This is a genomic window from Streptomyces sp. NBC_00448 (genome assembly GCF_036014115.1).
Taxonomy (GTDB): domain Bacteria; phylum Actinomycetota; class Actinomycetes; order Streptomycetales; family Streptomycetaceae; genus Actinacidiphila.
This window is the reverse complement of record NZ_CP107913.1, coordinates 1318417-1376087: the sequence shown is the minus strand read 5'-3', so window position 1 is coordinate 1376087 and position 57671 is coordinate 1318417. Positions and strand designations below refer to the sequence as shown.

The following is a 57671-nucleotide window of genomic DNA, read 5'->3' as shown; positions in this document are numbered from 1 at the left end:
TCACCGAGGCGCTCTCGCACGCCGTCACCATCGACGACGTCACCGCCGTGCTGACCGGCGTCGGGGGCGTCGAGCGGTTCCGCGCGGACGGGCTGACCCTCTCGCTCGTGGAGGGCAGCAACATGAGGTTCGTCGCCACGGCCGGCGAACTCATGCGCGGGGTGCCCTCGTTCGAGCCGGTCCGGTTGATCGAGTCGCTGCCGCTCGCCGACACCGTACTGACCCAGCAGCCCCAGTTCTTCGCCGACAACGACGAACTGGAGGCCCGCTTCCCGCTGGTGCGCCCGTTCGTCGAGAAGATCGGGATGGACGCCTGCGCCTTCCTCCCGCTGATCGCCCAGTCCCACTCCATCGGCGGGCTCGCCCTCTTCTACCGCGGCCGCACCCGGTTCAGCCGCGAGGACCGCGAGCTGTGCGCGGCACTGGCCGGCATCCTCGCCCAGTCCCTGCAGCGCGCCATCCTCTTCGACCAGGAACGCGAGTTCGCCACCGGACTGCAGGCCACGATGCTGCCCCGGCATGTCCCGCGCTTCGACGGCGCCGAGATCGCGGTGCGCTACCACGCCGCCTCCAGCGGCCGCGAGGTCGGCGGCGACTGGTACGACGTCGTGGCGCTGCCGCAGAGCCGGGTCGGCCTGGTGGTCGGCGACGTCCAGGGGCACGACACCCACGCGGCCGCCGTGATGGGCCAGTTGCGGATCGCCCTGCGCGCCTACGCCGCCGAGGGACACCCGCCGTCCACCGTGCTGGCCCGGGCCTCCCGCTTCCTCGCCGAACTCGACACCGAGCGCTTCGCCACCTGCGGATACGCCCAACTCGACCTCACCACCGGCACGTTGTGGACCGCGAGGGCCGGCCATCTCGGCCCGCTGATCCGGCACACCGACGGGCGTACCGGCTGGCCGAACGTCCGCGGCGGCCTCCCGCTCGGCCTGGCCACCTCGTTCGACCTCCAGGAGTTCCCCGAGACCCGGCTCGACCTGGTCCCCGGCGAGACCCTGGTGTTCTGCACCGACGGCCTGGTCGAGGAGCGCGACGCGGACATCACCATCGGCATGGAGGCGCTCGCCGAGGCCGTCCACCACGGCCCGCAGCGCGCCGAGGAGTTGGCCGACCACCTCGCCGACAACCTCTGGCAGCGCTGGGGTTCCAACGACGACGTCGCGCTGCTCATCCTGCGCCGCTCCCCGGACCCCGGCACCACCCGCGCGCCCCGCATCCACCAGTACGTCCACCAGGCTGACCCCGAGGGGCTGGCCGACGCCCGGCTCGCGCTGCGCCAGGCCCTCACCGCCTGGGAGTTGGACGACCTGTCCGACGACATCGAGCTGGCCGCCGGCGAACTGCTCGTCAACGTCCTGCTGCACACGGAGGGCGGCGCCGTCCTCACCCTCGAAGTGCTGCCGGAACCGGTCCGCCGGGTCCGGCTGTCCGTGCAGGACCGCTCCAGCGTCTGGCCGCGCCGCCGTACCCCCGGCGAGGCCGCCACCTCCGGCCGCGGCCTGCTGATGATCGACGCGCTCGCCGACAACTGGGGCGTCGAACCGCGCGGCGACGGGAAGGCCGTGTGGTGCGAGTTCGGCCCCGAGGACGGCGAGGACGGGGAAGGGGACGAGAGGGCCGAGGAGGAGGGCGGCGGGGGCGGCGGCGGGGTCGCCGACACCGACCCCACCGCCTGACCCGTGCTCAACTCACGTTCAGCGCCGTGTCGTCGATGACGAACGAGGTCTGGAGCTTCGACCCCTCCACGCCGGTGAACTTCACCGTCACCGTCTGACCCGCGTACGCGCTCAGGTCGAAACTGCGCTGCGTGTAGCCGGCCGCCGCGTTCGTGTTGGAGTACGTCGCCAGCGTGGACAGCACCGTGCCCGAGGAGTTGAGCACCTGCGCGGTCAGCGTGTCGTACGCCGTCGTGCCGGTCTCCGCGGTGTCGATGTGCAGCCAGTAGCTCAAGGAGGCGGAGCAGCCGGACGGGATGGACACGCTCTGTGACAACGTGTCGTTGGTGGCGGTGCCGTAGCCGTCCAGCCACGCCTTGTACGAGCCGGTGTGCGCGGCCTCCGCGGTGGCGTTCGTGATCACCTTGCTGCTCGCCGTCCAGCCCGTGTTGCCCGACTCGAAGCCCGGGTTGGCGAGCAGTTGCGCGGAGGTGCAGCCGCCCGAACCGCCCGTGGTGGAGCCGGTGGTGGAGCCGGACGACGTGCCCGAGGACGTACCGGAGGAGGTGCCGGACGACGTGCCGGAGCTGGTGCCTCCGGTGGTGCCGCCGCTGCCGTCGCCGGCCAGCCACGCGGTGGCGTTGAGCGCGAGGGCCGCGTCGGTGCCGCGCGTGTCGTTCCAGCCGTCGTACAGGGTGTTGCCCGACTGGCCGGTGCCGTCGTCGACCGGCGAGCTGTCACCCCAGATCGCCACCCGGCCGCTGCCGAAGGTGCTGGTGACGAAGAACGCGCCGGTGTTGCCGGAGTAACCCGTGCGGTACAGCAGGCCCTTGACGGCCGAGTTGTCGGCCGGCTTGAGCGTGAAGGTGGTGCCGTCCGCGATGATGCTGCCGGTCACGGTGCCGAACGGGCCGTGCAGCACCGGGTCGGAACTGTCGCTGATCGCCTTGGGGGTGTCGGTGCTGATGTCGAGCAGGTCCACGGAGAAGCCGAACGGGTCGGAGTTGTCCACCCCGTTGTTGGTCAGCAGGTCGTTGATCACCTTCGGCGAGTCGTAGCCGTCGTTGTTGCGGTCGCTGCCGTTGTGGTCGGAGATCAGGAACAGACCGCCGCCGTTCTTGACGAACGTCATCACCGCGGTCTTCTCGGCGGCGCTCAACTGGGTGTTGGGCTCGTCGAGCACGAACTCGTCGAAGTTGCTCAGGTCCTGCGGGTTGGAGGAGTCGCCGTAGGTGATGGTCTTGCCAGACGGCAGCGTCGCCAACTGGTAGCCGCCGGCCTTCTGCAGGGCCACGCCCCACGACGACAGCGCGCCGGTCCAGTCGGTCTCCTTGCTCGGCGAGGCGTTCTCGCCCAGCGGGTCGGGCTGGCTGGTGCTGATGATCCAGTCGGCGTTGCCGGCCGTCTCGGCCTTCGTGTTGTCGAACAGCACGCGGTGGGTCGCGGTGGCGGCCGGGGCGGCCCCGGTTCGCGGGTCGGCCGCGGCCTGCGCGCTGCCGCCGGACAGCCCCAGACCGCCGAGCGCGGCCACCGCGCCCAGCGCGGCGATCGCGCCGACCAGCACGCGGCTGCGGGGGACCAGCGGGACACGCGGCAGCCGCGGCGCCCGGTCGGCGTCGGCGGTACGGGATCTGCGGGGCGAGCCGGTGGTGCCAGGGACTCGGAAAGCGGGCATCCGTCAACCTCCAGGTGGGGGCGGTGCATGGGGGAACCGTCATCGGAAGCGGGCGTGCGGGTGCGGTACATGGTGCGCCACCTGATTCTCCGCGCGTAGAGCCCGAGAAGCATGTGTCTGGTGTGACGAATCGGTGAACGTCCCTCGAAGCACACGAGTGCGCGGCGGTCCCGGATGCCACCACGGTGGCCCCCGTGCTGTCGCGGACCGGGCCGCACCGGGTGACGATGGCTCCGGGCCCGCGGGCACCCGGCGCCCGTACGGGTAGCGGCACGACACCCGGGTAGGGGCACGACAACGGCACAGCACCGCAGCGGGGGGCAGAGGAGGAGCAGCAGATGCCCATCGCCACCGTGGACCCCGCCACCGGCCGGACCCTCAAGACGTTCGAGCCGATGGACGCGGCCGCCGTCGAGGAGCGGATCGCCCGGGCGGAGAGCGCGTTCCGGGAGCACCGCGAGACCGACTTCGCCACCCGGGCCGCACTGATGCGCGCCGCGGCCGACCTGCTGGACAGCGAGCGCGACACCATCGCGCGGACCATGACCACGGAGATGGGCAAGACCCTCGCCGCCGCCCGCGCGGAGGCCGCCAAGTGCGCCAAGGCGATGCGCTGGTACGCCGATCGGGCCGAAGGGCTGCTGGCCGACGAGCACCCCGACCCGGCCGACGTGGCCGACAGCGGCGCGCACCGCGCGGTCGTCCGCTACCGCCCGCTCGGCGTCGTGCTGGCGGTCATGCCGTGGAACTTCCCGCTGTGGCAGGTGATCCGCTTCGCCGCGCCCGCGCTGATGGCGGGCAACACCGGCCTGCTCAAGCACGCCTCGAACGTCCCGCAGACCGCGCTCTACCTCGGCGACCTCTTCCACCGGGCGGGCTTCCCCGAGGGCTGCTTCCAGACGCTGCTGATCGGCTCCGGCGCCGTGGAGGATGTGGTGCGCGACCCGCGGGTGGCCGCCGCCACCCTCACCGGCAGCGAGGGCGCCGGCCGCGCGGTGGCCGCGGCGGCCGGCGACGCGATCAAGCCGACGGTGCTCGAACTCGGCGGCAGCGACCCGTTCGTGGTGATGCCGTCGGCCGCCGCCGAACTCGACGCCGCCGCGTCCACCGCCGTCACCGCCCGGGTGCAGAACAACGGCCAGTCCTGTATCGCCGCCAAGCGGTTCATCGTGCACGAGGACGTGTACGACGCGTTCGCCGAGCGCTTCGTGACGGCCATGGAGCGGCTGACCGTCGGCGATCCGACCGCCGAGTCCACCGACGTCGGGCCGGTCTCCACCGAGCAGGGCCGCGCCGACCTGGAGGAACTGGTCCAGGACGCGCTGTCCCGGGGCGCCGAGGCGCTGTGCGGCGGCCGCCGCCCCGCGGCACTGCCCGACGGCTGGTACTACGAGCCCACCGTGCTCGCCGGCGTCACCGACGCGATGCGCATCCACCGCGAGGAGGCGTTCGGCCCGGTCGCCACCCTCTACCGGGTGCCCGACCTCGACGCGGCCGTCGCGCTCGCCAACGACACGCCGTTCGGGCTCAGTTCCAACGTCTGGACCCGCGACGCGGACGAGCAGCGCCGCTTCGCCCGCGACCTCGAAGCCGGCGGTGTCTTCTTCAACGGGATGACCGCCTCCCACCCCGCCCTGCCCTTCGGCGGCGTGAAGCGCTCCGGATACGGCCGGGAGCTGTCCGCGCAGGGCATCCGGGCGTTCTGCAACGTCACCACGGTGTGGTTCGGGCGCTGAACGGAGCGGGGCGCGGCGGCGTGCGGGCCGTACTGCCGCGGGGGACGGCGGAACGTCTTCGCGCCGGCGTCAGGGCCGGTCCGGCAGGGTGCGCAGCGCGGCAGCGGTCAGGGTGGACGCGGTGCGCACCGCGCTGGCGATCGCCACGTCGGGGGCGAGCCCGCACAGGTCGGTGAGGCAGAAGAGCGCCTCCGCGCTGACGGCCACCGCGAGGTCGCGTTCGAGCTGGGCGAGCCGTTCGGGGTCGGCCGCCAGGAACGCCTCGCGGACGGGTTCGAGGGCGTGCTCGATCAGCCCGAACCGGATGCCCGGCCGGGCGCTCGCCGCCTCGGGGCGGGTGATGGTGGCCGCGATCATGGCCCGTACCGCGCCCTGGCGGGCGAGGGTGCCGCGCAGCAGGAACTCGCAGGCGAACGCGACGCGTTCGACCGGATCGGCCGACCCGGCGACCGGCGACAGCGCGTCGGCGGGCTCCGGCCACGCGCCGGCCAGCGCCTCGCCGATCAGCGAGGCGAGGTCGGGGAAGTACCGGTAGGCGGTGGCCTCGGAGACCAGCGCGGAGCGGGCGATCTCCGGCATCGTCACCTCGCGGCCGGACCCGACGAGGTCGCGCGCGGCGGCGATGATCGCCGCGCGGGTGCGCTTCTTCTGGTTGCTGCGCCCGGTGGCGGCCTGTGCGGTCATCGTCCCGTCCCTTCCTGTCGATCAGCCTTCATCGTAGCACTCGACTCTCTTCATGAGAGTTGACTTGCACGATGAGAGGGAGCGTCCTACCTTTGTGAGAGCGAATTCTTGCGAATGAGTGAAGGAGCTGGCAGCCATGACCGAGGTCTCCGTGATCGGCCCCGACGGCGGCGAGGTGATCGCGCTGGGCGGGACCCGGATGCGCATCCTTGAGGACGGCGCCACCACCGGGCACCGGCTCGGCATCGGTGAGATCACCATCGCCCCGCACACCGAGGGCCCGCCGCAGCACCGGCACGCCGAGCACGACGAGGGCTTCTACGTCGTCTCCGGCACCGTGCACTTCACCGTCGGCGACACCGTCCACGTCGCACCGGCCGGGTCGCTCGCGATGGTCCCGCCCGGCGCCCCGCACACCTTCGCCAACCACGGCGACGAACCCGCCGTCATCCTCAACACCTTCACGCCCGACCTGTACGTGCGGTACTTCCGCGACCTGCGCGACATGATCGCCGCCGGCCAGGAGCTGAACCGGCAGGCGACCATCCGCACCATGAGCCGCTACGCCACCGTGCCGGCCGACGACTTCGCCTGAGCTCGGGCCGTTCCGGCCGTCGGCCCGCGTCGCCGACCGGCCCCCGCCGCCGACCGGCCCGCGTCCCACCCGGCCCTGACCCGCCCCGACTCGCACCGCCCGCATCCGCCCGAGGAGCAACCCGATGACCAGCACCACCACCCGCACGCTCGCCCTCACCGTGAGCGGCGGCACCCTCGATCTCACCGTCACCAACGATGACCAGGACCAGGACCAGGACCAGGACCAGGACCAGGACCGGAGCCGGACCTTCCTGATGCTGCACGGCGGTGGCGGCCCGCAGACCGTCGCGCCGTTCGCCCGCCGGCTCGCCGACGAGCGGCCGGCCCGGGTGATCACCCCCGTCCACCCCGGCTTCGGCGGCACCGCCCGGCCCGACTGGCTGAGCGATCCGGCGGGTATCGCCGAGGTCTACGCGGCGCTGCTCGACGCGCTCGACGTCCACGACGTCATCGTGGTCGGCAACTCCGTCGGCGGCTGGATCGCCGCCGAACTCGCCCTGCTCGGCAGCGACCGCGTCTCCGGGGTCGCCATCGTCAACGGCGTCGGCATCCGCGTGCCGGGCCACCCCGTCGCGGACACCCACGGGCTGACACCCGTCGAGCTCTCCCGGCTCTCCTTCCACGACCCCTCGAAGTTCCGCTTCGACCCCTCCGCGCTGTCCGACGAGCAGCGCGCGGTCGCTGCCGGCAACAGTGCCGCGCTCCGGACGTACGCGGGCGCGGACATGGGGGACCCGACGCTGCGCGAGCGCCTGGCGAAGGTCGCGCATCCGACGGTGGTGCTGTGGGGCGAAAGCGACCGGGTGGTGGACACCGGCTACGGGCGGGCCTTCGCGCAGGCCGTCCCGGGCGCGCAGTTCGTGTCGCTGCCCGGCACCGGCCACATGCCCCAAATGGAGACGCCCGAGCAATTCCTGCCGGTGATCTGGGAGTTCGCCACGACACGGGACTGAACCGGCGGCCGGCGACGGTGTGCGGAGGGGCATCTTAGAACAGCGCCCCGCACGTACCAGTGGAAAATGCCAGAACTCCCCGAACCGGGTGGCACGGTGCGTAACTTGCTCGTCACCGCCCAGTCGGCGGTGGCCCAACGGACCCTGCACCGAGGGGAGTCGTGTGTCCGGGATCGACGAGTGCCTGCTCGAGGCGATGACGCTGCCGGGGGCGAGGGGCGCCGCGCTGGTGGAGTGGATCAGCGGACTCGCGCTCGGCAAGGTCGGGGAGGCGCCGGACGGCGACCATGAGGCGATGGCCGCGCAGACCGCCGACTTCGCGCGGGCCGCCGCCGAGCACCCGGTGTTCGCCTGCCCGCAGGCCGTCGCCGAGGCGGGCGCGGCGGGGGAGAAGGGCCCGCTGGTCGAGGACGTCGTGGTGGTCACCCGCACCGGCTACCACCTGCTGCGCTTCGTCGAAGCCCCGTACGAGGGCGGGGTGTTCCTGCACCTGTGGCTGGACAAGTCGCACGCCAACCTCGCGCTCGCGCTGATCCGGATACGCGACCTCGCCCAGCGGCTGGTGCTCGCATGACGGCCGCACCCGCCCCCGACACCCCCGCCGTACCCGGTGCGCCCCCGGCCGCCCTCGCCCCGGTCCCCGACCGGCCCGCACCCACCCCCGACCCGCCCGCGCCCGCCACACCGCTCTCCCCGATGCTGGTGCGCCTCGCCGAGCAGCGCGCGACAGGGGCGCTGCTGCGCGACACCGGCACCCTCTACCTCCTCGACGGTGCGGTGGTGCACGCCGAGAGCCCGGCCGCGCCCGGGATCGAGGTGCTGCTGACGGTCGGCGGCCGGCTGTCCGCCGAGGCATGGCAGGAGGCGGTGCGCCAGGGCGGCGCCGAGGGCCGGACCGCCCGCTGGCTGCTTGACCACCACCGGTTGTCCGAGGGGGAGTTGGAGATCAGCGAACTCGGCACGCTCTTCGACGCCGCCTTCTTCGTGCTGGCGCCCACCGGCGGCCCGACCCGGTTCCGGCACGGCGCCGCGCACTGGTTCGGGCCGGTGCGCCCGGTGCCGCTGAGCGAGGTGGAGCGGGAGTCCCGCAGGCGGCGCCGGTTCCTGGACACGCTGTGGCCGTGCCCCCAGCTCGACGCGGCACCCGTACAGCCCCGGCACGACCCTCGGCTGCCGCCCGCCACCCGCCACGAGCGGGCCGTCCTCGACCTCGCGGACGGGGTGCGCACCCCGTCCGCGATCGCGGCCCTGCTCGGCCGGCCCGCCTTCCACGCGCTGGTGCACGTACGGCGCCTGGCCGCGAGTGGGCGGGTCGCGGTGCCCCCGCCGAACGCCGGCCGGGCACCGGTGCCCGCGCCCGCCTGGTTCAGGGACATCGCCCACGACGCGGACGCGGCGCTGCTGCGCCGGCTCCGCGACGCCTTGGAGCACCTGTGAGGCGCGCCCTGCGGCAGCGGGCCGAACGGGCCGGACGAAGGAGACTCATGGCGCACGAAGCCGAAGTACGCGACGAGCTGGGCCGGTTGCTGGCCCGGCTGCCCGATGCGACCGGCGTGCTCGCGTGCACCGTGGACGGGCTGCTGATCGCCCACGAGGCCCCCGACACGCCCGCCGAGACACTCGCGGCGCTCAGCTCCGCCGGATTCGGCATCGGGCTGCGGCTGTCGGACGCGGCCGGCGGCCACTCCTTCCGCGAGCTGCTGGTACGGGGCGAGCACGGCTATGTCGCGCTGTACGCCGCGGGACCGGCCTGCGTACTGACCGTCCTGGCCGGACCGCGGATCAACGTGGGCCGGCTCCATATGGAGGCCCGCCGGTCCAGCGCCTACCTCGCGCACCTGCTCGACGGCGCCGCCGACGACAGGGAGGACGCCTGAACTGATGACCGAACGTCCGCCGCGGGCGCGCAGCGCCCACGCCAGAACCCCCCGCACCACCACCCGACCGCCGGGCACGCCGGCACCCGTGAAAGGAAGCAGCCACGCCATGGCCAACACCGAAACCGCCCTCAAGGACGCGATGACCTCGATCGAGGGCGTCATCGGCGTCGCCCTCGTCGACTACACCAGCGGCATGGCCCTGGGCACGATCGGCGGCGGGAAGGACCTCGACCTCACCGTGGCCGCCGCGGGCAACACCGACGTGGTCCGCGCCAAGGCCCGCACCATGGAACTGCTCGGCCTCAAGGACGAGATCGAGGACATCCTCATCACCCTCGGCACGCAGTACCACCTGATCCGCCTGCTCACCGGGCGCGGCAAGAGCGGGCTGTTCCTCTACCTCGCCCTGGACAAGCAGCGGGCGAACCTGGCGATGGCCCGGCACCAGCTCAAGCGGATCGAGAACGACCTGGAGGTCTGACAAGCCTCCCGCCCCGGCCTTCCCGGGCCCGCCACCGGTTTCCCCGCTTGCTCCCGCCCGTCTCCCTCGGCCCCGGACCGCCCCCGGGGCCGGCGGAGAAGTGCAGTGACGTTTCGGCGGCCCGACCGTACAGTGTTCGCACGCTGACGTGGGGGAGATCCGATGATCACCGAACCCGAGGAGTCCTGGGAGGCCGAAGAAGGCGACGGCGGCAGCGCCTACGGGCCCCACTCCGACGACGGACGCCCCGCACTCAACGGCCCCCGAGGTGACGGCGGTTGGGGCGAGGGGAGCGGCCGGCGGGGCCTGCTGCCGGGCCCGCGGCCCGAGGTGATGGCGGGCCTGCCGCCGCGACCCAGCCCGCTCGGAAAGCTGCCGGGGTGGCTGCGGGGCGCCCTCGGCGGCGTGCTCGTCGCCTCGCTGGCCGGTGCGGCCCTCGCCTACGCGGGCGTGCTGCCGCAGCGCCACCGCGGACCGGACATGCACGGCTACCGGATAGCGCAGAACCCCTGCACGGCCTACGCCTTCGACGCGTTCGGCACGGCCGTCGAGTCGACCGACAGCGGGGTGTGGCCCGCGGTCTTCGAGCACACCGCGCGGCTGGACCGCGCCCAGTGCGGCTTCGTCGCCCAAGGCACCCCCACCCAGGGCACGAAGACCTCGTACACCGTCCAGGTCGACGTCTCCCTGCACCGCTATTCCGACCCGGCGGCGGAGTTCGAGGCGGAGCGGGCGGTGGACCCGTCGAACCTGCGGGTCACCACCCGCACCCGCGCCGTGCCCCGCCTCGGCGACAAGGCGTACCTCCTCAGCTTCGACAACCCCACCCGCATACTCGAAGTCCTCAGCGGCGGCGCGGTGATCACGCTCCGGCTGGAGTCGACGACCACCGCCTACGGCACCGGCCCCGACACCGAGCCGCCCGACCTGCCCGACCTCGACCGCCTCACCGCGTCGCTCGCCGCCGCGGCCCGCGCGATCATGACCACGCTGGCGTCGTAGCACCTTCCCGGCAGGCGCCGAACGGAGCAACTCCCGTCAGCCAGCGGCGGGTTGCCCCGCGGTCCGCCGCCCCGCGTGCCCCGCGCCCGCCGCCGCGCCCGTGCCGCCGTCCGCGTCGGCCGTCGCGCCCGGCGGGTCGTCGTCCGGCGGGGACGGGGCGTCCAGGCTGGCCCAGATGCACTTCCCGCTCTCGGTGTAGCGGGTGCCCCACTGCCCGGCCATCATCGCCACGAGCTGGAGCCCGCGGCCGAACTCGTCGTCCAGCAGCGGGTGCCGCACCCGCGGCGTGGCCTGCGACCCGTCGTACACCTCGCAGATCAGCGCGTGCTCGATCCGCAGCAGCCGCAGCCGTACGAAGCCGGCGTCGGCGGCCTGGGCGTCAGGGCCGTCGTCCAGGCCGAGCCCGATCTTCAGGTTCAGGCCGCTGTCGAGCCCGAGGTCGCTGAGGTCGCCGAGGTCTCCCAGGTCGGCGTCCTCGTCGGAGTCGCCGTCCGCCGCCTCCTCGGTGTCGGGGACCAGCCCGACGGCGTGCCGCACGGTGTTGCCGATCAGCTCGCTGACGATGAGGGTGGCTGTGTCGGCGAGGTCGTCCAGGTGCCATGCGGCCAGTTCCGCGGCGGTCAGGTCCCGGGCCCGGCCCGCGGACTCCGGCGCCCACGGCAGGTCCCAGGCGGCCATCCGGTCCGCGGGCACCCGGCCGGTGCTCAGGGCCAGCAGCACCGCGTCGTCCTGGCGGCACGGGTCCGGCGGCAGCTGCGCCACCACCGCGTCGCACATCGTGGCCAGCCAGTGCTCGGCGCGCTCGCCGCCGACCGGCACCGGCGCGGTGCCGGCGTACCGGGCGACGGCGTCGGTCAGCCGCCCGGCGTCCGGCGCCTGCGAGCCGAGCAGCCCGTCGGTGTACAGCACCAGGACGGTGCCCTCGGCGAAGACCGTCTCGGTGACCTGCGCGGGCACCTGGGCCATGCCCAGCGGCGGCCCGCTGGGGATGGTCAGACGGTGCGCGGTCCCGCCGGGCTCCAGGGCGATCGGCGGGGCGTGGCCGGCGCTGGCGATGCTGCACGCGCCGGAGGTCGGGTCGTACAGCGCGAGCAGGCAGGTCGCGCACACCACCGGGTCGTCGACGCGCGGGGCCAGCCGGACCACCACGTCGTTGAGGTGCGCCATGATCTCGTCCACCGGCATGTCCAGGGCGGCGACGGTCAGCGCCGCGTGCCGGATGATGCCCATCGCGATCGCCTGTTCCAGGCCGTGGCCCATCACGTCGCCGATCACCGCCAGCGTCCGCCCGCCCGACAGCGCGATGGTGTCGTACCAGTCGCCGCCGAGTTCCTGGCCGTCGGCGGTGCGGTAGCGGGCGACCGCGCGCAGGCCGACGGTGTCGGGCAGCCGGCCGGGCAGCAACTCCTGCTGGAGGCGTTCGGCGCGGTGCCGCGCGCTCTCGTAGAGCCGGGCGTTGCCGAGCGCCTGGGCGATGATGACGCCGACGGTGCCCAGCAGGGTCTTGTCGTCCTCGGTGAAGTGGCGCGGCGCGCTCCAGCCGATGACGCACGACCCGACCCGGCGGTCACCGACGGCCAGCGGCAGCACCGCCCACGCGCCGACACCGTCCAGCTCGGCCAACCTGTTGAGCAGCCACGACGCTGTGCCGGGGCGCTCCTCGCGGTCGGTGGTCGCCCTGGTGAAGCGGTCGGCTCGGGAGATGAACCGGGGCTGGTCGGTGACGCCCTCCGCGCCCACCGCGCCCCCCAGGCCCAGGTCGTCCGCGCCCTGCGCGCCTCCCCAGTACCCCGCGTGCTCCGCCCCTGCGCCGGCCTCCCCTTCGGCCCCCGCCTCCGCCGCGGCGCCCGTCTCCGCGCCCGCCTCCGTTCCGGTCTCCGCGCCCTCCGTGGGCTGCTGCCGCGCGGACTGCCGCAACTGCAGGGCGTGCAACTCCTCGACCAGGGCGGGGGAGAAGCCGATGTCGCCGATCAGCCGGGGCACGGCCCCGGTCAGGTCGTGGACCACCAGGCCGTCGGCGTGCACCAGCGGCAGCACGTGCTGCACGACCGCCGCGACCACGTCCTGGGTGTTGAGCGCGCGGACCAGCGCCGCGTTGAGGTCCGCGACCTGCCGGCCGCGTTCGGCGGCGGCCTGCTCCGCGCGCCGCCGCTCGGTCGTGTCGGACATCTGGATCGACATGAAGCCGCCGATCTCCACCGCCTTGACCAGGTAGGACGTCGTGCCGCGCGGAGCCGGGCGCTCGACGTCCACCTCCAGCGTGGCCGAGGAACCGGGCGCGGCCCTGGCCCGGTCGAGGAGTTCGGGCAGCCCGCGCTCGCGCAGCAGCGGTTCGGTCTCCCACGGGGTGCGGCCGGTGACGTCTCCGCCGCCGCCGAGTTGGCGTGCGGCCCGGTTCGCCCACTGCACCCGGTTGTCGGCGGCCACCACGAAGATCGGCTCCGGGTTCAACTCCAGCAGCCCGGCGAGCCACTCCAACTGGCTGCGGCGCGCGGTGATGTTCCACACGGTGCCGACCATCCGCACCGGGCGGCCGCTGTCGTCGTGCTCGATCGCGGCCCGCAGCTCCAGCCAGTTGACCCGTCCCGCGTCGTCCAGGACGCGGTGCTCCACCGCGTACGGCCGGCCGTACGTCAGCGACTCCTCGATCGCCTCCTGCACCCCCGGCCGGTCGTCGGGGTGGATGCGTTCCATCCAGCTCTCGATCCGGTGGTCCCAGGTGTCCGGGTCGAGGCCGGCCAACTCCACCAGTCCCTCGGTGACTTCGTCGATGTCGAGCAGGCCGGTGTCCAGATCCCAGCTCCACGTCCCGACGCTGATCTGCCGCATCACCTGCCCGCCGACGCCCTGCGGTTCCTGCCACCACGGCGTGGTGCCGCTGCGCCACCGCCGGGCGACCGGCAGCCGCACGCCCACCAGCGCCGCCACCTCGGCGAGGAACCGCCTGCGGTCGGGGGCGGGCTCCCGCTCGGCGAGCACCGACAGCACACCCACGGGGGAGCCGTCCACCAGGATCGGCGCGGACAGCAGCCCGCACGCGCGCAGCCCGGGCGGCACACCGTCCGGCCTCCGCCCGCCTGCCTCGGACCCGCCTGCCTCCGACCCGCCGGGCTCGGCCCGCGCGGTACCGGGGTGCCCCGGGGCGGCGTGGTGCGGGTCGTCGGGCCAGCGCGGCGACCACTGCACCTGCCGCCGGTCCATCGCGCGTACGGGCGCCAGCCGGTGGTCGTCGACCCGCTCCCAGGCGCGCGCCACCGGGTCGGGTACGCCGCCGGCCGCCGCCAGGCGCAGCGTGTCGTGCTCGCGTCCTGCCAGGTGCGCCAAGCCGCCGAGCCCGCCCAGCGCCGCGACGCACTGCTGCACCGCGAGCCGCAGGACGTCCGCCTCGCCCAGCCCTTCCGCGGCGTCCAGCACCGCCAGCCGCAGCGCGTCGGTGGCACCGGCCGGTGCGACGTCGCCGCCGTGTCCGGGACCGCTCATCGCCACACCCGCCTCAGCTTCCTCGGAACCGCCGCGCCCGGCGTCCGGCACCGGGGCCGTTCCGCCGCTGCTGGTCACGTTACGTGGCGGCCGCTGTATTCTCGCGCCACACGTGGCGCCCGCGGGGCCGGAGAGGTGGGCGTACCCCCTCCCGCCGCTCACCGCGCGCGCCGGCTCACGTCGCAGGTCGGCGCGGCGCCCGCGGGGCCGCGGGACGCCGCGCGGGCCGCGGCGGGCCGCACGGGAGCGCGTCCCGCGCCGCGCCCGCGTGCGCCCCGCGGCATCTGGGCCATCCGGCGGAAAGGCGCCCCGACCGCCGGGCGGGCGGGGCGCCTTCCGGCGAGATGTCCGGCGGAGCCGCTACGCGCCGCCCGGGTTCCCCAGCGTCAGGGTCCAGGACGTCGGCGCGGGGTCCTGGAGGTGGCCGTCGACCGGGGCCGCGCCGGTCGGGCCGACGTCGTCGTACGGGAAGGCGTAGCCGATCGAGGCGTACTGGTGGACCAGCCGGGCGTAGTGGTTGGTCACCGGGTCCTGGTAGTACGCCGACGGGGTGACGCCGTCGGGCTGGTTGTCGCCGCCGGCGACCAGCAGCGAACTGCGGTTGAGGGCGGCGGCCAGGCGGGCCGCGACCGCGCCGCGGGCGTCCGAGCCGGAGTTGTACAGCGGCCCGCTGGCGCAGCCGAAGATGTCCACGGCGCTGGGCCGGGTGAACGGCACCCCGTCGTCGTTCAGGCCGCCGAAGACGAACGCGTCGCCGGACACCGTGCCGGAGTAAGTGCCCGAGCTGCCCTGGGCGTTGACGGTCAGCGGGGTCGAGGCGTAGTGGCTCCAGACCGCGTCGAGATAGGGGTCCCAGTAGCCGCCGAAGTCGGTCGGGGAGTGGGCCGGGGCGAGCACCCGCAGCGGCGCGCCGGCGGAGTTGGTGGCGACGAGCTGGTCCCAGGGGGCGCCGTCGGAGGCGTGCTGGGCCTGCAACCCGGAGATGATGGAGGCGAGCGCGCCGTCCGGCAGCGGGCTCACCGACTGGTTGCCGCTGGCGCCGGTGGTGGCCATCGCGATCGGCAGGGCCACCATGTCCACGTAGCTGATGTTGGCGTAGAGGTTGGCGCTGTTGTAGGTGAACTCGGCGAACGTCCACTGGGCCTGCCAGTTGGGGTCGGAACTGGTGAACCCGGGCTGGACCAGGCCCGGTACGGCGCCCGGGTTGACGAAGAACTGGATGCGGTCGCCGATCGAGAACCAGACCCGCCCGCTGATCACGTACTCCTGGAGCGTGACCGTGGTCGCGGCCGAGCCCGAACCGCCCAGCTGGATCGCGTAGTCGGGGATGGGGGTGACCGGCGACGAGGGGTTGGGCAGCCGGTTGAAGGCGCCGTCGGCGGTGACGAAGCCCGGCCAGCCGGAGTCGTCGGCGCCGCTGATGTAGGCGTACACGGTGTCGCTGCCCGAGGTGTTCGCGAGCGAGACCGGCAGCGAGACGCCGGCGGCGGACGCGCGGGGCGCGAGGACGGCGAAGCCCGCCGCTGAACTCGCCGCCGCGGCGAGGCCGGTGGTGCCGACCGCCTTGACGAAGGATCGTCGAGAGAGCACGTACTCCTCCTGCGGGATGGGGGGCGCGGGCGGTGCGGCCGCACCACCGGCGTACCCGTCGGTAGGAATGTGGTCCTCCACTATTGGCCTGAACCAAGTCCCGGGACAAGGGGGTTGGGCGATCACATGCGAGCTCGGCGGGCTCCAGGGGAGGAGCCCACCGAGTCGTCACATCAGCAACACCGAACCCACATCTCCCGGGCGGAGGTGCGGTGCCGGCTGCCGCTACTGCGAGACGCGCACGTAGTCGACCAGCATCTTCTGCGGGAAGACGGAGGTGGCGTCCGGGGCACCGGGCCAGTCACCGCCCACCGCGTTGTTGAGGATGATGTAGAACGGGTGGTCGTAGATCCACGGGCCCCTGGTCTGCTCCAGGTTGGCCTTGTCCACGGTGAAGAAGGCGTTGCCGTCCACCGAGAACGTCATGTGGCCGGAGTCCCAGTCCAGCGCGTAGGTGTGGAAGTCGGTGGAGAAGTCGCTGCCGGCCACGGTGTACGGCGAGCCGTCGCCGTTGCCGCCGTTGTAGGCGGGCGCGTGCAGCGTGGAGTACACCGCGTCCGGCACGCTGCCGACGTGCTCCATGATGTCGATCTCACCGCACTGCGGCCACGGCGTGCCGGTCTTGAAGTTCGAGCCCAGCAACCAGAACGCCGGCCACAGGCCCTGCGTGCCGCTCACCTTGATCCGGGCCTCCACGTGCCCGTAGGTGAAGTTGAAGTGGTCCGAGGTGTTGATCCGGCCCGAGGTGTACCCGGTCGAGGTCTTGTCCGCCTCGATCACCAGGTTGCCGTTGCCGTCCATCTTGGTGTTGTCGCCGTCGGTGTACGTCTCCAGCTCGCCGTTCTGCCCGTTGCCGGGGTCCTGGCTCCACTTCGAGGAGTCCGGCTCGCTGCCCGCCGCGCCGTTGAACTCGTCGTCGAAGACGACCTTCTCGGGGTTGCCCGGGTTCGGCGGCGCGGCCGGCGGCGGTGTCGGGTCGCCGCCGGTGCCGTACACGTCGAAGTCGTACAGCGAGTAGCCGTAGCCGTTGCTGCGCGCGGTGCCGTACATCCGCACGTAGCGGCCGGTGCCGTCGACGTTCAGGGTCTCCTTGAACCCCTTGCCGCTGGTGGTCGAGTAGACGCTCGTCCAGTTGGTGCCGTCGGCGGAGGTCTGGATCTGGTACGACGTCGCGTACGCCGGGTCCCACTGCAGGACCACCTGGGTGATGTGCGCGGTCGCGCCCAGGTCCACCTGTATCCAGCCGGGGTCCACCCAGCCGGTGGTGTCACTGGTCGCCCAGCGGGTGGCCGGGTCGTGGTCGAACGCCTTCGCCGGGGTGCAGCCGCCGCAGTTCGCGTCGTCCTGGTACGAGGAGGCGGTGGCCGGCTTGCCGTACGACAGCAGTGTCGCGTCGCCGGGCGGGGGAGTGGTGCCCCCGTCGCCGCCGTCACCGCCGCCGGTGGTGCCGCCGGTGTCGCCGCTGCCGCCGGTGAACACCTGGAACTCCCACAGCGAGTAGCCGTACTGCGTGGCCCGCTGGGTGCCGTACATCCGCACGTAGCGGCCGGTGCCCGACAGCGTGATCAGCTCGGTCGCGCCCGGGCCGGTGGTGGTCGAGTACACGCTCGTCCAGTCCTGGCCGTTCGCCGAGACCTGGATCTGGTACGCCTTCGCGTACGCCGTCTCCCAGTTCAGCTGCACCCCGCAGATCGGCTGGGACGACCCGAGGTCGACCTGGAGCCACTGCGGGTCGGCCGCGGCGCTGGACCAGCGGGTGCCGTTGTCGCCGTCCACCGCGGCCGAGGCCGGCGTGCCGGCGTTCTCCGTCGAGGAGGCGGTGGCGGTCTTGTGCAGCGCCGCGTTGGTGGTGGAGCACGCGGCGTTGGTGCTGCCCGCGCTGCCGTACACCTGGAACTCCCACAGCGACACGCCGTACTGGGTGGCTCGCTGCGTCGTATACAGCCGGACATAGCGCCCGGAACCGTTTACGGAAACGGTCTCCGTGCCGCCCTTGCCGGTCGTGGTCGAGTGGACGCTCGTCCAGGTGGTGCCGTCGGTGGAGGTCTGGATCTGGTACGCCGTCGCGTACGCGGTCTCCCAGTTGAGGGTGACCGAGTCGAGCGTCGAGGTGGTGCCGAGGTCGACCTGGAGCCACTGCGGGTCGGCCGCGGCGCTGGACCAGCGGGTGCCGTTGTCGCCGTCCACCGCGGCCGAGGCCGGGGTGCCGGCGTTCTCGGTCGAGGAGGCCGTGGCCGCCTTCCCCTGCGACAGCAGCGTGCTCGCCGCGCGTGCCGGGGTCTGGGTGATCACCAGCGCGAACGCGGCGACCAGGGCCGCGACACACGCGAAGATGAGGGAGTGGGAAAAACGTCTGGGGGTGGGGCCGGGCAGATGTGGGGGGTTGCCAGTCACGACCTTCTCCTGGATGTCGCGGGCGAGAGAGCGCTCTCTGAATGCTGTGATGATTACGGCGCTGTTGCTGACCCGTCAAGAAAGTGAACGAGATTGGTGCCGTGGGGCGTTGATGTGTCCAAGACCTTGACGCGGGCGGGTGCCCGACCGTCATGGCGTGCCCGGGGCGGCTGCGGGCGCCGGTGCCGCCCGCGCGCCATGACGTGCCCTGGTAAAGATCGACCCTAGGCTGACTCGGGAGTAGTGAGATCGCCGAGAGCGGGAAAGGGCACGGGATGCCCGACGTACCAGAACCGATGGTCAAGCTGGTCCGCTGGACCGCGGAGCCGGTGGCCAACCAGATCGTCCGGTCCACGGCCGCGGCCGTCATCTCCTACCTCGCCGCGGTCTGGCTGCTGCCGCAGCCGGTCCCGCTGACCGCGCCGCTCACCGCGCTGCTGGTGGTCCAGGTGACCCTCTACTCCACGTTCATGACGGGGATCAGGCGGGTCAACGCGGTCGTGATCGGTGTGGTCATCGCGATCGCCTTCAGCTCGCTGGTCGGGCTGCGCTGGTGGAGCCTCGGCCTGATCATCCTCACCGCGCTGCTGGTCGGGCGGGTGGTGCGGGTGGGCGAGTTCGAGGCGGAGGTGGCGATCTCCGCGATGCTGGTGCTCGGCGTCACCAAGGTGGGCAGCGCCGCGTGGGACCGGATCTACGAGACGCTGATCGGCGCCGCGGTCGGCCTGCTGTTCAACCTGCTCTTCGCCCCGCCGGTGTGGGTGCAGTCCGCGGGCGGGTCGATCGAGGAGATGGCCCACCGGATGGGCCGGCTCTTCCGCGACATCGGCGGGCAGGTGGCCGGGCACCTGCCGGTCGAACGCGCCGCGGCCCGGCTGCACGAGGCACGCGGGGTCGACCACGACATCACCGAGGTGGACGCGTCGCTGCGGCAGGCCGAGGACAGCCTGCGGTTCAACCCCCGGGTGCGCGAGGGGCTGCTGTCCCGGGTGGTGCTGCGTACCGGCCTGGACACCCTGGAGATCTGCGCGGTGGTGCTGCGGGTGCTCTCGCGCACGCTCACCGACCTCGCCAAGGAACGCACCGGCGAACCGCTCTTCCCCGAGGAGATCGGCCGGGAGCTGGAGCAGCTCTTCGACCATGTGGCGGGCGCCATCGAGAGCTTCGCGGTGCTGATCACCACTCAGGTCTCGGCGAACGCGCAGACCGCCGAGGAGCGCCTCGCGGAGGCGCTCCTCGATGCCGCGCGGGTCCGCGACCGGGTGGCGGACCTGCTGCTGGCCGGGGTGCAGTCGCATCCGCGGCAGTGGCAGCTGCACGGGGCGCTGCTCGCGGAGGTGGACCGCATCCTGGACGAACTCGCCGTGGAGAAGCGCTCCGAGCGGCTGGTGGAGGAGCTGGACCGGCAGTCCACCGAGATGAGCGAGCGGCACCCCCGGCTGGCGATGATGCGGCGCCGGATCAGCGGGAAGAGCGCGGTGCAGCGCGCGTCGGCTCCGGTGAAGGCCGTGTTCCGCAGGCAGTTCGGCTCCGACGACTGAGCTGTTCTGATGGCTGATCGGCTCCGACGTCCGATCGGTGACGACGTCTGACGGGTTCGGACGGCTGATCGGTACCGACGGCTGAGGGGCGCACCCCCGGCCCCCTTCTCGCGGGCGTGCTCGGCGCCGCCGTCCGTCCCCTCGGCGCGCCCCGCCTGGTGGGTGCACGGCTTCGTATCCATGCCGCGCTTCCGCTCGGGGCGGCCTGGACTGGAAGCTGGACGTTGGTGGGCCGGTGGGGGCGGTCGCGGGAGCGGGTCCGCGCCGAGGGTTCAACTTCCGTTGGCCGCGCGGGAATCGTTGCTGTCACAAGGATAGACGGCGCCGTAGCGCGTCTGTAACACTCTGCCAGCACGTACGCAAAATATTCGCAGATCGCCGATTGATCTGCATGGGCACAGTGCAACTTCAATGGCTCGATCCGCATGTTTCGGATTGTGCAGTCAGTGAGTCTCCTCCATCCGGACCACGACACAGAGGGACGCCATGAGACCCAAGCGCTCCATTCCACGGCTGGTGGCGGGGGTGACCGCGGCCGGCCTGCTCCTGTTGGGCTTGCAGGCCATCCCCGCCACCGCCGCGGGGGGATCGAACGCGGTGGCGGGCAAGTCCGCCGCGGCCAGCAGTACCGACGGGAGCAATACCGCCGCCCACCTGAACGACGGCAACCAGGGCACGTACTGGGAGAGTTCGGGCAAGACTCTTCCGCAGTGGGCCCAGATCGACCTCGGCAAGGACAAGGTCGTCGACCAGATCCAGCTCAAGGTGCCCGCCTCCTGGAGCAAGCGCAGCGAGACCATGTCGCTGCAGGGCAGCGAGGACGGGGTCAGCTTCGAGACCCTGGTCAGCTCCGCGAAGTACACCTTCGACCCGGGCAAGGCCAACACCGTCAAGGTGTCCTTCCCGGCGCAGAAGGCCCGTTACGTGCGGGCCGAGGTCTCGGCGAACACGGCCGGAAAGACCGCGCAGCTCTCGGAGTTGACCGCGGTGGCCGCGGCAGCCTCCACGGACAACCTCGCCGCGGGCCGCCCGACCGCCGAGTCGAGCCACAACGACGTCTACCCGTCCGGCAACGCCGTCGACGGCGACGCGAACACCTACTGGGAGAGCGCCAACAACGCCTTCCCGCAGTGGCTCCGGGTGGACCTCGGCAGCGCGGTCCCGGTGAACAAGGTCGTGCTGAAGCTGCCCCCGGCCACCTCATGGGCCGCCCGCACCGAGACGCTCGCGGTGCAGGGCAGCACGGACGGCAACACCTTCTCCGACATCGTCGCCTCGGCCGGGTACACCTTCGACCCGGCCAGCGGCAACACGGTGACGATCACCTTCAACTCGACCACGACCCGCTACGTCCGGCTGAACGTCACCGGCAACACCGGCTGGGCCGCGGGCCAGATCTCCGAGTTCGAGGTGTACGGGCCGACCACCGGCGACACCCAGGCGCCCTCCGCGCCGGCCGACCTCGCCTACACGCAGCCGGCTTCCGGCCAGGTCAAGCTGACCTGGAGCGCTTCCACCGACAACGTCGGTGTCACCGGGTACGACATCTACGCCAACGGCACCCTGCGCAGCTCGGTGGCCGGCAACGTGCTGACGTACACCGACAGCCAGCCCGACACCGCCACCGTGACGTACACCGTCAAGGCGCACGACGCGGCCGGCAACCAGTCCGCGGCCAGCAACAGCGTGACGCGCACCGGCACCTCGGGTGACACCCAGCCGCCGTCGGCGCCGACCAACCTGGCCTACACGTTGCCGGCTTCCGGCCAGATCAAGCTGACCTGGAGCGCGGCGAGCGACAACGTCGCCGTCACCGGCTACGAGGTGTTCCGCAACGGCACCAAGGCCGCCACCACCGCGGGCGACACCCTCAGCTACACCGACAGCCAGCCGGACACCGCCACCGTCACCTACTTCGTGCGGGCCGTGGACGCGGCCGGCAACGAGTCGGCGAACAGCAACACGGTGACCCGCAACGGCACGTCACCGCCCACCGGCGGCACCAACCAGGCCGTCGGCAAGCCGATCACGGCCTCCTCCACGGTGCAGAACTTCGTCGCCACGAACGCCGACGACGACGACGTGACCACCTACTGGGAGGGCACCGGCACCAGCTCGCTGACGATCAAGCTCGGTGCGAACGTGGACACCAGCCAGGTCGTGGTGAAGCTCAACCCGTCCTCCGCCTGGGGCGCGCGCACCCAGACCATCGAGGTCGACGGCCGCGAGCAGTCCGCGACCGACTTCAGCCAGATCTCGGCGGCCAAGCAGTACAGCTTCGACCCGGCCACCGGCAACAGTGTGACCATCCCGGTCACCGCGCGGGTCGCCGACGTGCGGCTGACCTTCAGCAACAACTCCGGCGCGGGCGGCGGCCAGGCGGCCGAGGTCCAGGTCATCGGGGTGCCCGGGCCCAACCCGGACCTGACGGTGAGCGCGCTGACCGCGTCTCCGGCCGCCCCGGTGGAGACCGACCCGATCACGCTGAGCGCCACGGTGCAGAACATCGGCACCAACGCCTCCCCGGCGACCAACGTCAACTTCTACCTGGGCACCACCAAGGTCGGCACCGCGAGTGTCGGTGCCCTGGCGGCCGGCGGCAGCACCACCGCCACGGCGAACATCGGCGCCGAGAACTCCGGCAGCTACCAGCTCACCGCGAAGGTCGACGAGGCCAACCTGGTGATCGAGCAGAACAAGACCAACAACACCTACACCGCGCCGAGTCCGCTGGTGGTCAAGCCGGTCGACAGCTCCGACCTGGTGCCGGTGACCGCTTGGTCGCCGGGCAACCCGTCGGCGGGCCAGAACACCAACTTCACGGTGGCGATCAAGAACCAGGGCACAGTGGCCTCGGCCTCCGGCGCGCACGCCGTCACGGTGTCGGTGATCGACACGGCCAGCGGCAACGTGGTGAAGACCCTCACCGGCTCCTACAGCGGCGCGATCGCCGTAGGCGCCACCACCGCCCCGGTGAACGTGGGGAGTTGGACGGCCGTCAACGGCAAGTACACGGTGAAGACGGTCGTCGCGGTCGACGCCAACGAGGTGTCGATCAAGCAGGCCAACAACACCGACAACCAGTCCTTCTTCGTGGGCCGCGGCGCCAACATGCCGTATGACGCCTACGAGGCGGAGGACGGCTCGGTGGGCGGCGGCGCGACGGTCCTCGGGCCGAACCGCACCATCGGCGACCCCGCCGGCGAGGCGTCCGGCCGGCAGGCCGTGCACCTGGCCGGCAACGGCCAGTACGTGCAGTGGACCACCCGCGCGGACACCAACACGCTGGTCACCCGCTTCAACATCCCCGACGGCACCGACTCCACCACGCTGGACGTCTACGTCGACGGGACCCTGCTGAAGACGATCAGCCTGAGCTCGAAGTACGAGTGGCTGTACGGCGACGAGTCGAGCCCCACCAAGTCGCCCGGCTCCGGCGGCCCGCGGCACATCTACGACGAGGCGAACCTGATGCTCGGCACCACCGTGCCGGCCGGTCACACCATCAGGTTGCAGAAGGACGCGGCGAACACCGCGGCCTACTACAACATCGACTACATCGACCTGGAGCAGGTCACCGCGACGCCGAACCCCGACGCGACGAAGTACGTCGTGCCGGCCGGCTTCACCCAGCAGGACGTGCAGAACGCGCTGGACACCGCGCGGCAGGACACCACCAAGCTCGGTGTCTACCTGCCCGCCGGCACCTACCAGGTGTCCAGCAAGTTCAACGTCTACGGCCGGGCGGTCAAGGTGATCGGCGCGGGCCCGTGGTTCACGCAGTTCACCACGCCGCAGACCCAGTCGAACACCGACGGCGGCTTCACGGTGCAGAGCACCGCGGACGGCTCGTCCTTCACCGGGTTCGCCTTCTTCGGCAACTACACCAGCCGGATCGACGGCCCCGGCAAGGTCTTCGACCTCAACGGGGTCTCCGACCTGACCATCGACAACCTGTGGGTCGAGCACATGATCTGCGGGGTGTGGGCGACGAACGTCGACGACTCGCACTTCACCAACCTGCGCATCCGTGACACCTTCGCGGACGGCATCAACCTGACCAACGGCTCCACCGGCAATACGGTCAGCAACGACGAGGCGCGGTCCACCGGCGACGACAGCTTCGCGCTGTTCCCGGCCATCGACAACCACAACGAGCAGGAGACCGGCAACACCTTCTCCAACCTCAGCGTGCAGACGGTGTGGCGGGCCGCGGGCCTGGCGGTCTACGGCGGTGGCGGCAACACCTTCAGCAACCTCTACATCGCCGACAGCCTCACCTACCCGGGTGTGACGATCGGTTCGCTGGCCTTCGGCGGCATCCCCGCCCTGGGCTTCGAGTCCTCGCCGCAGACGAACCTCTCCAACATCACGCTGGCCAGGGACGGCGGCCACTTCTGGGGCGCGCAGACCTTCCCGGCACTGTGGATCTACTCGGCGGAGTTCACGTTGCAGGGCCTGCGGCTCAGCGACATCGACATCAGCGACCCGACCTACTCCGGCGTGATGTTCCAGACCAAGTGGAACGGCAGCACGCCACTCAACCCGATCACCGACACCACCATCACCGACCTGTCGGTGACCGGCGCGCACAAGAGCGGTGACACCTACGACGCGAAGTCCGGCTTCGGTCTGTGGGCCAACCCGCAACCGGAGGCGGGCCAGGGGCCGGCCGACGGATCGGTGACGATCAACGGACTGACCGAGAGCGACAACGCGGTGGACATCGAGAACACCACGTCCACCTTCACCATCAACGTCAACAACTGAGGCCCGAGCCCCGGCTGACGGGGTGAGAGGAGGGATCGACAGCCAGGAGAGCAGAACGCGCCCGGGGCGTGCCCGTGTCCGCACCATGGACACGGGCACGCCCTGCGTGGCGGGTGCGCGCCGGCGGCGAGGCCGGCGGGAAGAATGCGAGGGCTGCTGGAAGTTCCCTGGGGGCAATCACCTCCGACAAGCCGCTGGAGTACTCGATGAACACCGCTGAAGTCCTCGCCGACGCCTACGGCCGTATCCAGGAGGTCGTGCACTCCGCCGTCGACGGTCTGACCGCCGAGGAGGTGGCCGTACGGCTGGACGACGAGGCCAACTCGATCGGCTGGCTGGTCTGGCACCTCGCCCGGGTCCAGGACGACCACGTCGCCGACGTGGCCGGCCGCGAACAGGTCTGGACCGCCGACGGTTGGGACAAGCGCTTCGACCTGCCCTTCCCCGCCGGCACGATCGGCTACGGCCACAGCGCCGCACAGTCCGGGCAGGTCGAGGTCGCCGACCCGGCCCTGCTCACCGGCTACTACGACGCCGTGCACGCGGGCACCCTCGACTACCTCGGCGGCCTGACCGACGACGACCTCGACCAGGTCGTCGACGAGCGCTGGGACCCGCCGGTCACCCTCGGGGTCCGCCTGATCAGCGTGATCGGCGACGACCTCCAGCACGCCGGCCAGGCGGCCTACATCCGGGGCATCCTGCTGCGCCGCCGCTGACCTCAACTCCCGCCGTAGAGCCCGGGAATCCAGGGGAGCGCGCCTGTCGAACGCGCGCTCCCCGCACCCCCGCGACGCCCTCGAACCGCCCTGCAAGGCAGGCACCTCCGGTGCTAGAGTTACTTAACCTAAGTTAACTAACTGCTCTCCGGCTGGGGTGTGACCGCCGCATGGCGACCGAAGAAGACTCGACGACACGAATACGACGGCGTCCCCCGCGTATCGCCGCCGACCATCCGCACTACAAGTGGGTGGCCCTGTCCAACACGACCCTCGGCATGCTCATCGCCACGATCAACGCCTCGATCGTGCTCATCTCACTGCCCGCCATCTTCAACGGCATCCACCTCGACCCCCTCCAGCCCGGCAACGTCAGCTACCTGCTGTGGATGCTGATGGGCTACATGCTCGTCACCGCGGTCCTGGTGGTCAGCCTCGGCCGGCTCGGCGACATCCTCGGCCGGGTGAAGATCTACAACGCGGGCTTCCTGATCTTCACCATCACCTCGGTGATCCTGTCCGTCGACCCGATGCACGGCGGCGGCGGCGCCCTGTGGCTGATCGGCTGGCGCGTCGCCCAGGCGGTCGGCGGCTCCATGCTGATGGCCAACTCGGCGGCGATCATCACCGACGCCTTCCCGGCCCGGCAGCGCGGCATGGCGCTCGGCGTGAACATGGTGGCCGGCATCGCCGGCTCCTTCGTCGGCCTGGTGCTCGGCGGCCTGCTCGCCGAGTGGAACTGGCGCTCCATCTTCTGGGTGAACGTCCCGATCGGCCTGATCGGCACCGTGTGGGCCTACCGCTCCCTGCACGACACCGGCATCCGCCGCCCCGCGAAGATGGACTGGTGGGGCAACATCACCTTCGCCGTCGGCCTGACCGCGCTGCTCGCCGGCATCACCTACGGCATCCAGCCCTACGGCGGCCACACCATGGGCTGGACCAACCCGTGGGTGCTGGCCGGGCTGATCGGCGGCGTCGTGCTGATCGTCGTGTTCTGCCTGATCGAGTCGCGCGTCGCCGAACCGATGTTCCCGCTGGCGCTCTTCCGCAACGCGGCCTTCGCCGGCGGCAACGCGGCCACCCTGCTCGGCTCCATCGCCCGTGGCGGCCTGCAGTTCATGCTGATCATCTGGCTGCAGGGCATCTGGCTGCCGCTGCACGGCTACAACTACGCCGACACCCCGCTGTGGGCGGGTATCTACCTGCTGCCGCTGACCGTCGGCTTCCTGGCCGCCGGCCCCGTCGCGGGCGCGCTCTCCGACCGGTACGGAGCCCGGCTGTTCGCCTCCGCGGGCTTCGTGGTGATGGCCGGCTCCTTCGCCGGGCTGCTGCTCATCCCGACGAACTTCAGCTACTGGGTCTTCGCGCTCGTGGTGTTCCTCAACGGCCTCGGCGGCGGCCTGTTCGCCGCGCCCAACACCTCGATCATCATGGCGAGCGTGCCCGCGGAGTCCCGCGGCGCCGCCTCCGGCATGCGGGCCACCTTCCAGAACGCCGGCATGGTGCTGTCCATCGGTGTGTTCTTCTCGCTCATGGTGGCCGGGCTGGCCCGCTCGCTGCCGAACACCCTCAGCACCGGGCTGACCGCCCAGGGCGTGCCGGCGGCCAACGCCCACCAGGTGGCGAACCTGCCCCCGGTCGGTACCCTGTTCGCCGCGTTCCTCGGGTACAACCCGATCCAGCAACTGCTCGGCCCCGACCTGCTCAGCAAGCTGTCCAAGCGGCACGCACACACGCTCACCGGACGGGAGTTCTTCCCGCACCTGATCTCCGGGCCCTTCCACGACGGCCTGGTCGTGGTGTTCGCCCTGGCGATCGTGATGTCCTTGGTGGCGGCGGGTGCGTCCCTGATCCGCGCCCGCAAGGTCACCGAGAAGCAGGGCTGACACCGTACGACCGAAGGAGGCGCCCCCGCCATGACCGAGCACGACGGGCGCGGGGGCGCCTCACCGGCTGCCGTCGCACTGATCGTCGCCCGCCTGTACCGCCAGCTCGCGCAGGCGTCGGCGGACGACCTCAACCTGACCTACGCGCAGCTCTCGGCGCTCGCCAGGATCGAGCAGTTCGGGCCGATTCGGCTGGGTGAGCTCGCCGCGCGCGAGCAGGTCGCCGCGCCGACTCTCACGCGTACCGTGCGGCCGCTGGCCGAGGCCGGGTTGATCGGGAAGGAGCCGGACCCCAGTGACGGTCGGTCCTGGCTGGTCAGCATCCACGGAGAGGGCCGCGCCCTGCTCGGCCGTATCCGGCGCGAACGGTCCGAACTCCTCGCCCGCCGCATGGGCCGACTGACGCCGGAGCAGCGGGCGACGCTCAGCGCGGCACTTCCCGTCCTTGAGCTGCTCCTTACGGAAGTGGCCCCACCCGACAACTCGCCCGGCTGAGCGCCGTCAGGGACCATCCGCCGGTGGTGGGCTGGTCGCGCAGTTCTCCCCCTGGCTTCGCCGGGAGGTGCCCCCAGCGCCCCTGACTATGTGCCGCTCGGCGTGTGCTTGACCCAGGCAGAGCCGCGGTGACTCAGGCTCAGGGGCGCGGGGAACTGCGCGACAAGCCACGGCGGACCGCAAGGTCCCTGAACCGGCAGGACGGGGCACCCCGGGGGGTCAGGGCACCCTGGAACTGCCGGGCTCCAACGGGGGCGCGGAGAAGCCGCAGTTCGCGGCGCACTGCGGTTCCACGTTGTCGGCCTCGCCCTCGGAGAGAACCGTCCGGGAGGGGACGAGGAAGGCGGCGAGGGCGGCCCCGCCCGCGCACAGGCCCGCACAGATCACCATCGCCTTGCCGAAGGCGTCGTTGACGGCGTGCGGCGAGGTGTACGCGTTGTTGGACAGCCCGATGGCCAGCGGCAGGGCGGCGACGATGAGGAGCTGCGCGACCCGGGCCGCAGCGTTGTTGACGCCGCTGGCCACGCCCGCGTGGTCGACCTCGACCGAGGCGAGGACGGTGGCGGTCAGTGGCGCCACGAACAGGCTCATGCCGAGCCCCTGCACCACCACCGCGGGAAGCACGTCCACCAGGTAGGAGGAGGAGCCCGGCGAGATCCGGGTGAGCAGCAGCATGCCCGCGGCGGCGAGCAGCGGCCCCACCGTGAGCGGCCGGCGCGGCCCGATCCGCTGGGCGAGCGCGCCCGCGGGCGCGGAGAGCAGCAGCATCAGCACGGTGACCGGCAGCGTCGCCAGGCCCGCGCGCAGCGCGCTGTACCCGGCGGCGATCTGCAACTGCACCGGCAGCAGGAAGAACACCCCGCCGATCGCGGCGTACAGACACAGCGTCACCAGGTTCATCGCGGTGAACAGCCGGGAGGAGAAGACGTTCAGCGGCAGCATCGGATGCTCCCTGACCCGTTCGGTGCGCAGGAACGCCACCCCGCACAGCACCCCGGCGAGCACCGGCAGCCCCACCTTCAGCGGCGAGGGATGGCTCGACGCGGTGATCAGCGCGTAGGTGATCCCGGCCAGGCACAGCGCGGCCAGTGCGGCCCCGGCGATGTCGAAGGACCCGGACGCGGTGCGGTCGCGGCTCTCCGGCACGTGCCGCGCCGCGATCGCCACGACCACCGCGCCCAGCGGCACGTTGATGAAGAAGATCCACCGCCAGCCCGGCCCGTCCACCAGCCAGCCACCCAGGAACGGGCCGACCGCGCCCGCCACGCCGCCCAGGCCCGACCACGCGCCGACCGCCTTCGCCCGGTCCTCCGGCCGGAACGTGGACTGCACCAGCGCCAGCGAACCGGGCGTCAGCAGCGCGCCGCCCACGCCCTGCAGGGCCCGGGAGGCGATCAGCATGGCGCTGTCCTGCGCGATCCCGCACAGCGCGGACGCCAGCGCGAACCACACCACGCCGATCGTGAAGACCCGCCGCCGCCCGTACCGGTCCCCGAGCCCGCCGCCGAGCAGGATCAGCCCGGCCAGCGTCAGCAGGTAGCCGTTGACCGTCCACTGCAGGGTGGCCAGCGACGCGCCCAGGTCCTCGCCGATCCTCGGCAGCGCGATGTTGACGATGGTGCCGTCCAGCATCGCCATGCCCGAGCCGAGTACCGAACAGGCCAGCACCCACCGCCCGGTGCGGGACGCCAGCCGTACCCCGTCCGATGCCGGCAGCTCTGCCGTGGCCATCGCCTCCGCCTCTCCCGCGCGCCGGGTGCGCACACGCCGGGTGCCCACACCTGCCGAAGCGTCACCATCCTAGGGCCGCGGAGCGGATGCGGACCTTGCGGCGAGGCCGTGTCGGCACGGCGGGGCGGCCGCGTGAGAATAGGCGGGCAGGGCAGGCCACCCACCACGACAGCCAGCAGCGAGAAGGAGTGCAGGATGCCGCACGAGCGTGCCGGAACACCCGCCCGGCCGGAGGACCTGGTCGACGTACCCCGCCTGGTCACCGCGTACTACGCCCTGCACCCCGACCCGGGCGAGCCCGGGCAGCGGGTGGCGTTCGGCACCTCCGGGCACCGCGGCTCGGCGCTGGACACGGCGTTCAACGAGGACCACATCGCCGCCACCAGCCAGGCCATCTGCGAGTACCGCGCCGCGCAGGGCACCGACGGCCCGCTGTTCCTCGGCGCGGACACGCACGCGCTGTCCGAGCCCGCGCGGGTCACCGCGCTGGAGGTGTTCGCCGCGAACGACGTGACCGTCCTGATCGACGCCGCCGACGGATTCACCCCGACCCCGGCCGTCTCGCACGCGATCCTGACGTACAACCGGGGGCGTACCACCGGTCTCGCGGACGGTGTCGTCGTCACCCCCTCGCACAACCCGCCGCGCGACGGCGGCTTCAAGTACAACCCGCCCACCGGCGGCCCGGCCGGCTCCGACGCGACCGGCTGGATCCAGGACCGCGCCAACGCGCTGATCGCGGACGGGCTGCGGGAGGTGCGCCGCATCCCCTACGCCCGGGCGCTGGCCGCCGACACCACCGGCCGCCACGACTTCCGCGGCGGGTACGTCGACGACCTGCCGCACGTCCTCGACCTGGACGCGGTCCGCCGCGCGGGCGTGCGGATCGGCGCCGACCCGCTCGGCGGCGCCTCGGTCGGGTACTGGGGCGAGATCGCCGAACGCCACCGCCTGGACCTCACCGTGGTCAACCCGTACGCCGACCCGACCTGGCGGTTCATGACGCTCGACTGGGACGGCAAGATCCGGATGGACTGCTCCTCGCCGTCCGCGATGGCGTCGCTGATCGCCCGCAAGGACGAGTACGACGTCGCCACCGGCAACGACGCGGACGCCGACCGGCACGGCATCGTCACCCCCGACGGCGGCCTGATGAACCCCAACCACTACCTGGCGGTGGCGATCGACTACCTCGCCGGTCACCGCGAGCAGTGGGGCGAGGACCTGGCGATCGGCAAGACCCTGGTCTCCTCGTCGATGATCGACAAGGTGGTGGCCGGTCTGGGCCGCACCCTCACCGAAGTCCCGGTCGGCTTCAAGTGGTTCGTGGACGGGCTGCTCGGCGGCACCCTCGCCTTCGGCGGCGAGGAGTCCGCGGGCGCGTCGTTCCTGCGCCGCGACGGCAGCGTGTGGACCACCGACAAGGACGGCATCCTGCTGGCGCTGCTCGCCGCCGAGATCACCGCGGTCACCGGCCGCAGCCCCTCGGAGCACTACGCGGACCTCACCGCGAAGTTCGGCACTCCCGCCTACGCCCGGATCGACGCGCCCGCCGACCGCGCGCAGAAGGCCGTGCTGGCCAAGCTCTCGCCCGACCAGGTGCCCGCCCGCGAACTCGCCGGCGAGCCGGTCACCGCAGTGCTCACCGAGGCGCCCGGCAACGGCGCCCCGCTCGGCGGCATCAAGGTCTGCACCGACAGTGCCTGGTTCGCCGCGCGCCCGTCGGGCACCGAGGACGTCTACAAGGTCTACGCCGAGTCCTTCCAGGGCCCGGAGCACCTGGCCCGGGTGCAGGACGAGGCCAAGGCGATGGTCTCGGGGGTACTCGGCGGCTGACGGAGGGCTGACGGCCGGCGGTTGCCGGCCGGCGGCCGTGGGACGGGCGGCCCGGGCGCACGCGCTCGGGCCGCCCCGCGACTCATGCCAGCTGGGCCGCCTGGAGACCCGCGTACGCGCCGCCGCGCCGCAGCAGTTCGGCGTGCGAGCCGACCTCCACGATCCGGCCCTCGTCCATCACCACGATCCGGTCGGCGTTCCTGATCGTGGACAGCCGGTGCGCGACGACGAAGACCGTACGGCCCTTGACCAGCCGGCCGAGCGCCTGCTGCACCAGCGACTCCGAGCGGGAGTCCAGCGCGGACGTCGCCTCGTCGAGCACCAGCACCCGCGGGTCGCGGATCAGGGCGCGCGCGATGGCCAGCCGCTGCTTCTGCCCGCCGGACAGCCGGGCGCCGCGCTCACCGACCACCGTGTCCAGGCCGTGCGGCATCCGGTCGATGAACTCCATCGCGTTGGCGTCCCGCAGCGCGGCCCGCACCTTGTCCTCGGACACCTCGGCCATGCCGTAGGTGACGTTCTCCCGCACGCTGCCCTCGAAGAGGATCGAGTCCTGCGGCACCACCGACAGGAAGCTGCGGTAGTCCCGCAGGTCGAGCGACTCCATGTCGATGCCGTCCAGCAGGATGCGGCCGCTGGTCGGGCGCAGGAAGCCGATCACCAGGTTCAGCACCGTGGACTTGCCGGCGCCGGAGCCGCCGACCAGCGCGATCGTCTCGCCGGGCCGTACGTCGAGGTCGAAGCCGGCCAGCGACGGGCGGTCGGTCTCGGGGTAGGTCAGTTCCACCGCGCGGAACTCGAACCGGCCCACCACACCGGCGACTTCGGCCTTGCCGTCGTTCTGCTCCAGGTCGGGCGCCTGGAGCACCTCGCCGATCGAGCGCACCGACTCCAGGCCCTTGCCGATCTGCGGGGCGAGCGTCAGCAGCGTGGTCACCGACGCGGTGAGGCTGGAGAAGTACGCCGAGAGCATCACCACGGTGCCCGGAGTGACGTTCAGCCAGCCGTAGTAGGCCACCAGCGCGGAGCCGGACAGGCAGGCGACGCCGATCGCGTTGAGCAGAATCCAGGCGATCGAGCCGAACCAGCCGTTGAGCCGGTCGAGTCGCAGCCCGGCGTGCAGCACCTCGCCCAGGGTGCGGTCCATCCGGTGCAGCGCGGTGTCCTCCAGGCCGTGCGCCCGGGTGATCGGGATCAGCGTGGTCATCTCGCTCACCCGGGAGGAGAGTTGCTCGACCTGCTGCCGGAACAGCTCGTTGCGGTCCTTCAGCCGGCGGCGCAACTTGACCACCAGCACGGCCGAGGCGGGCACCACGATCAGGTAGACCGGCAGGAACGCGGGCGCCTGGATGCCGATGACCACCAGGCCGCCGGAGAGTGTGGCGATCGCCGCCAGGCCGTTGTCCGCGGTCTGCTGGGCGGCGGTCTCGATGGTCTCGACGTCCCTGATCACCTTGGCCTGGAGCACACCCGCGCTCACCCTGGCGTGGTAGCCGATCGACAACTGCTGCATCCGGTGGCACAGCGCGGTGCGCAGCCGGGTGCCGGTGCGCCGGATCGAGCCCTGCATGTTGCGCACGTACGTCAGGTGCAGGGGCAGGTTGAGGACGAGGATCACCAGCAGCACCGCGGAGTTCCACCACAGGATGGAGATCGGCTTGTGCTGCACCACGACGTCCACGACGTTGGCGGTGATGAGCGGCAGCAGCCACACGGGGGCGTGCTTGGCGAGGAACGCGGCGACGGCGAAGCCGACGCGGCGCCGGTCGGGGTGGAAGAGGTAGAGGAGAGTACGGAGAGGGTGCTCGCCACGGTAGCGGTGGCTGAGCGTGCCTTGCGGCAACGCCATTGCGGGGCTCCTCGAATCACGTCTTCGCGGTGATGCGGTAAGGGTGGGGCACGGCACGGACGGGCTTCGGCGCTGAAGCCTGCGTGCGTGTATGTGCGCGCATACACCCTAGGGGTTGGAGCGCTCCGCCGCGCCCGGCCGAGCGGCGTCTTTCCTGGTCACGGGCGCGGGTAATCGAGTTGACGGATTCGGCCCGCCGTGCGGAAGGCGCATGGCGGGCCGGGAGTGGGGGCTGTGCGGGGTGTTGCGGGGGTGCTGTGGGGGCCGGCCGGCGGACGAGGAGGGGGCGCCGCCGGCCGGCGGCGGTCAGCGCCGGGCGGACCCGACCGCCTGCGCCGCGGCGGCGGTTCGGGCCGCCGGGCGCGCCTTGCGGTAGAGCACCACGCCGCCGAGCAGCAGCGCCGCGCTCGTGCCGGCGGTCCAGCCCAGGCCGTCGGCGCCGGTGTGGGCGAGGGACGGGTGGGCTGCGGAGTAGGCGGTGTCCACCGTGTCGTTCGGCGGCGCGGGGATCGGCTGGTGGGCCGGCGGCGGAGGCGGGGTGCTGTTGACCGCGGTGTTGCCGAAGGCGGGGTTGCCGATTCCCACCACGTTCACCGAGTTGCCGGAGACGTTGACCGGGATGTCGATCGGCAACTGGAGGGAGTTGCCGGACAGCACACCGGGGGAGCCGGTGGTGCGGCCCGCCGCGTGGGCGCCGCCGGAGGAACGGGAACCGGCGGAGCCGGCCTCGGACTCGTCGGCGGCCGGGCCGGCGTGCCTGGCGGGGCGGGCGCTGGTCGACGAGGTCGACGACTTGGCACCGGACGACGCGGACGAGCCGGCCGCCGGCGACCCGGCCGAGGTGTTCGCGCAGGTGTTGCCCATCGACGGGTTGAGCAGGCCGACCACGTCGACGGTGTTGCCGCACACGTTCACCGGGACGTGCACCGGGACCTGGACGGAGTTGCCCGACAGGACGCCCGGCGAGCCCGCGGTCTCGCCGCCGGCCGCCGAGTCCGCCTGTGCGTACCCGGCGGACGCGAGCACACCGCCCGCGACCATCGCGGTGACCAGTCCCTTTCGGGCGACCTTGTTCATACGCTCACTGCCTTCCGGGAAAACATCACGAGCCGTATGCCCGCACCGAGGACAACGCGCGACACGGCCAATCGGGGCATGTCCGCACGTCGATTCATCCCAACGGGTGACCGTGCACCGGCCGTGTTCGCGCCCCGCCGGCCATGGCGGGACCTCCGGACGGAACCGGGAAATGCCTGGTGAGCCGCGGGATTCGAGAGCGGATGCCCCGGAAGGATGGAACGAAACTACGAATCTCCCATGACCGCTGTCTCCGGGGTGACGCCGTACTCGGCCAGCCACGCCAGCAGTTCGTCCCGGCCGGCCGCGGCCAGGCTGCCGCCGGTGAACCGGGGGTCGCAGGTCACCTCGGCGACCGCGCCTCGCGGCACCTCGAAGGCGTGCATCTCGGCGTCGTCCGCGAACTCCGCCTCGGCCAGCACCAGTCCGTGCAGCGGCGGCTCGAACACGTCGATTCCCAGCGGCGGAACGCTGTGGCGGGACTTGCGCAGCACGCGCGCGGGCAGCACCGCGAACACCTCGTATTCCGCGGCGGAGAGATACGTGTTGGTGAGCAACCCCTGTACGGGTCCGGGGGAGTCCGCCGGGATCTTCTGGGTGAGCTTCAACCGCGGTGCGGAAAGCCCCGGTCGGTCATTCCCGGCACCGGAGGCGGCGGCCCGGGTGGACAGCGGCTCCACGCGGCGCAGCCGCATCCTGGTGCCGAGCAGATAGCGGTCGGTGATCCGGTGTACGGGTCCGTGCCCGGCACCCGGTGGCGCCGCGAACAGGAAGCGGCGCTCCCGCTCCACGCGGGCGTACTTGCCCGGCACGACCCCGGGTGCGGCCGAGCCGGTGGAGGCGGCGGGGACGATGGATTCAGCAGGTTCGGCAGGTTCGACGGATTCAGCGGATTCGGCGGAAGGCGCGGCGGAGGCCGGTCGGTGCTGCGGGTTCATGGTGACCATGATGCGCGGGCGGCGGGCCGCGTGGACGACCGCGACCCGCACCCGCGGGGTCGCTGTCCGGTACGCCGTCGTCCGGTCGGTGCTTCAGCCTTCGTTCTTCGGTTGTCCGGTGCTGCGGTGCTGCGAGGGGGGAGATCCGTGGCCGGCGTTCAGCGGGTCACCGGATCAGGGGCGCGGCCGGGTGGTGCTCAGGCCGCGCTGACGTCGCGAGCCGGGTCCGCGTCCAGCGCCCCGGCCGCGATGGTGTCGATGTGCCGGCGCGCGGCCGCGAGCGCCGCCCCGATCTCCCGGGTGCCGGTCGACACGCACAACGTGTACATCGTGTCCTGCAACTGCTGCCGTACCAGAGGGTCGGCGCCCTCCGCACGGTCCGACCCGTCCGCGTGCCCCTCGTCGACGACGGCGCGGAGCGTCTCGTAACGCTCCACCAGGTTGCGCAGGACGGTCGGGTGGGCCATCAGCATAGGTTTGCTCCTCGAGTGGTCGGCGAAATCGGCGCACACGAGGGCCGTTTGCCCGGTCAGGGCCCATGCATGCGAAATACACACGGAATTTACGTCGATCCGTGCATGACACATGTCACATCGGTGTCCTGGGTCGGATACCCGTGGGTCGGCCGGGAGTTGCGATGTACCTGGGGTGAAAGGCCGCTGACATTCCGTCAGTCGTGGACGGCGGCGCCCGGGCCCGCCCCCGGAGGTCTTCCGGGCGGCGGGCACCTGCCGGCGCGGGTCGCGCCCGCGCGCCGAACGGCGCCCCGTACGAGGCGCCGTCAGCTGGGTGGCACTGTCAGTCGATGCTGCGCAGGATGTGCGTCTCGCTGGGGTCGTCCTCGTATCCGGCGAGCCGGATCGGCGCGCAGCGGGACCATGCGTCCAGCGGGCGCTCCTCGTCGAGCAGGGACGTGACGTCCCCGCCGCGTTCGGCCGTGTTGTCCTTGCGGATGGGCTTGTCTGCTGACACCGCGCACTCCTTAGCGTCGCGTGGTCCGGGAAGGCCGAACGCGGTCGGTTCCTCGCGTCACGGCGCCCGGTGGGAGGTCCTTCTCTTTCGGGCGGTGCGGACGCGGTGGCGCCTGATGCCGGTGCCGGAAAGCGTGGCCGAGTCGGCGACTGGTTCCGGGACTGGGCCGCGGGGCCAGGTACTTCCCCGACGGCTTGCTCGTCCCGGTCAGCGTATGCCGACGCACGCTGAGCCACCAGCCGGTTTCGGTCCGCGTCGGCCACCTGGGTGGATGTGTCACCCGTGCGCCCACCTGCGGCGCCGTGCGCCCCGCCGCTTCGCGCGGCGGCCCCGGTTGCTACGGTTTCGCGTGCTCAACAGTGAAGAAGACCACCGCGACGCGGTCGAGCCGTCCGCTACGCCGGCCGGAACCGGCACCGCCGCGGGCGCCCCGGCCGCTGCCTCGACCGTCGCGGCGCCGGCCGCGATCCCCGCCCCGCGCCGCTCCCGGCTGCTCGCCGACATCTCCCCGCTGCGCGAGCACGCCGACTTCCGGCGCCTGTGGTTCGGCAACGCCGTGTCCTACATAGGCCAGCAGATGACCGCGATGGCCGTGGCACTCCAGGTCTACGCGATCACCGGCTCCAGCTTCTACGTGGGCCTGGTCGGCCTGTGCTCCCTGGTCCCGCTGATCGTCTTCGGCCTCTACGGCGGTGCGGTCGCCGACGCGGTCGACCGGCGCCGGCTCGGGCTGGTCACCGCGAGCGGCGCGACGGTGCTGTCGGCCGCGCTCGCCGTCGTCGCCATCGCCGACGTGCACAAGGTCTGGCCGCTCTACGCGATCGTCGCCCTCCAGGCGGTGTGCTTCGCGATGAACTCGCCCGCCCGCTCGTCCATGATCCCCCGGCTGCTGCCGCCCGAGCGGCTGCCCGCCGCCAACGCGCTCGCCTCCCTCGCCGGCGGGGTCGGGCAGATGGCCGGGCCGATGCTCGGCGGCGTCTTCGTCGGCTTCTGGGGCTACCAGGCGGCTTATCTGATCGACGTGGCGGCCTTCACCGCCTCCCTGTACGCGATGTGGCGGCTGCCGGCGATGCTGCCGGGGGAGCCCGGCGCCGACCCGGCCGCCGTACGGCGCAGGCCGTCGGTCCTGGAGGGGCTGCGCTACCTCGGCGCCCGGCCCAACCTGCGGACGACCTTTGTCTCCGACCTCGCCGCCATGGTGCTCGCGCAGCCCCGCGTGCTGTTCCCGGCGGTCGCCGGGCTCTGGTTCGGCGGCGACACCCGTACGGTCGGCCTGCTCGCCGCCGCGCCCGCGACCGGGGCGCTGCTCGGCAGCGTCTTCTCGGGCTGGCTCGGCCGGGTCCACCGCCAGGGGTTCGCGGTGCTCGTCGCGGTCGGCTCCTGGGGCGCGGCCGTCGCCGTCTTCGGCCTCACCCGCAACCTCCTGCTCGGCCTGTTCTTCCTCGCGGTCGCGGGCTGCGCCGACACCGTGTCCATGGTCTTCCGCAACACGATGCTCCAGTCCGCCGCGCCCGACGACATGCGCGGGCGGCTCCAGGGCGTCTTCCTGGTCGTCGTGGTGGGCGGGCCGCGGCTCGGCGACTTCCTCGCCGGCTCCGCGTCCGACCTGTTCTCCCCGACCGCGGCGGTGGTCGGCGGCGGGATCGCCTGCATCGTCGCGATCACGGTGATCGGGCTCTTCCAGCGCGGCTTCCTGCACTACGACGCCCGCGACCCGATCGCGTAACGCGCGAACGCACGCGATCCGGCTGTCGCGGGCATCACGCGCTTCGCGGGTACGCACCGGCGGGTGGGCGCCGGTCACGCGGTCAGGGGAGCGGGAGCGCGGTGAGGGCGGCGGCCTGGGCGCCGACGGTCGGGTCCAGGGCGAGGGCCGCGCGGGTCAGGGCGGCGAGGTCGTCGGGGAAGCGGCCGGTGGGGTGCGGGGGCAGCCCGACGCGGGGGTAGGCGCGGGTGAGGAGGGCGTGGGCGGTGGCGGGGTCGCCGCGGTGCAGTGCCTTGACGGCGGCGACCCCGTTGGCGAGGGCGCTGGCGGCCGGCGGCCAGGGGTGGCGCACGGTGGGGTCGGAGGGCTCGGTACCGGGTTCCGCGGCGATGTCCAGGTCGAGCCGCCAGAACGGGGGCAGCCCCTGGAAGGCCACGAAGAGCAGCCGCCGCCCGGGGGTGCCGGCGGTGTCCGGGTCGCCGCGCAGCGACATCAGCGGACGCACCCGGGCGAGCAGGTCGCCGGCCCGGTCCACGCAGGTGCCGAACCGGTCGTCCGGCACCGTCCAGACGGCGTCGATGTCGCTGTACGGGTCGGCCGTGCCCGCCGCGAGGGACCCGCGCAGGTCCGCCCGGCCGCCGGGGCACGCCTCGGCCAGCACCTCCAGCACATGGCGCGCCACGGCCGCGCGTACCACCGGATCGAGCCCGGGCACCTCCGTCACGCGAGCGCCTCCACGTAGACCCACAGCCCGCCCTCGCGGACGAAGCGGCTGTTCTCGCGCTGCTCGCCGTCCTGCCCGCGCAGCCGGTAGCGGGCGCGGAACTCGACGGTGCCCTCGGCGTGGAAGGCGCTGCCCCCGGTGCGGCCGAGGATGTCCAGGCCGGTCCAGCGCACCTCCGGGTCGAGGTCCAGGCCCGGCGGTCTGGTGGCGGCGGCCCAGGTGCGCAGCAGATACGCGGCGTCGCCTGCGGCGAAGGCGGCGTAGCGCGACCGCATCAGCCGTTCGGCGGTGGGCGCGGCCGCCTGCCCCGCGTGCAGGGCGCCGCAGCACTCGCCGTAGGGGGCGGGCAGCCCGCAGGGGCAGGCGGCAGCCGGCGGAGGAGCGGCAGCGGGAGCGGGGCGGTCGGCTCGGGGCGTGCGGGAGGTACGGGCGGTGCGTCGCGGCATCCCCCGATTGTGCCGCAGACCGCGGGCGACGGAACCACCCGGAAAGCCCTCGCCCGTTCGGACCAGTACGGGGTTTTGTCCGGCTCGCAGCGGAAATGCGCTGACCATGGCCCGCCGCGCCCGCGGACCGACCGCCCGCCCGCCGGTCCACCGGACCACCGGAGAGGAATCATCGTGAGTACCGCGCAAGAACAACCCGTTGACCCGTCAGCGCAGGTCGCGGTCGTCCTGGACAGCTGCGTCAAGGAGGACGCGGTCGCCGTCCTGGCCGCGCTCCAGGCGAGCTTCCCGTCCGACCGCGCCGAGGACGACAAACCCGTGGACACGGAGGGCGGCCACCCCACGGTGTGGACGGCCACGTTCGACGTCTCGCGCACCCTCGGTCTGGCCGGCCCCGGCCGGCTCTCCGAACCCGTCACCATCACCGCCCAGGGCGGCTACCTCGCGGTGGACCGGCTCCGGGAGGGCCTCGCGGAGGCGTTCTCGGTCCGCGTGGTCGGCACCGCCGCCGGCGACCAGGAGCAGGAGGCGAGGCTGCGGCTGGAGAACCAGTAACGCGCCGCCGCCCCGGAGACGGCCGACCCAAAACCGGCCGACCCGCCGCCGGGGTGCCCCGGTGCCGCTCGTCCGGCGGTGCCGCTCAGCGCCCGGCGGCCGCCTCCTCGACGGTGGCCACCGCGTGCTTGTCGAGCGCGACGCGGACCAGGGCCGCGGCCAGCACCGACGGGTCGGTGCCGTCGGCGAGCCGCGCCAGGCGGGCGGGGGAGTCGGGCAGGCCGAGGAGTGCGGCCCCCTGGAGCGTCTTCGCGTCGAAGTAGGGTGCCGATTCGGGCCAGACGGCCTGCGCCTCGCGCAGGAAGATGTCCACGCCGGCCGGGCCGAGGCCCGGGAACTCCCGCAGCTCGCGGCGCACTTCCCCCAGGTCACCGTCCGCGCGGGCGCGCATCCTCCGCAGGTCGCCGCCGTACCGTGTCCGCACCAGCTCCGCGCCGTCGCCGAGCTGGGTGGCGGTCCGCTCGTCGTAGCGCCGGTAGCCGCCGCGGCCGAGTGCGTCGACCCGCTGCTGCCAGGTCGCCTCCGCCATCGCGCGCGGGCTGCGCAGGCCCGCCGCCGACAGCTCCCTGGCCGCCGCCACCGCGACACCTGCCCGGATACGGGCGCTGAGCAGGCCGGCCAGCACGAGCAGCCGGTACAGCGGCTGCGGGGTGTCGGTGAGGCGGATGCCCGCCTCGTCGGCGTACGTGCGGCCGTGGAGGTCGAGCAGTGCGCGCACCGTGGCGCGCCGAGTGGTGCGGGCCATGACCGTTCACCTCTCCTCGGGTGCGTCGCCTTCGGGTACCCGGGCAGGCGCGCCGCAACCGGCGGACGCTAGCCGGTGTGGGCGGCGCGGACCGCGGCCACCGTGTCGGCCTGGTCGGGGGTCTTGTCCTCGCGGTAGCGCAGCACCCGGGCGAAGCGCAGCGTCAGGCCCGCCGGGTAGCGCGGCGAGGTCTGCACACCGTCGTAGGCGATCTCCACCACGAGCTCGGGCCGTACGGTCACCACGTGGCCGTCGTCGGAGACCGCGCGGGCCAGCAACTGCTCGGTCTGCCAGTCCAGCAGGGCGTCGGTGAGGCCCTTGAAGGTCTTGCCGAGCATCACGAAGGAGCCGTCGTCGGCCCGCGCGCCCAGGTGCAGGTTGGACAGCTTGCCGGTGCGGCGGCCATGGCCCCACTCGACGGCGAGCACCACCAGGTCCAGGGTGTGCACCGGCTTGACCTTCAGCCAGGTCGCGCCGCGCCGCCCCGCCGCGTACGGACTGCCCGCGGCCTTGATGACGACGCCCTCGTGGCCGCGCGCCAGGGTCGCCGCGAAGAAGTCCTCGGCGGCCCGCGCCTGCTGCTCGTCGCCCGGGTCGGCGACCAGCAGGTTCCGCACCCGGCGCTCGGCCGGGACCAGCGCGGCCAGCGACGCGTGCCGCTCCGCGTACGGCAGGTCCAGCAGGTCGCGGCCCTCGACGGACAGCACGTCGAAGAAGACCGGGTGCACCGGCAGCGCGGCGGCGGCGGTCGCCACGTCCACCCGGGAACCGACCCGGCCCGCGGTCTCCTGGAACGGCCGGGGCCGCCCGTCGGCGTCCAGCGCCAGCACCTCGCCGTCGAGCACGAAGCGTTCGGCGGGCAGCGCGAGGGCGGCGGCCACGATCTCCGGGAGCCGCGCGGTGACGTCCTCCAGGGTGCGGGTGAAGACCTGCACCCGGTCGCCGTCGCGGTGCACCTGGACCCGGATGCCGTCCAGCTTCTCCTCCACCGCGCACGGCCCGAGCCGTACCAGCGCCTCCTCGACGCTCTTCGCCGCGCCGGCCAGCATCGGCAGCAGCGGCCGCCCCACCTGCAACGCGAAGCCGGCCAGTGCCTGCGGGCCGCGGTCCAGCAGGGCCTGCGCCACCGGCTCCAGCGCCCCCGCGAGCATCACCGCCCGCCGTACGTCCGCGGGCCGCGCGGCCGTCGCCGCCGCCAGCCCCTCGATCGCCGCCGCGTCCAGCGCGCCCTGCCGCACCTCCCCGGTGAGCAGCCCCAGCAGGTACTCCTGCTCCGGCGCGGTCGCCGCGCCGAACAGGTCCTGGAGCAGCGCCCGCCGCCCGGCCTGCGCGCCCTGCCCCGACACCTCGCCGACATCGGTGAGCGCCGCGTCGACCGCCCGCACCGTCAGCGTCGGCTCGGTGGCCGGTTCCGCGCGGTCGCGCAGCGCCGCCCAGCCGATGCCCAGCCGGCCCTGCGGCAGGCGCCCGGCCAGGTAGGCGATGGCGATCGGGGCGTCCTCGGGCTGTGCGGCGCGGAAGAACTCGGCGAGCAGCTCCGTCTTGCGGGACCGCGCGGACGTCCGCGCGACCTCCCTGGAGACCCGGGCGACCTCGGCGAAGAGCATGCCCCCATCGTGCGCCGACCGGGCGCCACGCGCTCCCGCACCCTCCAGATTCGAATGAACGTACGAATATCGGTTACGCTGGTGGTATGCACCATCAGCAGGCGTCCCTCTTCGACACCAGCGGGCCCGGCCTCGGCGGCCTCGCCGCGGTCCACCGCACCCGCCTTGGTGACGGCGCCTGGATCGACACCCTCCCCGGCTGGCTCACCGGCGCCGACGACCTGTTCGAGCGCCTCGCCACGGAGGTGCCCTGGCGGGCCGAGCGGCGCCTCATGTACGACAACGTGGTGGCCGTCCCCCGGCTGCTGGCCCACTACGGTGCCGGCGAGCCGCTGCCCGACCCCGTGCTCGAACGCGCCCGCGACGCCCTCGGCGCCTACTACGCGGCGGAACTCGGCGAGCCGTTCACCACGGCCGGGCTGTGCTACTACCGCGACGGGCGGGACAGCGTCGCCTGGCACGGCGACCGTACGGGGCGGGGTAGCACCCGGGACACGCTCGTCGCGATCCTCTCCCTCGGCGAGCCCCGGCCACTCCTGCTGCGCCCGCGCGGCGGCGGCCCCGCCACGGTTCGCCGGCCCCTCGGGCACGGTGACCTCATCGTCATGGGCGGGTCCTGCCAGCGGACGTGGGACCACGCGATCCCCAAGACGCGCTCCGCGGTGGGCGGCCGGATCAGCGTCCAGTTCCGCCCCCACGGAGTGCGCTAGGTGTACTGACCCGTTAGGTTGGGGACGCGGCTGGCGGGTGGTTGGCCTTTGAGTGCGGTGTGTCCGCGGTGGTGATTGTAGGTGTGGAGCCACTGCTGATAGGCGGCGCGTCGTTCGGCGTCGGTGCGGTAGGGCTTCGCGTAGGCCCATTCGTCCAGCAGGGTGCGGTTGAACCGTTCGACCTTGCCGTTGGTCTGGGGCCGGTAGGGCCGGGTGCGTTTGTGTGAAATACCTTGCTCGGCAAGGGAGTTGCGCCACAGATGTGACTTGTAGCAGGAGCCGTTGTCGGTCAGGACCCGCTGGACGGTGATACCGGCGGCGGCGAAGAAGGCGTGGGCGCGCTGCCAGAACCCGACGGCGGTCTCTTTCTTCTCGTCGGCCAGGATTTCGCTGTAGGCCAGGCGGGAGTGGTCGTCGATGGCGTTGTGCAGGAAGCTCATGCCCGCCTTGGTGCGGTTCTTGCGGCCTGCTTGCCGGCCGAGGACCTTGTGGCCGCCGCCGTCGGGGATGTTGCCGAGTTTCTTGATGTCGACGTGGACGAGGTCGCCGGGGGCGGCGTGTTCGTAGCGGCGGATCACCCGGCCGGTGGCACGGTCCAGGTGGGCCAGACGGGCCAGCCGGTAGCGGGTCAGGACACGGTGCACGGTCGCCGGGTTCAGCCCGAGAAGGTAGGCGATACGGGCCGGTCCCCACCGGCGCAGGACACGGACCTTGATGATCCGCCGCTCGGTACGGGTCGGTGTCCGGCGCGGGCTGGAGTGCGGGCGCGAGGAGCGGTCGACCATCCCGGCCTCGCCCAGCTCCCGGTAGCGGGCCGCCCACCGCTGAGCCGTGGTGGGCGAGACCTGGAAGCGTTCGGCGGCCCGGCGCAGGGTCCACCGGTCGTCAACGATGCAGCGGGCCAGCCGCAGACGGCCGGTCTCGGTCAGAGGTGCATTACGGTGGGGCATGAGGGCCTTCTGATCGTTCGATGTCGATGTCGCAATCCACACCGAACCCGGAAGGCCCTTACTCGTTCAAGATCACCCCACCGTGATCACTGTCACCAACCTCCGTGGACAGAACACCTAGGGCCTGTCCCCCTGGGGGTGTGTTCTGCCGTCCGCCCGGTGGGGCCGATCTGCGGGTTGGCGGCGCGGGGGACTCGGAGGGATGGTGGAAAGCGGGTGAAATGCCCGTTTCTGCACCAGGTGAAGGGGTAGGCGGGGTCCGTGGTCATGCGGCTGCGCCCACCCCGAACACGAGAGGACGTGATGGACGTGCGGAGCGCGATCCTCGTGGCGCCCCAGGGAGTGGAGCAGAGCGAGCTGACCTCGCCGTTGCGGGCGCTGACCGAGGCCGGTGCCCACCCGCAGGTGGTCGCGCCGCTGCCCGGGACCGTACTGGCGTACAACTACCTGGAACCGGGCGACACCTTCCCGGTCGACGTGACCCTCGACGAGGCGTCCGCGGCCGACTTCGACCTGCTGGTGCTGCCCGGCGGCGTGCCGAACTCCGACGCGCTGCGGCTGCACCAGGGCGCCGTGGACTTCGTCCGCGCCTTCTTCGCCGCGGGCAAACCGGTCGCGGCGATCTGCCACGGCCCCTGGCAACTGGTGGAGGCCGACGCGGTGCGCGGCCGCACCGTCACCTCGTGGCCCAGCCTTCGCACCGACCTGCGCAACGCGGGCGCCACCTGGATGGACGAGCAGGTCCGGGTCTGCACCAACGGCCCGAACACCCTGATCACCAGCCGGATGCCTGCCGACCTGGACGCTTTCAACGGCGCGGTCCTCGACGAGATGAGCGCACGCACATGACTCAGCAGCAGCGCGGACCGGACGACCTCGGCCGCGGCGACGACGTGTACCAGCCCGACAAGGGCGGCGACCGCGACATCCGAGAGGACACCGGGCCGCTCGAACCCGAGGACACCCTCGACGACCGCGGTGTGGTCGACGTCCTCGACGAGGGGTACTCACCGCCCGACCGCCCGCTGGTCGTCGAGGACACCGGCACCACCGGCGACGAGCAGCAAGCCGGCGACTCGCTGGACGACCGGCTCGCCCGCGAGCGCCCGGACCGGCAGCCGCCGCGCGGCGACGGCCTCGGCGACGCCTCGGACACCGACGGCGAACTGCTCGACCCGGAGGCGGGCGACCTGCGCTCCGGCCGTCTGGTCGGCCCCGACGAGGGCGCGCACTCCCGGGAGGACGGCGTGACCGGCGAGGACGTGGGCATCGACGGCGGCGCCGCCTCGGCGGAGGAGGCCGCGGTGCACCTGGTGGCCGATGCGGACCTGCCCGACGAGGAGGACGGCTCCGGGCCCGGGAGCGGCGGTGGAACCGCGGGCGGCGGCCGGTGAGCCGTCCCCGCTCCGGCGGAAGGTGAGGGGCGCGGACGGCCGGACCGTAGCACCGTAGGACATGGAGGAACTCACGACGCAGGGCGCGGACGGCCGCCGGGATCGGGCAGACCCCGAGGTCCCCGCGAGCGCAGACAAGGAGCCGGTGGCATGAGCGAAGCGAGCGAGCGCGAGGAGATGCCCGATCGTCCGGGCACGGGCGCGCCGGCGCCGGACCGGGCCGGTCCGGGCGGTGCGAGCGTGGCTCCGGACGACCCGGGTGCGGACCTGGGCGCGGGCGCGGCCGCCGGTGGCGGCGCGGCCACGCACGAGCGGGTGGCGGACGCCGACGGCGGGGGCGGCCACGGCCGGTGGAGCCGGGGGCGCCGGCACTCCGGGCGCGGCGCCGCCGGGCACGACGGCCACCACGACGTGCCCACCGGGCTCGCGGCCAGCCTCGTGACGTCCGGCGGTCTGCTGCTGGCGATGGTCGAGGACCTGCGGATGCGGGGCGGGGACACCCCCGAGGAGGTGCGGCCCTTGGCCGACACCTTCGCCCGGCACCTCGCGGCCAAGGAGGCCACCGTCAGCAAGGTGCTGGAGCGGCACGGCGAGTCGGCCCGTCTCGTGGGGCGGGACCGGCAGGAGGGCGAGCTGATCCAGGGCATCCTCGACCGCGCGCTCACCGGCCGGCACCCCGAGGAGACCCGGCGCCTGACGATCGACGGCGCCCTCACCCAGATGTACCAGTACCTCTTCCACGAGCGGCGCGACCTCGTGCCGGCGCTGGAGCGGGCGGTGCCGGCCGACGAGAGCGAGACGCTGTCCGCGGCCTTCGAGGCGATCAACCACGACTGACGACGGCACGGCGCTGCCCGGCGGTGCCACGGCGGACGGGGGCACGGCGATGAGCGGTACGGCGGTGGGCGGTGCGGAAGCCGGCGGTAGGGAAGCTGGTGGTGCGGAAGCCGATGGTACGGAATTCGGCGGTCCGGAAGTCGCCGGGGCGGCGGCGGGCGGAGTCACGGCGGGTGCCGGCACGGGCGGCGTTCTCACGGCGGCCCTCGCGCCGCCCGCCCCCGGAACGGCCATCGGAACGGCCATCGGGACGGCCATGGGGCAGCCCCCCGACAAGGTCATCTTTTCGGGGCGCATACTGGCGAGACCGGTACACGTGTCCGAAAGGGGGCCGGAGGACGTGGAGCCCGCCGCCAGCGCCTTCTCGCACCCTGCCTTCTTCTACCGCGACGACGCCGAATACCTCGACAGCACCCTCTCCTTCGTCCGGGACGGCCTGGCCGCCGGCGAGCCGGTCGCCGTCGCGGTCCCCGGGGAGCGGATGGCGTTGCTGCACAACGCGCTGGGGCCGCTCGCGGACGGTGTGCACTTCACCGACATGGCCCGAGCGGGCCGCAACCCCGGCCGGATCATCCCGGGCGTGCTCGCCGCATTCGCCGACGCGCAGCCGGTCGGCCCGGTCCGGATCGTGGCCGAACCGGTCTGGCCGGGCCGCACCCCGCTGGAGTACCCGGCCTGCGTCCAGCACGAGGCCCTGGTCAACGCGGCGTTCGACGGCCGCCGGGCCACGATCCTGTGCCTGTACGACGCGTCGCGGCTCGGTCCGCAGGCCCTCGGCGACGCCTGCGTCACCCACCCGGTGCTGATCGAGGGCGGGCGGCGCCGGATCAGCGCGCACTACGCCCCGGAGTTGGCGGTCGCCTCCTACAACGTGCCGCTGGCGGAACCGCGGTTCGCCGCGTCGTACACCTTCGACGACGAACGGCTGCGGGCCGCACGGCAGTTCGCCGTGCAGGCCGCCGACGCGCTGGGGCTGGCCGGCCCGCGGCTGGACGACCTGGCGCTCGCTGTCGCCGAACTGACCACCAACAGCGTGCTGCACGGCGGTGGTTCGGGGGTGGTGCGGGTGTGGGCCGAGCACGGGCACGTCGCCTGCGAGGTGCGCGACGGCGGACGGCTGGTCGACCCGCTGGCCGGCAGCCGGCTGCCGCCGCCCGGACGACCCGGCGGGCGCGGCCTGTTGATGGTCCATCAGCTCGCCGACCTCGTCCGCACCCATACCGGCACGGCCGGCACCGCGATCCGCTGCTACCTGACGCTGAACCCGCCGGCGCCGGCGTGAGCGTTGCGGGCCTGGGTCGGCGTGCGAGCCGGGACCCGGGCCGGGGTGCGAGCAAAACCGGTTGCCGCGGCTCGGCCGATCCCCCGAGAGTGAGCGGATGAACCGCACCTTCGACGACCTGGTGGCCGAGGCCGACGCCGTGTCCGTGGCCGGCTGGGACTTCTCCTGGCTGGACGGGCGGGCGAGCGAGCAGCGTCCCTCGTGGGGATACCAGCGGCTGATGGCGGAGCGGCTGGGCCGGGCCTCGGCCGCGCTGGACATCCAGACCGGCGGTGGCGAGGTGCTGGCCGGCGCGCCGTCCTTCCCGCCGGTGATGGCCGCGACCGAGTCCTGGCCGCCGAACGTCGCGAAGGCCACCGCGCTGCTGCACCCGCGCGGCGCGGTCGTGGTCGCCGACGCCGACGAGCCGCCGCTGCCCTTCGCGGACGAGGCGTTCGACCTGGTCACCAGCCGTCACCCGGTCACGGCGTGGTGGCATGAGATCGCCCGGGTGCTGCGGCCGGGCGGCACCTACTTCTCCCAGCACGTCGGCCCGGACAGCGCCGTGGAGGTGTACGAGTTCTTCCTCGGCCCGCAGCCCCACGCCGACCGCGGCCCGCGCCACCCCGACACGGCGAGGGCGGCCGCCGCCGAGGCCGGTCTCGACGTGCTCGACCTGCGCTACGAACGGCTGCGGATGGAGTTCCACGACGTCGGCGCGATGGTGTACTTCCTGCGCAAGGTGATCTGGATGGTGCCCGACTTCACCGTCGAGCGCTACCGCGACCGGCTGCGCGACCTGCACGAACTCATCGCCGCCGAGGGCCCGTTCGTGGCCCACTCGACCCGCTTCCTGATCGAGGCCCGCAAACCGCTCCGCTGACCCACCGGTTCGGGCACCCGAGGGTCAAGGCTGGCATGATCGGAATATGTCGACAAGACCTGTGCCGGACCCCCTGCTGGACAGCGCCCGCGGACTGTGGGAGCAACTGGCCGCGGTGCCGGTGTCGTTCCCGTCCGGTGAGGGCGTGCGGGTGGTCACCTCGCCGGAGTCGCGGTTCTGCCCGGCGGGATGGGTCGGGGTGGTGGTGCTGGGAGGCTCCGCGCTGGTGACCGCGCCCGGCCGGCAGGCCGCCGCGATCGTTCGTGACGCGTTCGCCGAGCTAGCGGCGACGGCCGTCGCCAATGCGGAGGCCGTTCGCGAGGTGCTGCCGGTGGCAAGAGTGCTCGGTCCGGCGGCGCTGGCGTACGTCTCCGCGGCCGGGTTCCGTCCGGTGGCGGACAGCGTGCGGTCGGCGGAGCAACGTCCGGGAGACCACGCGGAGTTGCGGAACCTGGAGAAGCTGGCGGGCCGGGAGGACACCGAGGAGGCCGGCCTGGACGAGATCACCTCGCCCGCGTTCGTGGTCCGCGCCGATGGGCAGGTGGTCGCCGCCGCCGGCTACCGGACCTGGCCGCGGCGGACCGCCCACATCGGCGTGCTGACCGCACCGGCGTGGAGGCGGCGGGGCCTGGCGAGGGTCGTGGGCTCCGCGGCAACCGCACATGCGCTCGCCGCCGGCCTGCTGCCCCAATGGCGGGCACGGGTGCCGGCCTCCCGACAGGTGGCGCTCGCGCTCGGCTTCAGGGAGTTGGGCACCCAGCTCAGCATCCAACTCGGGTGAGCGGGAGACCCTGGCTCTCCGAAGTGCCCCGGGGGCCAGGGGTTTTGCGGCGTGTGGATGGCCTGCCGCGGCTCTTGCCGGGGCGAGCACGGAAAGGGCCGTACGTGCTCAGGGGTGCTGGGTCACTGTTCGGATGACGTGGCGGGCGTTGTGGGCCATGGTGGGGTTGGTGGTGCGGTAGTAGGGGAGGGCGATCAGGGCCTGGGAGAGGGCTCGGGCGCGGGCGCGGTGCCAGGTGGGGGTGTCGACGGCGAGGGTGTCGCGGAAGGCGTGCCGGGCGGGGGCGGGGAGGAGGTTCCACGCCGGGATGAGGTCGCAGGCGGGGTCGCCGGCTCCGGTGCAGCCGAAGTCGATCACCGCGGTCAGCCGGCCGGCGCCGTCGACGAGCAGGTTGCCGGGCATCAGGTCGGCGTGCAGCCAGACCGGGGGACCGTCAGGGCCCGGGGCGCCCAGCGCGTCGTCCCATATCGCGGCCACGGCGTCGCAGTCGACGTTCTCCTGGGGGAGGTGGCGCAGCGCGGCGATCGCCGTACGGGTGGGCGCGTCGAGCGCGGAGAGCGGCCCGCCGCGGTAGGCGGCCGGCGCACCCGGGAGGGACACGCTCCGCATCGCCGCCACGAACGCCGCCAAGTCCCGTGCCAGCGCGACGGGGTCGGTCAGCGCACCCGCCTCGGGAGTGCGTCCGTCCAGCCACCGCAGGACCGACCAGGCCCACGGATACTCCTCGGCCGGCTTCCCGACCGCGAGCACCTCGGGCACGGCCACGGGCAGGAGAGGGGCGAGCCGAGGCAGCCACTCCTGTTCCAGCGCCACGTCGGCGGCGCCGCCCCGCACCAGCGGCAGCCGTACCACCAGGTCGTCCCCGAGCCGGTACATCGCGTTCACCGTGCCCCCGGACGCGAGCCGCCGCACCGTACGACCCGACCACCGCGGGAACTGCCCCGCGACCAGCCGCCGTACGAGGTCGTCCCCGATCGGATGCTGATCCGGGTGCATCTGCCCTGCGCTCATGCGGCGCGAGTCTATGCCGACCGGCGCCCCGGGACCGGGACAGCGGAAGGGACCGCCGTCCGCTGCCGGACGACGGCCCCCTCCCGCACTGTTCACCGTGTACTGCGTGCGCCCTTCCCCACCGCGGTGCGGCTACGGGTAGCTGGTCACCGTCGACGGGGTGGTCGAGGTACCCGAGGTACCCGGTCCCGTGTCATTGATGACGTGGGCGTACTGGCCCATCCCGCCGAGCGACACCACGAGCAGGTCGTGGAACTTCACCCCTGGCGTGTTCGGCGCCTCGAACCCGTGGTCCTGGATGATCGTCGGGTCCGCGGTGAAGTTGCAGTAGCTGCCCAGTCCCCAGCCCTCGTGGCTGGTGACGTTGTTGTCCACCTTGTAGGCGGCGAAACCTCGGGTGTTGCCGTTCTGGATGGCCGCCTGGTTGGGCGGATCGTAGGCGATCTCGTTCTGGAAGAAGATCGTCTTCCCGTTCTGGCCCGCCCACTCGACGTCGTACTTCTCGAAGTGCTCCACGAACAGGCCGGTCGCCAGCACGTTGTTGCCGTTGACCTTCAGGCCCTCGTCCGCCGGGTTGGTGGTCCACCCGACGCCCGCGCCGTGGTCGGCCCGCCACAGCCAGGTGTGGTCGATCACCACGTCGTTGCTGTTGATCTCGAAGGCCGTACCCGCCTGGCCCGGGCCCGCGCCGCCGACCCGCGCGAACACGTCCTGGATGGTCGTCGGGTTGCTCGCGTGGCTCGCCGAGGAGCCCGGCGCGCCGACCTGCAGCAGTTGCGGCGACTTGCCGGCGCCCGCGTCGATCAGGAAGCCGGCCAGCTTCACGCCGTCCACGTCGGCGACCTTCATCGCGTCCACGCCGTTGTCCGGGATGACCGTGGCGTAACCGAGGCCGAGCACCACCGTGTTGGCGCGGGTGACGTTGATCGGCTGGTCGATGTGGTAGATGCCCGGGGTGAGCACCAGGTTGAGGCCCTGCGCGAGCGCCGCGTTGATGGTCTCCGCGGACACGCCGGGCTTCGCGACGTAGAACTGGGTCAGCGGGATCGAGGTGCCCGGCGTGTTCGGCCAGTCCACCCCGCTGGCGTTGGTGCGCATGTTCGGCACGAACACCTGGTAGTTGCCGCTGCCGTCCAGGTACATGTACGGCTTGTCCCGCGACTCGGGCGTGGTGTTCAGCGTCGTGTAGACCGGGTTCGGGAAGCCCTGGGCGGGAGCACCCTGGACACCGGAGAACACCATGTTCCACACGCCGTTGGTCCAGCCGCCGATCGAGCTGTCACGGGTGTACCACTGCTGCTGCGAGTACGGGCCGACGGTGCCGTCGATCTTGCTGTCGGCGATGTAGCCGCCGCTGGCCCAACCGTAGCCGTTGGGCGCCAGGTTGAGGCCGCCCTCGACGTGCATGCGGCGGAACGGCGCGGCCTGCGCGACGGCCCAGCGGTCGTCCCCGCTGACCGGCTTGATGGCCATGTTCTCCACGCTGCGCCAGAAGTTCTGCGTGGCGTTGCCGTTGAACCAGCCGGCGTCCACGGTCATGTCGCCGTTGATCTGGACGTCGTCCGGGTTCTTGCCGAGACCGGAGACGGACGTGTAGAAGCCGATCTGGTCGTTGATGTTGTTGTACGTGCCCGGCTTGAAGAACACCTGGTAGCGGGCGTCGCCGAACTGGTTGCTCTCCTGCTGGGCGAAGATCGAGTCCAACTGCCCCTGGATGTCGGGCGTCGAGGGGTCGAAGACCTTCACGTTCGGGCCGAGGTCGCCGCCGCCCTGGATCGGGCCGGTGCCGCCACCGGTGGTGCCGCCGTTGTCCCCGCCGCCGGAGTCGTCGCCCGCGGTGCCGTAGACCTGGAACTCCCAGAGCGAGTAGCCGTACTGGGTGCCGCGCGCGGTCCCGTACATCCGCACGTAGCGGCCGGAGCCGGTGACGTTCAGCGTCTGGTTGCCGCCGGTGCCGGTGGTGGTGGAGTAGACGTCGGTCCAGGTCGAACCGTCGTCCGAGGTCTGGATCTTGAACGACTTGCCGTACGCCGTCTCCCAGTTGAGGGTGACGGAGCTGATCGTCGAGGTGGCGCCCAGGTCGACCTGGAGCCACTGCGGGTCGGAGGCGGCGCTGGACCAGCGGGTGCCGGTGTCGCCGTCGACCGCCGCGGAGGCCGGGGTGCCGGCGTTCTCGGTCGAGGAGGCGGTCGCCGGGCGGCCCTGCGAGATCAGGGTCGCGCCGCTCGGCGGAGTGGTGCCGCCGGCCGAGCCGTAGACCTGGAACTCCCAGAGCGAGTAGCCGTATCCGGTGGCGCGCGCGGTGCCGTACATCCGGACATAACGCCCGGAACCGTTTACGGAAACCGTCTGCTTGCCGCCGGTTCCGGTCGTGGTGGAGTACGCGTCGGTCCAGTTGGCGCCGTCCGACGACAGCTGGATCTTGAACGCGGTGGCGTACGCCGTCTCCCAGTTGAGGGTCACCGAGGTGATGGTGGCGGAGGCGCCGAGGTCGACCTGGAGCCACTGTGGGTCGGAGGCGGCGCTGGACCAGCGGGTGCCGGTGTCGCCGTCGACGGCCGCGGAGGCGGGGGTGCCGGCGTTCTCGGTGGAGGAGGCGGTGGCGGTCTTGCCCTGCGAGAGCAGGCTGTCGGCCGCGTGGGCGGACCGCATCGGCACGAACAGCAGCAGCGAGACGACCAGGGCGGTGATCACCGCGGCCACGATGTTCCGCCGTCTGCGACGGTCCGCGGGCGCCACGGGTCTCAGCGCCATGGTGCCGGTGGGGGGAGGGAGCATGGGCGACTCTCCTGATTCCAGGGTGGGGGGTCAAACGTGTCGAACTCCGGGCGGGCGCCCACCGGTTGATCAGTGAGAGCGCTCTCCCGACGCACACCGGAATGTTTCTCCCTGTGTTTCATCCATGTCAAGAGTTGTGCGCAAAGCCCGTATCGGAATACGGAGGGATGTCAGGCGTGACCGTGAGCGGTGAAATGCGTTCAGCTCGTGAACACAACGCGGCGCGACCGTCCGGCGGTTGCTTCAAGGCCCGACGCGTGTGCGGGCGTGGCGGAGCGGCGTGCCCGGGCATGGCGGAGGGGCCGCCCCGGAGACTTCCGGGACGGCCCCTCGCAGGCCCCGTGCGTGGCGGCCGAAGGTGCTCTAGCGCTCTAGCGCTCTAGCGCTCTAGCGCTCTAGCGCGGTGGTGCGGTGGTGCCTTGCGCGGTGGCGCGGTCAGGCCACGCTGCGCGTGGCGCGGTTCCGGCGGGCGTAGTACAGCGCGCCGCCGCCGACCACCAGGACGCCCGCGGTGATGCCGAGCGGCAGGGCGGGGGAGGAGGTACCGGTCTGCGCGAGCTGCGTGGACGGGTCGTTGCCGCCGCCGGTCGAGCTGCTCGACGAGCCGCCGCTGCCGCCGTGCCCGGGCTTGCCCGGCTTGCCGGGGGGCGTCGGGTGGCTGCTGATCTGCTTGACCGACTTCACCGAGCCGTTGGTGTTCAGCAGCACCTGCTTGTTGTTCGGGTGCTTGAAGTCGAACGCGCCGGTGAGGCTGCCCGCGCGGGCGTCGAAGGACCCGTCACCGATCCGGCCGGTCTTCCAGTTGTCCTCGATGAACTTCGTGATCGACGCCTGCTCGGTCTGCGTGTGGTCGACCGAGTTCACCTTGCTGTAGGGCGAGATGACCAGCAGCGGCTGCCGGGTGCCGGGGCCGCAGCGGTCGTTGTAGCCCTGCGCGGCGGCCGGGCCGGCCTGGCAGGCGGGGCTGTCGGCGGCCTTGTTGTTGGAGCCGACCGTGGTGTCCTTGGAGCCGTTGTGCGGCACCGCGTAGGCGTGGTCGTACCAGCCGTCGGAGTCGTCGTACGCCACCACGACCGCGGTGTCCTTCCAGTCCGCGGAGGACTGGATCGCGTTGATCTCCTTGACCAGGAAGTTCTGCTCGTCGATCGGGTCGGAGTAGGCCGCGTGGCCGTCCTGGTACTCGGCCGCCTTCAGGAAGCTGACGGCGGGCAGGTTGCCGGCCTTCAGCGCCGAGTCGAAGTCGGTCAGGTCGTAGTTGTGGTTCGCCTGGCCGTTGTGGCCGATCTCGGCCGTGTTCTTGGGCGGCAGGTGGTGCGGGTTGGACGTGGACTTGTAGTACTGGAACGGCGAGTGGTGCGGGCTGTAGTCGACCGAGGAGGCGCCGGCCACGTTGGCGTGCGTGCTGCCCAGGCAGCTGGCGTAGTCGCCCTGCTTGCCGTCCCACGCGGTGGAGGGGCGGAAGCCGCCCTGGAACCAGCCCCAGCTGACCTTCTGGGAGTTGAGCAGGTCGCCGACGTTCTTGCCGGTCAGCTCACCGAGCGCGTTGGTGCTGGTGTGGCTGTTGTCCGAGCAGTCGTCGAAGGCCGGGTCGGGGTCGTTGGCGACCGTGCCGACACCCTTGGCGTTCGGGGAGACCACGGTGTACGGGTCGGGCGTGGCGGTCTGCTTCGGGTTCTCCGTGCCGGACTTCGGGTCCACCGAGATCACGCCGTGCGTCTGGCCGGAGACCAGGTTGAGCGCACCCGGGGTCGAGGGGCCGTAGTTGGAGCTGTAGGAGTTGTCGCCGAGCGTGTAGTGCTGGGCGTAGTTCCACAGGCCGGTGACCGTGTTGCCGTCGTAGTAGTCCATCACCAGGCCGGGCTGGTAGAACAGGCCGCCCGAGCACTTGCCGGAGTCGGTGTTCTGCACGTACTGGTCGGCCTTGCCGCCGTTCGCGGCGTACTGCTCGGGGCCGTAGGAGTGGTTCTGGTCGCAGGTGACGGCCTCGGACGGGCTCAGCCGCTGCGGCGCGTACTGGTTCGGGTTCTTCTTGACCAGGCCGGCGTGCGCGGCCGTGTCGATGTTCTTCGGCGTGTTCTTCGCCGCGGTGAACTTCGTGCCGTCGGTGTTGGCGGCCTGCGGGTAGGTGCCGAAGTAGTGGTCGAACGACACGTTCTCGTCGAAGAGGACCACCAGGTGCTTGATCGGGGTGGTCGTGCTGTCGCCGCCGCCGCTGTGGTGCGCGGTGTCGGCGTGGGCGGGCGCGGTTCCGCCCAGCAGTACGAGCGCCGCTGCTCCGGCGAACGCCCCCCAGCGCGCGGTCCGCTGCCGCGGACCTCTTCTTGACCTGCTCGTACTGCCCGTGGTGCTCATGCTGTGTCAGCCTCCGCTTTGTGGTGCTTACGCGTGCCGATGTCGATTCGCGCACGGTGTCGAACGCGATCGTCCGGGTGAGCCGCGACATGACAACGGCCCGGTGGTGACGTCCCGGTGAACAGAGGGGGGCGGTTCGGTGTGCGTGGCCGGGGACGGGTCCCCGGTCGCTTTCGGGTCGCCCCTGGTTGCTGTCGGTTGCCCTCGGCGGGCGCCTGCTCAGGCGAGCAGTCCGCGGCCGAGCCAGTCGGTGCGGTCGTTGACGCCGGGTAGTGCGAAGAAGTAGCCGCCGCCGTAGGGGGTGATGTAGTCGACGAGTGGTTCGCCGGCCAGTCGTTTCTGTATGGCGGTGAACTGTCGTTCGAGGTCCTGTTGGTAGCAGACGAAGATGAGTCCCATGTCGAGGTTGCCGTCGTTGTCCATGCCGTGGTCGTAGTTGTAGGCGCGGCGCAGGATGCGGGAGTTGTCGGTTTTCGTGGTGCGGGGGTTGGCCACTCGGATGTGGCTGTCCAGGGGGATGACGTCGCCCATGGGGTCCTGTGCGAATTTGGGTGTGTCGAACTCGTGTGTGCCGTCGAGTGGGGCGCCGGTGTCGCGGGCTCGGCCGAGCATCCGTTCCTGTTCGGTGAGGGAGACGCGGTCCCAGAATTCGACGAGCATGCGGATGAGTCGTACGACCTGGTAGGTCCCGCCGGTGGTCCAGGGGGGTTCGCCGTTGCCGTCGGTCCACAGGAGTTGTCGGGCGATGGTGGGGTCGGTGATGTCGGGGTTGGCGGTGCCGTCTTTGAAGCCGAGGTGGTTGCGGGGGGTGCCGTTGGGTCGGGGTGGGCTGGTGAAGCCGTCCATGCGCCAGCGCACTTGCATGGCGCCGCGGGTGTGGCGGGCGATGTCGCGCAGTGCGTGCAGGACGGTGTCCGGGTGTGGGGCGCTGAGTTGGAGGCTGAGGTCGCCGTGGCACCGGTCGGGTTGGAGGTCGTCGTCCGCGAAGGCGGGCATCGTGGTCAGGCGTAGCGGTTTGCGGTCTGCCAGTCCGAACCGGTTGTCGAAGAGCGACGCGCCGACCCCGGCGGTGACCGTCAGGCCGTCGTGCGGGACCTGGGGGCCGAGCGTGCCGCTGTCCGAGGGCGAGTCGGTGATGCCCAGTGCCGCCGGGGTGCCACCCGTGGTCAGGAACCGGGCCCGCTCGGTGACGGTGTGCAGCAGCTCGACCAGCTCCCGCCGGTCGGCCGCGGTGACGTCGAAGGACAGGAACACGCTGGACTGCTGGACGGCCTGCGTGATGCCTGCCTGGTGCGGGCCGTGGAACGGCGCCGCCGCGGCCTTGGCGCCCGGCGACGGGGTCGCGGCCGCCGCGCTCGACCCGGTCAGCGCGGCCGCGCCGCCCGCCACCGCCCCGACCGCCCCGACGCCGACCGCCGCGCCGCGCAGGAACCCGCGCCGCCGCAGCTCGCCGCCGGCCGGGCCGTGCGTGTCGGTCGTCATGCCGTCCTCCGTACGTCGAAGATCGCCGCCACCGGGGCGAGTTGTTCCAGCAGGTCGCCGAAGTCGGCGTTCACCTGCTCGCGCTGCGCGCGGCTCAGCCGGTCCAGCGCGGTCCACGTCCCCTTGTGGTCAAGGGACTTGAGGTATGCCTGGGCGCGGTCGAGGGACGCGTCGAGCCGGGGGAGGCCGGAGTCGCGGGCGGCCAGCAGCGGGCGCAGCTTCGCCAGGATCTCCCGGGTGCCGTCGATGTTCGCCGACGCCGTCGCCAGGTTGGTGCCGCTGCCGTAGTCGGTGCGGCCGGTCAGCTCGAACTGCTCGGCGTTCTCGATGATCTCGTGCGCCCGCAGGCCCATGTTCGCCGGGTCCATCTGCTGCGTTGTCCACTGCGACCGGAGCGCCTTCACCGCCTTGTCCAGCGTCGCGGCCTGGCCGCGCAGGGACTTCGCCGACTCGCCGTGCCACAGGCCGTACTCGATCCGGTGGAAGCCGGTGAAGTCCGGGTCCTTGAGCGGGTCCCGGCCGATCGCGGTGGTGCCGTTGATCACACCGTCCGCGTCGCCGAACGTGTCGTAGGCCGCGCCCATCCGCTCGTACACCAGGTGCCCGGTGAGCCAGTCGCGGCGGGCCGCCGTCAGGTCGCCGCGGTCGATTTCGGACTTCAACACCCCTGTTTCGGTGGAGAGTTCCGCCATCCGGGCGTTGATCCACTTCTGGTAGTCCAGGGTCGGCGGGATCAGGTCGTGCACGGTGACCGGCAGCGAGGACGGGCCCTGCGGCGCCTTGCCGGGGACCGTCACGGTCGGACCGGTCACCGAGTCGGTGTCCTCCTGCTGGCACTCGAAGGCGTACCGGCCGCTGCCGAGGTCGACGACCATCGCGCGGGTCGTGCCGGGCGCCAGTCCCTCGATCTCCGCGAACAGCCGCCCGGTCCTGGGGTCTTTGAGGTAGACCTCGGTCGCGCTCGCCGCGGAGTTGTGCAGGTCGAACGCCTGCGTGCCGGCGTGCGGCTTCTGCGCGGCGCCCCAGCCCCGGCCGCAGGTGCTCGGCGACACGTCGACCGCGGTGTGCCGCAGGCCGTCCGAGGCGGCCGCGGCTGCCGGGTGGGTGGCGTGGTGCCCGCCGCCGGTGGCCAGGACGCCGGCGGTGATCGCGGCGGCGACGGCGACGGCGGTGCCGGCCACGGTCCAGCCGCGCGCGCCGCGCCGGGTGCGGTCACCGGGGGAGCCCGAGGTGTCCGCGGTGCCCTCGGGGCTTCCGGCGTTCTCGGCGTTCTCGGTGTGCGGGGATTCCTGGGTGTCCGCGAGGTCGGTGCCGTCCGCTTCGGATACGGCCTCGGCCTGCGACGTGTCCTCGGCGGCCGCCGCTATGCCGTCGGGCGGTGCGGCAGCCGTGTCGTCGGCTGCCGCACCGCCCTCGGGTGCGGACGCGCGGTCGGCGTCGGAGCCGGCCGCAGGTGCGGGCTCGGGTGCGGGTTCGGCGGGCACACCGGACCTCCGGGAATCG

Annotated in this window: 45 protein-coding genes (1 of these 45 running past the window's edge); 24 read left to right on the top strand and 21 right to left on the bottom strand. The window is 72.5% G+C overall.

Annotated elements, in window-relative coordinates; translation table 11 throughout:
• A protein-coding gene (locus OG370_RS05825) for a SpoIIE family protein phosphatase (RefSeq protein WP_443060619.1) crosses the window boundary here: on the top strand, nt 1–1679 show its 3' portion. 526 nt of this gene lie to the left of the window's left edge; 1679 of the gene's 2205 nt are visible here — the last part of the coding sequence; the start codon falls outside the window, past its left edge; its stop codon occupies nt 1677–1679.
• Nucleotides 1680–1686: 7 nt separating this feature from the next.
• Here the strand turns inward: OG370_RS05825 and OG370_RS05820 are convergent, their stop codons facing one another.
• Entirely contained in the window at nt 1687–3333 is a 1647-nt protein-coding gene (locus OG370_RS05820) for a hydrolase (protein ID WP_328461284.1), read from the bottom strand.
• A 338-nt stretch (nt 3334–3671) separates the two neighbouring features.
• Between OG370_RS05820 and OG370_RS05815 the strand changes: the two genes are divergently transcribed.
• On the top strand, nt 3672–5069 hold the full coding sequence (locus tag OG370_RS05815; RefSeq protein ID WP_328461282.1) for an NADP-dependent succinic semialdehyde dehydrogenase: 1398 nt from the start codon (nt 3672–3674) through the stop codon (nt 5067–5069).
• Between the two features lie 69 nt (nt 5070–5138).
• Here OG370_RS05815 and OG370_RS05810 read toward each other — a convergent pair whose 3' ends face one another.
• On the bottom strand, nt 5139–5753 hold the full coding sequence (locus tag OG370_RS05810) for a TetR/AcrR family transcriptional regulator (protein WP_328461280.1): 615 nt from the start codon (nt 5751–5753) through the stop codon (nt 5139–5141).
• Between the two features lie 136 nt (nt 5754–5889).
• On the opposite strand from OG370_RS05810, the gene OG370_RS05805 reads away from it, so the two are divergent.
• The 7 genes from OG370_RS05805 to OG370_RS05775 all read left to right on the top strand — a co-directional run bounded on the left by OG370_RS05805 (nt 5890) and on the right by OG370_RS05775 (nt 10666).
• Nucleotides 5890–6348, top strand: coding sequence for a cupin domain-containing protein (locus tag OG370_RS05805; RefSeq protein WP_328461278.1), 459 nt, complete (start codon nt 5890–5892; stop codon nt 6346–6348).
• 124 nt (nt 6349–6472) lie between these two features.
• Complete coding sequence (locus OG370_RS05800) at nt 6473–7303, top strand: alpha/beta fold hydrolase (protein WP_328461276.1); 831 nt, start codon at nt 6473–6475, stop codon at nt 7301–7303.
• 163 nt (nt 7304–7466) lie between these two features.
• A complete protein-coding gene (locus tag OG370_RS05795) occupies nt 7467–7877 on the top strand; it encodes a hypothetical protein (protein WP_328461274.1) in 411 nt (136 codons plus the stop codon).
• Between the two features lie 122 nt (nt 7878–7999).
• Nucleotides 8000–8740 (top strand): transcriptional regulator, encoded by a 741-nt coding sequence (locus OG370_RS05790; protein WP_328473828.1) that lies wholly within the window; start codon nt 8000–8002, stop codon nt 8738–8740.
• Nucleotides 8741–8787: 47 nt separating this feature from the next.
• Nucleotides 8788–9180, top strand: coding sequence for a roadblock/LC7 domain-containing protein (locus tag OG370_RS05785; protein WP_328461272.1), 393 nt, complete (start codon nt 8788–8790; stop codon nt 9178–9180).
• 109 nt (nt 9181–9289) lie between these two features.
• Nucleotides 9290–9664, top strand: coding sequence for a hypothetical protein (locus tag OG370_RS05780; RefSeq protein ID WP_328461270.1), 375 nt, complete (start codon nt 9290–9292; stop codon nt 9662–9664).
• A gap of 162 nt (nt 9665–9826) precedes the next feature.
• Nucleotides 9827–10666: a hypothetical protein gene (locus OG370_RS05775; RefSeq protein WP_328461268.1), complete on the top strand. Its 840-nt coding sequence runs from the start codon at nt 9827–9829 to the stop codon at nt 10664–10666.
• Nucleotides 10667–10702: 36 nt separating this feature from the next.
• Here OG370_RS05775 and OG370_RS05770 read toward each other — a convergent pair whose 3' ends face one another.
• The 3 genes from OG370_RS05770 to OG370_RS05760 form a co-directional block, all read right to left on the bottom strand.
• On the bottom strand, nt 10703–14146 hold the full coding sequence (locus tag OG370_RS05770; RefSeq protein ID WP_328461266.1) for a SpoIIE family protein phosphatase: 3444 nt from the start codon (nt 14144–14146) through the stop codon (nt 10703–10705).
• 360 nt (nt 14147–14506) lie between these two features.
• Complete coding sequence (locus OG370_RS05765) at nt 14507–15736, bottom strand: beta-1,3-glucanase family protein (protein WP_328461264.1); 1230 nt, start codon at nt 15734–15736, stop codon at nt 14507–14509.
• Between the two features lie 225 nt (nt 15737–15961).
• Nucleotides 15962–18070: a discoidin domain-containing protein gene (locus OG370_RS05760; RefSeq protein WP_328473826.1), complete on the bottom strand. Its 2109-nt coding sequence runs from the start codon at nt 18068–18070 to the stop codon at nt 15962–15964.
• Nucleotides 18071–18405: 335 nt separating this feature from the next.
• On the opposite strand from OG370_RS05760, the gene OG370_RS05755 reads away from it, so the two are divergent.
• From OG370_RS05755 to OG370_RS05735, 5 genes are all read left to right on the top strand, one after another.
• Entirely contained in the window at nt 18406–19671 is a 1266-nt protein-coding gene (locus tag OG370_RS05755; protein WP_328461262.1) for an FUSC family protein, read from the top strand.
• 486 nt (nt 19672–20157) lie between these two features.
• The gene (locus OG370_RS05750) at nt 20158–24441 is read left to right on the top strand and encodes a discoidin domain-containing protein (RefSeq protein ID WP_328461260.1); all 4284 of its coding nucleotides are present in this window, start codon (nt 20158–20160) and stop codon (nt 24439–24441) included.
• A 206-nt stretch (nt 24442–24647) separates the two neighbouring features.
• A complete protein-coding gene (locus OG370_RS05745; protein ID WP_328461258.1) occupies nt 24648–25160 on the top strand; it encodes a mycothiol transferase in 513 nt (170 codons plus the stop codon).
• 170 nt (nt 25161–25330) lie between these two features.
• Nucleotides 25331–27049 carry an MFS transporter gene (locus tag OG370_RS05740; RefSeq protein ID WP_328461256.1) on the top strand — a complete coding sequence of 573 codons (1719 nt, stop codon included), beginning with the start codon at nt 25331–25333 and terminating at the stop codon, nt 27047–27049.
• A gap of 30 nt (nt 27050–27079) precedes the next feature.
• Nucleotides 27080–27544, top strand: coding sequence for a MarR family winged helix-turn-helix transcriptional regulator (locus OG370_RS05735; RefSeq protein WP_328461254.1), 465 nt, complete (start codon nt 27080–27082; stop codon nt 27542–27544).
• Nucleotides 27545–27763: 219 nt separating this feature from the next.
• Here OG370_RS05735 and OG370_RS05730 read toward each other — a convergent pair whose 3' ends face one another.
• Nucleotides 27764–29275 (bottom strand): DHA2 family efflux MFS transporter permease subunit, encoded by a 1512-nt coding sequence (locus OG370_RS05730; RefSeq protein ID WP_328461252.1) that lies wholly within the window; start codon nt 29273–29275, stop codon nt 27764–27766.
• A gap of 195 nt (nt 29276–29470) precedes the next feature.
• Between OG370_RS05730 and pgm the strand changes: the two genes are divergently transcribed.
• Nucleotides 29471–31111: a phosphoglucomutase (alpha-D-glucose-1,6-bisphosphate-dependent) gene (gene pgm, locus OG370_RS05725; RefSeq protein ID WP_328461250.1), complete on the top strand. Its 1641-nt coding sequence runs from the start codon at nt 29471–29473 to the stop codon at nt 31109–31111.
• Between the two features lie 82 nt (nt 31112–31193).
• On the opposite strand, the gene OG370_RS05720 is transcribed toward pgm, so the two are convergent.
• From OG370_RS05720 to OG370_RS05700, 5 genes are all read right to left on the bottom strand, one after another.
• Nucleotides 31194–32960 (bottom strand): ABC transporter ATP-binding protein, encoded by a 1767-nt coding sequence (locus tag OG370_RS05720; protein ID WP_328461248.1) that lies wholly within the window; start codon nt 32958–32960, stop codon nt 31194–31196.
• Nucleotides 32961–33266: 306 nt separating this feature from the next.
• On the bottom strand, nt 33267–34037 hold the full coding sequence (locus tag OG370_RS05715; protein WP_328461246.1) for a chaplin: 771 nt from the start codon (nt 34035–34037) through the stop codon (nt 33267–33269).
• A gap of 227 nt (nt 34038–34264) precedes the next feature.
• Entirely contained in the window at nt 34265–34975 is a 711-nt protein-coding gene (locus OG370_RS05710) for a hypothetical protein (RefSeq protein ID WP_328461244.1), read from the bottom strand.
• Nucleotides 34976–35172: 197 nt separating this feature from the next.
• Nucleotides 35173–35448, bottom strand: coding sequence for a DUF5133 domain-containing protein (locus OG370_RS05705; protein ID WP_328461242.1), 276 nt, complete (start codon nt 35446–35448; stop codon nt 35173–35175).
• Between the two features lie 325 nt (nt 35449–35773).
• Nucleotides 35774–35947 (bottom strand): hypothetical protein, encoded by a 174-nt coding sequence (locus OG370_RS05700; RefSeq protein ID WP_328474890.1) that lies wholly within the window; start codon nt 35945–35947, stop codon nt 35774–35776.
• Nucleotides 35948–36413: 466 nt separating this feature from the next.
• Here OG370_RS05700 and OG370_RS05695 point away from each other — a divergent pair, with 466 nt between their 5' ends.
• The gene (locus OG370_RS05695) at nt 36414–37673 is read left to right on the top strand and encodes an MFS transporter (protein ID WP_328473824.1); all 1260 of its coding nucleotides are present in this window, start codon (nt 36414–36416) and stop codon (nt 37671–37673) included.
• Between the two features lie 82 nt (nt 37674–37755).
• Here the strand turns inward: OG370_RS05695 and OG370_RS05690 are convergent, their stop codons facing one another.
• Entirely contained in the window at nt 37756–38376 is a 621-nt protein-coding gene (locus OG370_RS05690) for a hypothetical protein (protein ID WP_328461240.1), read from the bottom strand.
• The gene (locus tag OG370_RS05685) at nt 38373–38822 is read right to left on the bottom strand and encodes a YchJ family protein (protein WP_328461238.1); all 450 of its coding nucleotides are present in this window, start codon (nt 38820–38822) and stop codon (nt 38373–38375) included. The genes OG370_RS05690 and OG370_RS05685 overlap by 4 nt, the downstream gene beginning before the upstream one ends.
• Nucleotides 38823–38996: 174 nt before the next feature.
• Here OG370_RS05685 and OG370_RS05680 point away from each other — a divergent pair, with 174 nt between their 5' ends.
• Entirely contained in the window at nt 38997–39377 is a 381-nt protein-coding gene (locus OG370_RS05680) for a hypothetical protein (protein WP_328461236.1), read from the top strand.
• Nucleotides 39378–39462: 85 nt separating this feature from the next.
• Here the strand turns inward: OG370_RS05680 and OG370_RS05675 are convergent, their stop codons facing one another.
• Both OG370_RS05675 and OG370_RS05670 read right to left on the bottom strand, forming a co-directional pair.
• Nucleotides 39463–40122, bottom strand: a complete 660-nt coding sequence (locus OG370_RS05675) for an endonuclease (protein WP_328461234.1) — start codon at nt 40120–40122, stop codon at nt 39463–39465.
• Nucleotides 40123–40190: 68 nt separating this feature from the next.
• On the bottom strand, nt 40191–41729 hold the full coding sequence (locus OG370_RS05670; protein ID WP_328461232.1) for an ATP-dependent DNA ligase: 1539 nt from the start codon (nt 41727–41729) through the stop codon (nt 40191–40193).
• Between the two features lie 86 nt (nt 41730–41815).
• Between OG370_RS05670 and OG370_RS05665 the strand changes: the two genes are divergently transcribed.
• Entirely contained in the window at nt 41816–42439 is a 624-nt protein-coding gene (locus OG370_RS05665) for an alpha-ketoglutarate-dependent dioxygenase AlkB (protein ID WP_328461230.1), read from the top strand.
• Here OG370_RS05665 and OG370_RS05660 read toward each other — a convergent pair.
• On the bottom strand, nt 42436–43389 hold the full coding sequence (locus OG370_RS05660) for an IS481 family transposase (protein ID WP_328461228.1): 954 nt from the start codon (nt 43387–43389) through the stop codon (nt 42436–42438). The genes OG370_RS05665 and OG370_RS05660 overlap by 4 nt on opposite strands.
• 309 nt (nt 43390–43698) lie before the next feature.
• Here OG370_RS05660 and OG370_RS05655 point away from each other — a divergent pair, with 309 nt between their 5' ends.
• From OG370_RS05655 to OG370_RS05630, 6 genes are all read left to right on the top strand, one after another.
• Complete coding sequence (locus OG370_RS05655) at nt 43699–44238, top strand: type 1 glutamine amidotransferase domain-containing protein (protein ID WP_328473822.1); 540 nt, start codon at nt 43699–43701, stop codon at nt 44236–44238.
• The gene (locus OG370_RS05650; protein WP_328461226.1) at nt 44235–44783 is read left to right on the top strand and encodes a DUF5709 domain-containing protein; all 549 of its coding nucleotides are present in this window, start codon (nt 44235–44237) and stop codon (nt 44781–44783) included. Before OG370_RS05655 ends, OG370_RS05650 begins: the two co-directional genes overlap by 4 nt.
• A 150-nt stretch (nt 44784–44933) precedes the next feature.
• A complete protein-coding gene (locus OG370_RS05645; protein WP_328461224.1) occupies nt 44934–45620 on the top strand; it encodes a hypothetical protein in 687 nt (228 codons plus the stop codon).
• Nucleotides 45621–45960: 340 nt separating this feature from the next.
• Complete coding sequence (locus OG370_RS05640; protein ID WP_328461222.1) at nt 45961–46902, top strand: sensor histidine kinase; 942 nt, start codon at nt 45961–45963, stop codon at nt 46900–46902.
• A gap of 97 nt (nt 46903–46999) precedes the next feature.
• On the top strand, nt 47000–47764 hold the full coding sequence (locus OG370_RS05635; RefSeq protein ID WP_328461220.1) for a class I SAM-dependent methyltransferase: 765 nt from the start codon (nt 47000–47002) through the stop codon (nt 47762–47764).
• A 46-nt stretch (nt 47765–47810) separates the two neighbouring features.
• Nucleotides 47811–48545, top strand: a complete 735-nt coding sequence (locus tag OG370_RS05630; RefSeq protein ID WP_328461218.1) for a GNAT family N-acetyltransferase — start codon at nt 47811–47813, stop codon at nt 48543–48545.
• 108 nt (nt 48546–48653) lie between these two features.
• Here OG370_RS05630 and OG370_RS05625 read toward each other — a convergent pair whose 3' ends face one another.
• From OG370_RS05625 to OG370_RS05605, 5 genes are all read right to left on the bottom strand, one after another.
• The gene (locus OG370_RS05625) at nt 48654–49556 is read right to left on the bottom strand and encodes an aminoglycoside phosphotransferase family protein (RefSeq protein ID WP_328461216.1); all 903 of its coding nucleotides are present in this window, start codon (nt 49554–49556) and stop codon (nt 48654–48656) included.
• Nucleotides 49557–49688: 132 nt separating this feature from the next.
• The gene (locus OG370_RS05620; protein WP_443060848.1) at nt 49689–52310 is read right to left on the bottom strand and encodes a discoidin domain-containing protein; all 2622 of its coding nucleotides are present in this window, start codon (nt 52308–52310) and stop codon (nt 49689–49691) included.
• 459 nt (nt 52311–52769) lie between these two features.
• Nucleotides 52770–54686, bottom strand: coding sequence for a phospholipase C (locus tag OG370_RS05615; RefSeq protein ID WP_328461214.1), 1917 nt, complete (start codon nt 54684–54686; stop codon nt 52770–52772).
• A 219-nt stretch (nt 54687–54905) separates the two neighbouring features.
• Nucleotides 54906–56168 (bottom strand): iron uptake transporter deferrochelatase/peroxidase subunit, encoded by a 1263-nt coding sequence (gene efeB / locus OG370_RS05610; RefSeq protein ID WP_328461212.1) that lies wholly within the window; start codon nt 56166–56168, stop codon nt 54906–54908.
• Nucleotides 56165–57652, bottom strand: coding sequence for an EfeM/EfeO family lipoprotein (locus OG370_RS05605; RefSeq protein ID WP_328461210.1), 1488 nt, complete (start codon nt 57650–57652; stop codon nt 56165–56167). The genes efeB and OG370_RS05605 overlap by 4 nt, the downstream gene beginning before the upstream one ends.
• Between the last annotated feature and the right edge of the window lie 19 nt (nt 57653–57671).

What these genes read in the sequence shown, in the direction of transcription:
- OG370_RS05820 (WP_328461284.1), bottom strand. Translation starts at nt 3,333, where the DNA reads ATGCCCGCTTTCCGAGTCCCTGGCACCACCGGCTCGCCCCGCAGATCC.
- OG370_RS05815 (WP_328461282.1), top strand. Translation starts at nt 3,672, where the DNA reads ATGCCCATCGCCACCGTGGACCCCGCCACCGGCCGGACCCTCAAGACG.
- OG370_RS05810 (WP_328461280.1), bottom strand. Translation starts at nt 5,753, where the DNA reads ATGACCGCACAGGCCGCCACCGGGCGCAGCAACCAGAAGAAGCGCACC.
- OG370_RS05805 (WP_328461278.1), top strand. Translation starts at nt 5,890, where the DNA reads ATGACCGAGGTCTCCGTGATCGGCCCCGACGGCGGCGAGGTGATCGCG.
- OG370_RS05800 (WP_328461276.1), top strand. Translation starts at nt 6,473, where the DNA reads ATGACCAGCACCACCACCCGCACGCTCGCCCTCACCGTGAGCGGCGGC.
- OG370_RS05790 (WP_328473828.1), top strand. Translation starts at nt 8,000, where the DNA reads ATGCTGGTGCGCCTCGCCGAGCAGCGCGCGACAGGGGCGCTGCTGCGC.
- OG370_RS05785 (WP_328461272.1), top strand. Translation starts at nt 8,788, where the DNA reads ATGGCGCACGAAGCCGAAGTACGCGACGAGCTGGGCCGGTTGCTGGCC.
- OG370_RS05780 (WP_328461270.1), top strand. Translation starts at nt 9,290, where the DNA reads ATGGCCAACACCGAAACCGCCCTCAAGGACGCGATGACCTCGATCGAG.
- OG370_RS05775 (WP_328461268.1), top strand. Translation starts at nt 9,827, where the DNA reads ATGATCACCGAACCCGAGGAGTCCTGGGAGGCCGAAGAAGGCGACGGC.
- OG370_RS05770 (WP_328461266.1), bottom strand. Translation starts at nt 14,146, where the DNA reads ATGAGCGGTCCCGGACACGGCGGCGACGTCGCACCGGCCGGTGCCACC.
- OG370_RS05755 (WP_328461262.1), top strand. Translation starts at nt 18,406, where the DNA reads ATGCCCGACGTACCAGAACCGATGGTCAAGCTGGTCCGCTGGACCGCG.
- OG370_RS05750 (WP_328461260.1), top strand. Translation starts at nt 20,158, where the DNA reads ATGAGACCCAAGCGCTCCATTCCACGGCTGGTGGCGGGGGTGACCGCG.
- OG370_RS05745 (WP_328461258.1), top strand. Translation starts at nt 24,648, where the DNA reads ATGAACACCGCTGAAGTCCTCGCCGACGCCTACGGCCGTATCCAGGAG.
- OG370_RS05740 (WP_328461256.1), top strand. Translation starts at nt 25,331, where the DNA reads ATGGCGACCGAAGAAGACTCGACGACACGAATACGACGGCGTCCCCCG.
- OG370_RS05735 (WP_328461254.1), top strand. Translation starts at nt 27,080, where the DNA reads ATGACCGAGCACGACGGGCGCGGGGGCGCCTCACCGGCTGCCGTCGCA.
- OG370_RS05730 (WP_328461252.1), bottom strand. Translation starts at nt 29,275, where the DNA reads ATGGCCACGGCAGAGCTGCCGGCATCGGACGGGGTACGGCTGGCGTCC.
- pgm (WP_328461250.1), top strand. Translation starts at nt 29,471, where the DNA reads ATGCCGCACGAGCGTGCCGGAACACCCGCCCGGCCGGAGGACCTGGTC.
- OG370_RS05720 (WP_328461248.1), bottom strand. Translation starts at nt 32,960, where the DNA reads ATGGCGTTGCCGCAAGGCACGCTCAGCCACCGCTACCGTGGCGAGCAC.
- OG370_RS05715 (WP_328461246.1), bottom strand. Translation starts at nt 34,037, where the DNA reads ATGAACAAGGTCGCCCGAAAGGGACTGGTCACCGCGATGGTCGCGGGC.
- OG370_RS05710 (WP_328461244.1), bottom strand. Translation starts at nt 34,975, where the DNA reads ATGAACCCGCAGCACCGACCGGCCTCCGCCGCGCCTTCCGCCGAATCC.
- OG370_RS05705 (WP_328461242.1), bottom strand. Translation starts at nt 35,448, where the DNA reads ATGCTGATGGCCCACCCGACCGTCCTGCGCAACCTGGTGGAGCGTTAC.
- OG370_RS05685 (WP_328461238.1), bottom strand. Translation starts at nt 38,822, where the DNA reads ATGCCGCGACGCACCGCCCGTACCTCCCGCACGCCCCGAGCCGACCGC.
- OG370_RS05675 (WP_328461234.1), bottom strand. Translation starts at nt 40,122, where the DNA reads ATGGCCCGCACCACTCGGCGCGCCACGGTGCGCGCACTGCTCGACCTC.
- OG370_RS05670 (WP_328461232.1), bottom strand. Translation starts at nt 41,729, where the DNA reads ATGCTCTTCGCCGAGGTCGCCCGGGTCTCCAGGGAGGTCGCGCGGACG.
- OG370_RS05665 (WP_328461230.1), top strand. Translation starts at nt 41,816, where the DNA reads ATGCACCATCAGCAGGCGTCCCTCTTCGACACCAGCGGGCCCGGCCTC.
- OG370_RS05660 (WP_328461228.1), bottom strand. Translation starts at nt 43,389, where the DNA reads ATGCCCCACCGTAATGCACCTCTGACCGAGACCGGCCGTCTGCGGCTG.
- OG370_RS05650 (WP_328461226.1), top strand. Translation starts at nt 44,235, where the DNA reads ATGACTCAGCAGCAGCGCGGACCGGACGACCTCGGCCGCGGCGACGAC.
- OG370_RS05645 (WP_328461224.1), top strand. Translation starts at nt 44,934, where the DNA reads ATGAGCGAAGCGAGCGAGCGCGAGGAGATGCCCGATCGTCCGGGCACG.
- OG370_RS05635 (WP_328461220.1), top strand. Translation starts at nt 47,000, where the DNA reads ATGAACCGCACCTTCGACGACCTGGTGGCCGAGGCCGACGCCGTGTCC.
- OG370_RS05630 (WP_328461218.1), top strand. Translation starts at nt 47,811, where the DNA reads ATGTCGACAAGACCTGTGCCGGACCCCCTGCTGGACAGCGCCCGCGGA.
- OG370_RS05625 (WP_328461216.1), bottom strand. Translation starts at nt 49,556, where the DNA reads ATGAGCGCAGGGCAGATGCACCCGGATCAGCATCCGATCGGGGACGAC.
- OG370_RS05620 (WP_443060848.1), bottom strand. Translation starts at nt 52,310, where the DNA reads ATGGCGCTGAGACCCGTGGCGCCCGCGGACCGTCGCAGACGGCGGAAC.
- OG370_RS05615 (WP_328461214.1), bottom strand. Translation starts at nt 54,686, where the DNA reads ATGAGCACCACGGGCAGTACGAGCAGGTCAAGAAGAGGTCCGCGGCAG.
- efeB (WP_328461212.1), bottom strand. Translation starts at nt 56,168, where the DNA reads ATGACGACCGACACGCACGGCCCGGCCGGCGGCGAGCTGCGGCGGCGC.